Below are 54677 nucleotides of genomic sequence, written 5' to 3' on the forward strand. Positions count from 1 at the left end.
ACCGACCCCGCCGAGTTGATCACGAGAAACGTCGCCGAGGCCGTCACGAGTGAGGAGGTCGAGGCGCTCGCGGCCGACCCCGCGGGCAAGCGCGCCTACGTCGGCTACGAGCCCTCCGGCGTGCTCCACGTCGGCCACCTGCTGACCGCGAACAAGCTCATCGACCTCCAGCGGGCGGGAATGGAAGTCGTCGTCCTGCTCGCGGACGTCCACGCCTACCTCAACGGCAAGGGAAGCTTCGAGGAGATCCGCGAGACCGCAGAACGGATGAAAGCCCAGTTTCTGGCCTACGGCCTCGACGAGGAAAACACCGAGTTCGTCTACGGCTCGTCCTACCAACTCGAGGAGGACTACGGCCTCGACCTCCACGCCCTTGAGCTCGAGACCTCGCTGAATCGCGCCCAGCGCGCGATGGCCGAGCTCCAGGGCGGCGAAACCCCGAGAGTGAGCCACGTCGTCTACCCACTGATGCAAGCCCTGGACATCGAGTACCTCGACCTCGACCTCGCGGTCGGCGGCATCGACCAGCGCAAGGTTCACATGCTCGCCCGCGAGACGCTGCCCGAACTGGGCTACGAGGCCCGGCCCTGTCTGCACACCCCGATCGTCGCCGACCTCACCACGGGGGAGGGAAAGATGTCCTCGAGCGCGGGGGTGACGATCTCGATGGCGGACTCGACGGAGGAGTTAGAGGAGAAGGTCAACTCGGCCTTTTGCCCGCCGACGCGCGACCCGGAGGGCGACCTCGAGAACCCGGTCCTCGAACTGTTCGAGTACCACGTCTTCCCCCGGTTCTCGGAAGTCGTCGTGGAGCGCCCCGAGGAGTACGGCGGCGACCTCGAGTACGGGAGCTACGAGGACCTTGCGGCTGATCTGGAAAGCGGCGAACTCCATCCCGCCGACGCGAAGGGCGCGCTCGCGGCCTCCCTCGACGAACTGATCGAACCCGGCCGGGCGAAGCTCCGGGAGCTCGAGTAGATGGCGGCGACCGAAGGCCGGTTTCGCGTTCTCCCGGGCCGCGACGACGACGAATGGCTGCTCTTAGACGTCGAGTCGGCGGACCCGACGTACGTCCCCCGAGAGAGCGCGCCCGACCTCGCGTCGGGTAATCGGATCGAGGCGACGCTGGACTGGTCGGGCGACGAGCCTGCGATCGCCGACTGGACGGTCCTCACCGACACTCGGTTTCGCTTTCTCCGCACCCGCGAGCCGATCTTCGAGGCCGCCGAGACCTGCTTCGAGGCCGCGCGCTCGGCGGGCGACGCGATGAACGCCAGAGTGACCCAGGACACCGACGGTCGGGCCAACGGTGTCGTCTACACCTTCGCCGACCAGTCCGGCCAGCGCGATCTCTTTGCCGAGTTCCGCGACGGCGAGAAACCCATCGAGCCGCTCGTCGCGCGGGCAGCCGAGGACGAGGAGCCGCCGTTTTCGGTCTGGGTCATCGATCCCGAGGAGCCGTTCGTCGTCGTCTTCATCGTCCTCGACCCCGAGGGCCTCCTAGCGGAGACGATGGCGGAGACGTACCTCTGAAGTGGGTCCTCCTCGTTCCCCCGCCATGAACGACACGCGACGGGCGATCCTCGACGCGCTCGCTGCGGGACCGGTCTCGGGACCGGAACTCTCCGAGCGCCTGGCGGTCTCCCGGGCGGCGATCTGGAAGCACGTCGAGGCCCTCCGGGAGGCAGGGTTCGAGGTCGAGAGCGGGTCGGAGGGGTACGTCCTCGAGTCGGTCCCCGACTACAACGGACCGGCCCTCGAGTACGGCCTCGACGCCCCGTTCGCGGTGGAGTACCACGATTCGCTCCCGAGCACGAACGCCCGCGCCCGCGAGCTCGCGGCGGAAGGGGCGACCGACGCGGTCGTCGTCGCGGACGAACAGACCGGCGGCCGGGGGCGCCTCGACCGGGGGTGGTCCTCGCCGCCGGGCGGGATCTGGCTCTCCATGCTCTCGCGGCCCTCGATCGCACCCGCGCGGGCCCCCCTCTACACGCTCGCGGGCGCGGTCGCGACCGCACGAGCCGTCCGCTCTGCGGGCGTCGATGCCCGGATCAAGTGGCCCAACGACGTAGTCCTCACGGGAGACGAGTCGACCGACTACCGCAAGCTCGCGGGCGTACTCACGGAGATGGAAGGCGAGGCCGACCGGATCGGGTGGCTGATCGTCGGCGTCGGACTCAACGCGAACGTCGACTCCGGCGAACTGCCCGAGGGAGCGACGACGCTTCGGGAACTGGTCGGCGACGTCGATCGACGGGCCGTCGTCCACGAACTCCTCTCGGAGTTCGACGCGCTCCGGGGGGATCTCGAGGGCGTCGTCCCCGCGTGGCGCGAACTGACGGCGACGATCGGGAGGCGCGTCCGGGTCGACGCGCCGGGGGGCGCGGTCGTCGGCCGGGCGGTCGACGTCACCGACTCCGGAGGGTTGGTGATCGAGACGGGCGAACGGAGAGAGACGGTCGCGGCGGGCGACTGCGAGCACCTCCGGCCCGTCTGATCACTCGACGGCGGCCTCGACGCCCGCGGCGGCTTCCTCGTAGCTCTCGTCGCCGACGCGGACGGTGAGGACGGGCACGGGCGACGACCGCACCACGCGTTCGGCGACGCTGCCGAGCAGGAGCCGGTCGATTCCGCCCCGGCCGTGGGTTCCCATTACGACGAGATCGCAGCGATCGGGGGCCGCCTGCTCGACGATCACCCGACTCGGCGATCCCTCGACGACGCTGGTCTCGGCTTCGACCCCGCGCGCTTCGGCCATCTCCTCGACGCGATCGACCGCGGACTGGCCCTCCTCCCGGAGGGCGTCGCTGATCCCGTCCCAGGCGGTCTCCATCGGGAGCCCGCCGTAGCTCGCCGCGTTGACGACGTAGATCGCTTTGACCGTCGCTCCGTGGGTCGCGGCGAGCTCGAGGGCGTACTCGACGGCGCGCTCGCCCTCCCTCGAGCCGTCCGTTGGAACCAGGATCCGATCGTACATGCGCTATCGTGTGACATACGACCGGAACCGTAATAATTGTATCGTGTGTTCGCATGGTCCCACCGGCCACGCCCGCCGGTCACGCCGGGGGCGCGTGGACCGCCCGGACGTCGTCGACGCCCGCACGCCTGACGATCGCCCGGATCGGGTCTCGAGCGCCCGCGAGGTTGTCCGAGTCGCCGTCGATGACCATCACGGCGGCCCGTTCGCCCGCCTCGATCGGGCCGTAGTCGAGTCCGGCGATCTCGGCCCCGTTGACGGTCGCCATCCGGAGGATCTCGCGGGCGGGGAGTTCCGAACACTTCGCCGTGAACTCCATCTCCCGGAACATCGAGGGGGAGTTGAGCATCACGTTGTCGGTCCCGAGCGCGAGGGTCGTTCTGGAAGCGAGTTCCTCGAAGGGCGCGAGCCCGACGCCGGTGACGAGGTTCGAGCGCGGACAGCAGACGACCGGAACCGACTCGCGCTCGATCCGTTCGAGATGTTCGTGCTCGGGGTGGACGACGTGGACCAGATAGGCGGGATCGAGGTCGAGCGCGGGCGTCAGGTCGCTGGGATCGCCCTCGCCAGCGTGGATCGCAAACGGTTTGTCGGCCTCGCGGGCCGCGGCCCGCTCGCGGTCGAAGTCGGCGTCGTTGGCGCCGCTGGCGCCGAACCCGTCGCCTGCCTCCATCGCCTCGATCGACTCCCGGGCGTAGGCGATGGCCTCGATGTCGATCCCCTCGGCCGCCTCCCGGAGGACCGATACCCCTTCGACGCCGCCCTCCCGGAAATCCATGAACGCAGCCGTCCCGCCCTCGCGCATGAATCGCAGCGACCGGCGGATCGAGGCGACCAGTTCCTCGCGAGAGGCCGCCCGCAGAAGGCGGTGTTTGAGCCCGTCGGGCGGGGCGACGAGTTCTTCCAGGGTGAGGCCGCCGCCGGCTTCCTTCGCGATCGAGTCCCCGACGTGGGTGTGGGCGTTGACGAACGCGGGCGAGACGATGTCGGTCGATTCCACCGACTCCTCCTCGAGCTGCTCGATCCGGCCGTTTTCGATCACGAGCCGGCCCTCGATCGCCTCGAGGTCGCGGCCCCGGAGGATCGTTCCGGAGAGTTCCATGCCGGGCGTTTCACGTCCGCCCCCTTGACTGGCTCGCCTTCGGGTCCTACTCGGCGAACTGATCCAGGGTCGCGTACAGCCCGTCGCGGGTCTCGCTCACCAGTGGCCCGTCGATCTCCAAGCCCAGAGTCCGGACCGCGGCGTGGCCGACGCGCTCGCGGACCTCGGGGGGCGAGTAGACCCCGAGGCGCCACTGGGAGTACTGGGCCGCCCGGAGCGCGTCCACGAGGGCGGACTGGCGCCCGAGCCGGCGGATCTCGCCGTTGACCACGACGCGGGACGTCGATTCGGTCATCGAGGGCCGGTCGGGAACGTCGACGATCACCTCGTCGGGGGAGACGCCGGCCTCCCCGGCGATCTCTCCTTCGAACTCCCGGATCGAGTCGTGATCGGCCTCGATGATCCCGCCGGGAACGTCGTCGATCTCGGCCCAGACGGCCCGCTTGTAGAGCTCGCGGTGGTCGAGCCGGCGCGCGAACGTCTCGGTCTCGTCGGTGCGGCGAAGCGAGACGATCAGGTCGTGGTCGTCCATCCGGGCGACCCGCTCGGCCTCGACCGCCCCCGAGTCGATCAGCCCCTCGACCGCACACCTGAGCATGGCCTTCGCGATCCGGGCGGCGCTGTGGTTGTACACCGTCGGGTTCATCAGCGCGCGGGCGACCAGCAGGCTCTCGGCGGTCTGGACGTTGCCCTCGCCGAGGACGAGCTCGCCGTCGACGAAGGTCAGTTCGCGAACGAGCCGGCCGTGGTCGATCGTGCCGTAGGGGACGCCGGTGTGATGGGCGTCCCGGACGAGGTAGTCCATCCGATCCACGTCGAGCTCCCCCGAGACGAGCTGGCCGAACCGCCCCTTGCCGGCGACGAGGCCGGCGACTGCCGCGGGATCGAGGCCGTGGTCCTCCAGGATCGCCGCGACCTCCCCCGAGGCGAGCAGGTCGCCGACATCGTCGTGGTAGCGGCCGGTCTCGCGGTGGACGACCCCCTCGACGTTGTGGCTGAAGGGGCCGTGGCCGACGTCGTGGAGCAGGGCCGCGGCCTCGACGCGGGTCGCTTGCCGTCCGTCGATTCCGAGCTGCTCCAAGGCCTCGCAGGCGAGGTGGTAGACTCCCAGACTGTGCTCGAAGCGGGTGTGGTTCGCGGAGGGATAGACCAGCGACACCGTCCCCAACTGGGCGATCCCACGCAGGCGCTGGACCGTCGGGGTATCGAGCAGTTCGCGGGCGATCCCCTCGACGGCGATGTGGTCGTGGACGCTGTCCTTGATGACCTTCATTGCCGGGCGTTTGGGCCCGTTGCTACAAAAACCGTCGTCCGACTCGAGGGGGATCGACGACCGGCGCCGCGGCGGACGGCGACGTCGCGGGTGGCGAAAAGCGCAGTTCTCTTAAGAGTGGGCGGGCTGGTCGGGAGTAATGAAGGTTCCGTGGCGATCGGTCGGCTCCGAGGTGGCCGACCGTGGGGAGGGCGGTCGCGCCCGCCGTCGGCCACGCGGGATCGCCGCGAGAACGGGAGAGGAGACGTGGACGGAACCGAGTCGTCGCGCTCAACGCCGATGATCGAGACCGTCCTGATCGCGGTCCTCGGGGCCTCCTCGCTGCTGGCCGCCCACTCCTACGTCCTCTACCCGCTCGCTCTCTACGGATTCGTCGCCGCCGGCCGGGGATCGAACCCGGACCGAACCGGCGACCTCCCCACCGTTTCGCTCGTCGTCGCGGCCTACAACGAGGAGGAGGTGATCGCCGAGAAAATAGAGAACAGCCTGGAGCTCGACTACCCCGAGGACCGACTCGAGATCGTCGTCTTCTCGGACGCCTCGACCGACCGAACCGACGAGATCGTTCGCTCCTACGAGGACAGCGGGGTCTCCCTCCTGCGGATCGAGGGACGGGTCGGAAAAACCGAGTGCCAGAACCGCGCGGTCGCCGCGACCGACGGCGAGGTGATCGTCTTCTCGGACGCCAACAGCATGTACGAACCCGACGCGATCCGGCACCTCGTCGCCGGCTTCGGCGAGGGCGTCGGCTGTGTCGCCGGCGAACTCCAGTACCGGGACGAAAGCGAGGTCGAAGGGGAGTCGATGTACTGGCGCTACGAGTCGTGGATCAAGGGCCTGGAGTCGGCGTTTCATTCGACGGTGACGGGCAACGGCTCGATCTACGCCGTCCGCCGGTCGGCGTACGTCCCCCTCCCCGCCGAGGCGATCAGCGACTTCGCCGAACCCTTGGCGATCGTGGGCGAAGGCGGGCGGATCGCGTACGAACCCGACGCGGTCGCCTGGGAGGACACCGGAACCTCGGTCGGGGAGGAACTCGGCCGACGAAGCCGGATCGTCACCCGATCCTGGCACACCGTCGCGAGCTACGCCCACCTCCTGAACCCCCTCTCGTACCCGACGTTCGCGTTCCAGCTCTGGTCGCACAAGGTGCTGCGGTGGCTCACGCCGGTCTTTCTCGGAGCCATCCTCGTCTCGACGCTCGGGCTCGTCGCCGTCTCGCCGTCCCCGCTTTCCGTCGCCGTCCTCGGCGCCCAACTCGTCTGCTACGGGCTCGCGGCGGCCGGCGCCGCCCTCGACCGGGCGGGACGGGAGACCCCGACGGTCGTCCACGTCCCCTACTACTTCCTGGTCGCCAATTACGGGATGGCAAGGGGTCTCGCGAACTTCCTGCACGGGCGAAACATCGTGACCTGGGAGACGGTGAGCCGCGATGACTGAGATCGTCCACCTCACGTCGGTCCACCAGCCGTTCGATCCACGGATCTTCCACAAGCAACTCCGGAGCATCGCGGGAGCGGGCTACGAGGCGACGCTGATCGCCCACCACGAACGGTCGCTCGTCCGCGACGGGATCACCGTGCTCTCGGTCGGCGACCCCGACACCCGCGAGGAGCGCTGGCGGAACCTAGGCCGACTCTACCGGGCCGCCAGGGACCGCGAGGCCGCTCTCTATCACTGCCATGACCCCGAACTGCTCCCGATCGCCGTCGCCCTTTCGATGACGACGGACGCCGCGGTCGTCTACGACGTCCACGAGGACTACGCCGACGCGATCCGCGTCCGCGAGTGGATCCCACCATCCCTGAAGTCGCCCCTCGCCGAGACGTTCCCGGTGGTCCAGTCGCTGCTGACCGACCGCCTCGACCTCGTCGTCACCGCCGACGACGCCACCCGCGATCGGATCGCTGCCCGGAGCTCCTCGCCCGTGGTTTCGGTCAGGAACTTCCCGCGTGTCGGGGACAGCGAGATCGGCGCCCCGCCGGCCTCCAGGGAGGCCGAGTACGTCCTGACCTACGTCGGCGGTCTCGACCGCGAGCGTGGCCTGCTCGCGATGCTTCGAACCCTCGCGGACCTCCGGGAGCGGGGGATCGACGCCGAACTCTGGTTGCTCGGCCCGTTCCAGGACGACGCGATCGAGGCCCGTGCCCGAACGCTGATGGCCGACCGCGGGATCGAGAGCCACGTTCGGCTCTTCGGCTACGTCGATTACGACCGGATCTTCTCCTACCTCGCCGCAGCCGACGTCGGCCTCCTGCTGGCCGACGAGGACCGGTTCGCCCGGAACGTGCCGACGAAGTTCTTCGAGTACCTCTACTGTCGACTCCCGGTCGCTATGACTGACGTCCCCTCGCTCCGACCGTACCGGAGCGACGAGTACGCGACGGTTGTTCCCGAGGACGAAGAGCCGACCGACGCCATCGCCGACCTGCTGGCCGACCCCGACCGACGGGCGGAGATGGGCGAGTCCGGTCGCCGAAAGGTCATCGCGGAGTACAGCTGGGAAGCCGAAAAAGAACGGCTGCTCGCCGCCTACCGGCGGATCCTCCGGGACACCGATCGGTAGACGTCTCGCTCATCGAGGACCACGCCGAGTTACTCGCCGCTCACTCCTCGTCGTCCTCGTCGCCCCGAACGAACCCCGCCTCGGCCTCCCGGGCCTCGACGGTCGCGCGGGCGTCGGGACCCTCGATCAGCTCCTCGAAGTCCTCGACCTCGCCGTACTTCTCTCGGTAGACGAGGGCGGCTTTCCCCTTGTGGGTGATTTCGTACAGTCCCGAGCGTTCGGCCGGGCCGACCTTCGAGACCAGCCCGTAATCCTCGAGCACCGGCAACCGGGTGTTGATGTTCTTCCGGCTCTTTCCGGTGTGGGCCGCCAGGTTCGTTGCGACGTTCCGTCCCCGGGACTCGAGCGCCTCGAGGATGAGGAAGTCGGTGGGTTGTCGGAGTCTCACGCGCGTTCACACTCGCTATTCGGTTTACATTTCCGACGGGAACTAAGCCTTTCGGCCGCTCTATCTGGGGGCTATTTCTATCGGAAATTATAAGGCGGGCGGGCCCGTCCGTTCGGACGGGTGGACGCGAGCCCGTACGGAGACCGACCCGTGCAACCGATCCCCCACCACGTCGTTGCCACGACGGCATCTCACCGCTCCGTCCAACCCACACCCCCCACCGTTTCACCACGTCCGTTCACCGCACGGACGTCGGCTCGTCGAGGAGGCTGGTCCCCGTCCCCGCGAGCCACGCGAGCAGTTCGGTGACCGCCGCGGGCGACTCCACCCGACAGGAGGCCGCCGAGTCGCCGCTGCCGACGTAGACGCCGACGTCCTCGGGTTCTAGCTCCCGGAACGCCGACTCGTCGGTGACGTCGTCGCCGAGGTAGACGACGGCGGTTCCCTCCGGCGCCGACCGCTCTAAGAGCCGCACGGCCTCGCCTTTCCCCCAGGAGACCGACGGCGAGAACTCGACGATCCGCTTGCCCCGCGAGGTCTCGAGACGGCCGCCCGCGAGCCGGTCGACGACGTCCTCGACGGTCGCGTACACCCGTTCGCGGGCCGGCTCGGGGACCGAGCGAACGTGGACGGTGCCCGTCAGGCGTTTGTTCTCGATCCGGTAGTTCGGGATCGGCCCGAGAGCGGCCTCGAGGGTTTCCGACACCCGACCGACCAGCGACGCGCGCTTGCGGGCGATCGGGTGGACGGCGAGTTCGCCCTCGCGGTAGAGTTCCAGTCCGTGGTTGCCGGCGTAGGTGATCGGCAGCGAGAGGCGCTGTCGGATGTCGGTCAGTGCCCGGCCGGTGACGACCGCAGTCGTCACCGCGGGGTCGGCGGCGAGGGCCTCGACGGCCGCACGATTCCCGTCCGCCATCGCCGCGGCGCCGGGCTCCTCGACGATCGGTGCGAGGGTCCCGTCGAAATCCAGACAGACGAGGAGGTGGGAAGCGCCGCGGATACCCTCCCGGAGGCCGGCGATCGACTCCTCTACGCGTGCGGTCGGCTCCGGCGTCGCCATCACTCCGGGTCCGAGAGCGGGGAGTCGGAAAACGGTCCCGGTTCCGCCGCGGAGTCGGTTTCCGAGCCCGGTCCCGGGCGACCGCCGTCGCGGTCGGCACCGTCGTTCCGACAGCGGGCGATCTCGTCGAACTGGCGGTCCATCCACCACTCGAGATCGTGATCGAAGACGTGCTCGCGCAGCCGGTCCATCCGGGCGGTTCGCTCGGCCTCGGGCGCGCTCAGGGCCTCGTCGATCGTCGCCGCGAACGAGTCGGTGGCCGCCGGGTCAATCGTGTAGACGTCCTCGCCCAACACCTCGGTCGCGCCCGCGCGTTCGCTCAGGACGAGCGCGCCGCCGTCGACGCTCGCGGCGACGTACTCCTGGGAGACGAGGTTCATCCCGTCGAGGAGGGGGCTGACGATCATCGCGTCGGCGTACCGATAGAGCGCACAGAGTTCCTCCTGGGAGAAGAACTCCTCGGTGTAGACGATCGGGCGCCAGTCGTCGGTGCCAAAGCGGTCGTTGATCCGGGCGACCTCGCTCCGGACCCGTTCCCCGAGGTCGCGGTAGGCGGGGATGTCGGTCCGGCTCGGTGTCCCCTTCTGGACGAACGTGAACTCCCCGCGCCAGCGGGGGTACTCCGCGAGCAGTTCCTCGATGGCCGCTAGCCGTTCGGGGATCCCTTTCGTGTAGTCGAGGCGATCGACGCCGACGGCGACCGTCGCCTCCGTCGGGAGGTCGTAGCGTTCTTTCAGACGCTCCCACTGCGAGCGATCGACCGCCCGGGAGCGCTCGTCGTAGCTCTCGGCGTCGACGCCCATCGGAGTGGCGACGACGCGGGTCTCGCCGTCCCCGTGGCCGACGATGGCGGTCTCGCGGTCGACGCTCGCCCCGGGAACGAACTCCTCGACGCAGTCGAGGAACGTCGCGACGTAGGACTCGACGTGAAAGCCCAGCAGGTCGTTGCCCAGCAGTCCCTCCAGCAGTTCGCGACCGTCGGGCACCGCCCGGAAGGCGCCGGCTCGAGGCCAGGGGATGTGCCAGAACTGGGCGACGGTCGTCTCGGGGGGGACGGCCTCGCTCACCATCGCGGGCGCGAGCCCGAGGTGGTAGTCCTGGAGCCAGACGACGGACTCCTCGTCTGCGTGGTCTACGATCGCGTCGGCGAACTCCCGGTTGACGTGGCGATACCAGTCGCGGTCCTCGGGGCGGTGGTCGATCAGGTCGACGAACTCGTGACAGATCGGCCAGAGCACCCGGTTGCTGAAGCCGTAGTAGTAGCCCTCGACGGCCGCCTCGGGGAGCCAGACCCGCTGGAGGGTGTAGGACTCCTCGCCGGGCGGGACCGCGACCCGTCCCTCGTCGTCGGCGACCTCTCGGTCTGCCTCGCCGTCGCCCCACGCGATCCACGTCCCGCCCGAACTCGAGACGACGGGATCGAGCCCCGCGGTCAGTCCGCCGGTGGGGGCGTCGACCTCGATTCCACCGTCCTCGCCGTACTCGTGGCGATAGGGCTGGCGGTTCGACGCCACGACGAGCCGTCCGGGTGCTCGCGGGGTCTCGCCGTCCTCCCGATCCTCGCTTTCCGACCGGGCCGTCGCCTCGTCAGGAGCCATTCGATCCACCCAACAGGTCCCCGACGGGTGCGTTGTCCCCCTGCATCGTCATGGCTCTCATACCGGTCCCAGGCCATTGAATCTACCCCCTCCGACGACGCCGCGGCCGGGGGATTGACCTTCCACGCGCGCCAACGTGAAGCGCATGTCCGATCCGTTCGAGCGCCGCCTCGCCGCCTGCCGGGAGCGCCTCGCGGCCGACGCCCTCGTACTCTCGCCGGGACCGAACCTGACCTACCTCACGGGGTTCGCCGAATCGCCATCCGAACGCCACCTGTTCCTGATCGTCCCTCGCGAGGGAGAGCCCGCCTTCGTCGCCCCCCGGATGTACGCCGCTGAGCTCGCCGAGACTCCGGTCGCCGACCGACGGCTCTACGGCGACGGCGAGGAACCGACCGCGCTGGTCGAGAGCGTCCTCGCCGACAGCGGGCTCGCCGGGGGCCCCACTCGCCTGCTCGTGGAGGACCGGATGTGGGCGCGCTTTACGGAGGATCTCCGCTCGCTCCCGGGCATCCGAATCGACGGACTGGCGAGCGCGATCGTCGAACCGCTCCGGATCCGCAAGGACGAGGCCGAACTCGCGGCCCTGCGGCGGGCCGGGAGGGTCGCAGACCGGGTCGCCAGCGAGATCCGCGAGCGCGGGGAGGGCGTGGTGGGAACCACCGAACGCGACCTCGCTCGCGAGGTCGACCGCCTGCTCGTCGAGGAGGGCGGCCTCGAACCCGCCTTCGGGACGGTCGTCGCCGCCGGCGAGAACGGCGCCCGCCCTCACCACGGCCCCGGCGACCGCGAGATCCGGGCGGGCGAGCCCGTCGTCATGGACTTCGGCGCGTTCGTCGGCTGGGACGGTCCCAGCGGCCCCCAGTACCCGGGCGATCAGACCCGGACGGTCGCCTTCGGCGGGGAGCCGACTCCCGACTACCGGAATGTCCACGAGGTCGTCGCCCGAGCCCAGGAGGCCGCCGTCGAGCGCGTCGAGCCGGGCGTCGCCGCGAGCGACGTCGATCGCGCCGCCCGCGACGTGATCGAGGAGGCGGGCTACGGCGACGCCTTCGTCCACCGGACGGGCCACGGCGTCGGCCTCGAAGTTCACGAACCGCCCTACATCGCGGCGGGCAACGATCGCCGGCTCGAGGAGGGGATGGTTTTTTCGGTCGAGCCGGGGATCTACCTCGAGGGCGAGTTCGGCGTCCGGATCGAGGACCTCGTGGTCGTCACGGATGAGGGCTGTGAGCGGCTGAACGACTCGCCCCGGGGCTGGTAGGGGAGGTTCGTGCGGCCGACGATTCGTACACCCCGACGACTCAAGGATATTTTAGCGATCGTTGATCCCGTTCCGGCCGCTCCCTTCTCCCATGCGATCGGAACTCGAGGAGTTCGGTGGAATCGACGACGGAACGGAACCGACGGGAATCGAGACCGGGACCACCATCGTCGCCGTCGCCGGGAGCGAGGGAGCGGTGCTCGCGGCCGACCGGCGGGCGAGCCTCGGCGGTCGGCTCGTGACCAACCGGTCGGTCCGGAAGATCGAACCCGTCGCCGAGCGCGCGGCGCTCGCCTTCTCCGGCACCGTCGGTGGCGCCCAGGCCTTCCTTCGGGGCCTGCGGGCCCACCGCCGGCGCTACGAGCAGCGCCACGGCGAGGCGAGCGTGGAAACGATCGCGACGGTGGCCGGCCGGCTGATCGCCGAGGGGGGATTCGGCGTCGGGCTCCTGCTGGCGGGCGTCGATCGGGACGAAAGCGGCCCCACGCCGGCAGTCTACGAGATCGACCCCGCGGGCGGCGTCCTCGCCACGGAGTACGCCGCGAGCGGCAGCGGGACCCAACTCGCCTACGGCGCCCTCGAGGGAAGCGTCGATACCGGCGGGACGCCGGAAGCGATCGAGGAGACGGCCATCGGGGCGGTCCGGGCGGCGAGCGAGCGCGACGCCGTCAGCGGTGACGGGGTGACGGTCGCCCGGCTCTCCGGGGCGGGCGTCTCGATCGAGGAGGTGGCCTGAGATGGAGCCCGACCGGCAGGCCTACGACCGCGGCCAGACGATCTTCTCGCCGGACGGTCGGCTTTACCAGGTCGAGTACGCCCGGGAGGCCGTCTCGCGCGGGTCGCCGAGCGTCGGCGTCCGGACGGCCGAGGGACCCGTCCTGGCCGCCCGGCGGCCGCTCCGTTCGCCGCTGATCGAGCCCGAGTCGGTCGCAAAGATCCACGAGATCGACGACCACGCCGCCGTCGCGGCCGCGGGCCACGCCGCCGACGCTCGGCGGCTCGTGGAGGTCGGCCGCGAGGCGGCCACCGGCCACCGCATCCGGTACGACGAGCCGATCGGGACCGACGCGCTCGCGCGGGCGGTCGCCGACCACGTTCAGGAACACACACAAACCGGGGGCTCCCGTCCCTACGGTACTGCCCTGCTCGTCGCCGGCACCGACGGAGGACTGTTCGAGGTCGATCCCGGCGGGACGGTCGCGGGCTGGCGTGCCGGCGCGATCGGAGCCGACGCCAGGGAGGTCCGCTCTGTCCTCGCAGAGGGCCTCGAGGACGAACCCGGAACGCTCGACCGCGGGATCGAACTCGCGCTCGGGGCTCTCGCACGCGAGGACTCGCTCGAACCCGAGGAGGTGGCCGTCGCGACCCCCGACGCCGGGGAGCCCGCTACCTTCTCCCGGCTGTCGTCCGCGGAGATCGACCGGTTCACGCCGGCGAGCTAACTGCGGTCGGTCCGCTGGACCTCCCGGACAGCGAGGTCGCGGTCGACGTAGAGCGCGAGGCTGTCGCCGGCGAGATCGGCGACGACGCGGACACAGAGGGGTTCTTCGGAGAGTATCGATTCCGTCCACTCGCTCCCGACGTTCCAGATGGGACGATCCCCGACGTCGCGACCGTGATCGTGGTAGAAGGCGACGACGGCCGGGTGGTCCATGACGGCGAGCGTGACGGGTGCCCGGAGACCGTGGCCACACTGGTCACACGAGAACGCGGCCTGAACCCGGTCGGCGTCCGCGTGGTCCTCGACGCCCGCTCTCGCGGCCGATCCGTCCCGCACCTCGCCGGCGGGAACGACCTCGCGCTCGACGTGCCCGCCACACTCCGGACAGCGCCCGTCGGCGAAGGCGGCCAGGCGGTGACGGTGGTGGCGGTCGAACGCCTCGGGCACCTCCCCGCCGTCGGCCAGCCCGGCCGGCACCGCAAGCGAGAGGATCGGCTGGCTGCAGGCCTCACACCCGATCGCGAGGACGCCGTCGCTCGACTCTCCGGAGAGCCCCGCCTCGCCACAGCGGGGACAGGGCTCCCCGACCGGGACCGAGCGGTCGGATCGGGGGGCGTACGTCCCGGCCGCGAGCGCGCGGGCGACTTCCCGGCCCGCGTGGGTGAGTTCGTACCCCGCGCCGTGTCGGCCGTCCGCCGATTCGCCGGAGCCGTCCCCGGTCTCCACCTTTCGCAGGTAGAGTCCTACGAGGGCGTCGAGGTGATACGAAAAGCCCGCGGTCGTCTCCGCGTCGCTTTCGGCGAACAGCTCCGAGAACCGTGCCGGGGTCCGGTCCTCGGCCTCCCGCCGGCCCATCGCCTCAACGACCTCGATTCTGGCCTCGTTGGCGAGGGCGCCGAAGGCGTCGCTCGCCGGGAGGGAGTCGCCGGCCAACGCCTCGTTCGTCGACATCGCCGGCTCTTGGGCCCGAACGGCAAAGTAGATTGGTTCCCCGGCATCGTTTCCCGCCGCCCCCTGCAGAAGCGCTCGACGGCTCCCGTTATGACGAGCGTTCCCGATCGGGTGCCACCACGTCGGCCGCGTCGGTCGGTTCGTCCGCGGGACGCCGCCGCCGGTAGCTCCGGGCGAACGCATAGCAGAGTCCGAGTGCGGCGCCGACGGCGAGGACGCCCGGGCCGACGGCGAACGAGATCTCATCGGGCGTGGAGACGAACGAGAACAGGAACGTGACCGTCCCGTCGGTCCCGACCGCGAGCGACTCGACGCCCAGTGCCGACAGCACGAGGGGCCCGCCGACCGCGAGGACCGCCAGCAGCCCGATCACGGCGACGGCGGCTCCCGAGAGCGCGTCCCAGACCAGCGCCGTCACCGATAACTCCCGGGGACGGTCGCGCTCGTCGCCGAGGATCCTGACGCCGGTCTCGTGGTCCTCCAGGCGGACGGACGCGGGGTACGAGAGCAGCGTCATCGTCATCCAGAGGTCGGCGACGGCGCCGGCGGCGTTGGCCGCGAGCGGCACGATCAGCCAGTCCCACTCGAGGAGGAGCATGACCGGGACCCCCACGCCGGTCAACACCACGAGCGGCGTCAGGAGGACGACGACGAACTGGTCGCGGCTGAATTCGTGGTCGGTCGTCGCGTAGGCGTAGGGTAGGACGAAGTGGGCGACGCCGACGCCGTATCTCGCCCCGCCGCCGTAGTGGCGGATCGCCAGCCCGTGGAGCCACTCGTGGGGGACGACGAACGCGGTCCCCAGGACGGCGAGCACCAGCAGGTTCAGGGCGTCGGTCCACCAGTCGACGCCGGGCGCGAACCGAAACGTTGCGGCCTCGCCGGTGGCTCCCTGATAGAGAACGCTGAGGGCGGCGACCGCGACGAACAGCCCGAGCGTTCCCAGCGCGGCCATCTGGATGGCCAGCCCGCGGGTCAACTCGAGGTCCCCGATCACCGTCTCGGTGCGTTCCGTCCCGCCGTCGGTCGTCCCGTGGTCGCTCATGGGGATTCGAACTCGGTGACCTCCACGCCCCCGAACCCGTTGACGACGACGAACGCGACCGCGAGGACTGCGGCGACGGCGAGACACGACAGCGACAGCGTCCGCCGGTCGCCCGCCGAGAGGCCCAGGCGCCGGCCGGCCCAGGCGGTGTCGAACGCGCCCGAAAGCGCGAGCGCGAGTCCGATCGCGGCGATCCATCCTCCGCCGAGTACCGACACGCTGGTCACGAGCAGTCCGTAGCCGAAAACGGCCGCCCCGAGGAGAACCGCTGCGACGGAGACGTATCCGAACGATCGGTCGGTTCGTACTGTCGAATTCATGGTACCGATAACGTGAAGCGGATTGATAACTCTGGCGTGGCTACTGATAGACCGTTTCCCGGCGTGACTCCCGTAGGCCGTGTCAGTAGTAGTAGACCTCGAGTTCGCGCTCGCAGTTCCGACAGCTCGTCTCGGTTCCCCTGAGTCGGGGGCGGTCGCTCCCGGGCGGGGCGTTCGACCGCGGTCCGGGAATCGGGGCGACGACGGTCGTCTCGCAGTCGGGGCAGGCGACGCGGGCCCGTGGCTGGTTCGATCGCGACATGCCCCCGTCGTAGGGAGGGAGCCGGATTAGTTATCGAGCCCCTATCGGTGCCGGCGCGCTCCGACCCGACCGCCAGCCCGTCCTTACTCGCCGACGGTCACGGTAACGTCCTCGAACTCGAAGAACGCGGTCTCGTAGCCGTCGTGTCTGGCGACCTGCGGGATGGCCTCGACGGCGACCGTGATCTCCGTCCCCGCCTCGAGGGCGTCCGTCTCGACCCCGTGGTGGGGGCCCAGTTCGGGCGCGAGGGTCTCGGTCAGCGCTGCCTCCTCGCCGCCGATCCGTGCCGACAGCGACATGAACGGGAGCACCACGTCGTTGTGGGGGGTCCGGGCGAACACGGCAAGGTAGGACTCCGCGTCGTAAACGGGATCGGTCTTGACGACCGAGAGCTCGGCGTCGCCGGTCCGTGCGCTCCCGAGGATGGTTCCCGGGAGCTCCTCGATCGGAACTCCCCGGGAGGTCGGCGGATGGCCGGGGTCGTCGCTCGTGCCGCCATCGCTGGCGGCGTGACTCCCGTTCTCGCCGTCATGATCGCCGTTCCCGCCCTCGCCGTCCATCCCCGAGTAATCCATCAGCTCCAGGGCGCCGCGCTCGCCCCGCCGGTCCTCGGGCACCTCCTCGAACTCGACCTCGTGGATCTGGGAGCGTTCGTACTCGAAGCCGAGCTCGAACGTCTCCTGTCGCTCGAACCGACCCTCGAACTCGCCGACCGGGCGAGCCGTGGTCGGGCCGACCGAGAGCTCGAGCGTGTAGGCTCCCTCATCGGGGAGGGCGACGTTGTCGCCGTAGTGAAAACCCATCCGTTGAGAGAGCATCGGCCAGGGGGAAAACGACCGGACGGACTCGCCGTCCCGGCGGAGGTCGCCGCCGACCTCGACGGGGAGGACGTGGTCGGTGCCGGGTGCCCAGACGGTACACATGAGGTGGATCGTGTCGTCGGTTCCGACGGTGACGCGGCTGGTTTCGCGGCCGGCGACGGTCCAGAACCGGTGGGGGACGGTGTACGACAGCGAAACGGCGTACTCCTCGCCGACGGCGCGCCCGTAGGTTCCCATCGTCTCCGTCGAGGCGGGGACGTAGACCGCGTCCGGCCGGTCCGAGACCAGCGGCGGGTCCCGCCAGGCCGACTCCTCCTCGAAGCCCAGCCCCTCGAGACAGCCCGCGAGAGCCAGTCCGCCGGCGGTCCCGACACGCCGGAGGACGGCTCGTCGGTTCATCGTCGACGGTTGGGCGAGCGCGGAAAAACGCCTTCCGGTTCCCCCGTGAACCAACGCCCCTTTCTCCTCTCGGTCCCTGGCCCCGACCATGGAACGACGTGCGTATCTCCGTTCGCTCGGGGTCGCCGGAAGCGTCGGTGCCGTCGGCGCTGCGGGCTGTCTCGGGACGATTCGGGGCTCGGACGGGGGAGGACGGACCGTCCTCGATCCGCCCTCCGAGAGCCGCGGGGACCCTTCTCACCCGACCCACGGCGACGACTTCCCCGCCTTTTCGGTTCCCGATCCGCTCACCGGGGAGACGGTGACTGCCGAGGAGTTCGAGGGCGAGCGTTCGATCCTGATGACTTTCTTCTTTACCACCTGTCCGGACGGGGTCTGCCCGGCGCTGGTACAGCGGCTCCTCCAGGCCCAGATCGACGCCGCCGACAACGGATACGGCGACGAGATCGCCTTCCTCGCGTTGACCTTCGACCCCGACGTCGACACCGCCGACCGCCTCGAGAGCTACGCCGAGGACTTCGGCATCGATCTCGACGCGGGCAACTGGCACTTCCTCCGGCCGGAGGACAACGAGACGGCAATGGAACTCGTCGACGAGGAGTTCGGGATGCCGATCGAGCGGGTCCCGGTCGAGGAGGCCGAGGGGAACCACTCGGGCCACGACGGTCACGAGTACACGTTCACCCACTTCGCCCTGATCCTGCTCGGAAACGAGGACGGCGTCGTCGAACGCGCCTATCCGAGGGCGACCCAGGTCGGGACCGAGACGATCCTCGAGGACGTCGAGACGGTCGTCTCGGGGTGACTCGGATGCGCCGACGGGACCTCCTCGCCGGAATCGCGAGCGCGGGCGTGGTCGCCGGCGGCGCCGGTCTCGCCGTCTTCGGTCGTCCCTCTCTCGGCGACGACACCGAACCCGAGGAGCCGGTCGAACTCGAGACCGTCGAGGCCGCGGGCAGCACCGACGGTACGGTGATGATCCCAAACCTCGACGCCGACCGGGTGCGCTTTCTGGACTTCTTTGCGACATGGTGTGCGCCCTGCAAGGAACAGATGCCGGCGATCGCCGAGGCGAGGGACCGAACGGAGGCCGACTTCGTCTCGGTGACCAACGAGCCGATCGGCCGGACGGTAAGCGAGGGCGAACTCCGGGAGTGGTGGGCCGACCACGACGGCGGGTGGACGGTCGCGCTCGACCCCACGGGCGAGTTGAGCGAACGCTACGAGGTCAGCGGCTACCCGACCGCGGTCGTCCTCGATAGGGAGGGCGTCGTCGACTGGTCTCACAGCGGGATCCTCTCGGCCGACGGGATCGTCAACCGGATCGAGGCGGCGGAGTAGCCGATGTCCGTCCTCGATCCGGGGCTCGCGACGACGCTCGCCTTCGCGTTTACCGCGGGGATCGCGACCTTCTTCTCGCCGTGTGCGTACCCGCTCCTGCCGGGGTACGTCGGCTTCTACGCCAGCCAGACGGGGGAGGAGGCGACCGTCGGGGGCGCCGTCGGGCGCGGGCTGATCGCGGGCGCGGGCGTCCTCGCGACGCTGGTCGTGCTGATCGGGGTCGCGTTCGCCGTCGGCAACGAGGCGTTCTCCCGGGTCACCCTCTTCGAGCCGGTCGTCGGCGGGCTGCTGGTCGTCCTCGGCGCGCTTGTCGTCGCGGGCCGGGCGCCGTCGCTCTCGCTTTCGCTCCCGAAACGGCGCTCGAGCGTCGTCGGATTCGGGATCTTCGGCGTCGGCTACGCGCTCGCGGCCGTCGGCTGTGTCGCGCCGGTGTTCTTGATGGTGGTCGCGCGGGCGCTTTCGTTGCCGACCGCCTCCGCCGCGCTCGTTTTCGGGACCTACATCGCCGGAATCGTCCTCCTGATGGTCGCGGTGACGGTGGCGACCGGAACCGGGCTGATGGCGGGGGCCGGCCGGCTCGCCCGCCACGGGCGGACGTTGGAGCGCCTGGCGGGCGGGCTGATGATCGTCGCCGGGGCCGGTCAGCTCTACCTCTCGATCGTCGTCCTCGACGCGGTGTAGAAACGATTGGATCGAATTATGAAACGTTTATCGGCCGGTTCGCCGCCGTACGATCCCGCTTCTCTCCCCGTCCCCGAACCGGATGGCGATCGGTAACTGGCGCGATCACCCCTAACTAAACCGATCGTCCGTACTCCCATATCGGGTATAGGATCCGATAATTGGACGATCTACAACGACCCGAGTACGCGCGTCCGGGCCGCGAGCCCCCCGTTTCGACGCCGACCGGTTCCCGTTCCGTATCGAACTCCTAACCGTCGCGTTAGCCCGTCTATAGTAATGGGGTGAAGGTAGCAACTCCGGGGTACGTTCGTGTCGCCTCAGTTCGCCCCCGTCGAGGGGATCGGCGACCGGCAACGGACACCACGGCTCCCCAGATCATGTGTGGAATCATCGGCCGCATCGGCAGCGGGAACGCGCTCGACCACCTGCTCACCGGACTCGAGAACCTGGAGTATCGCGGCTACGACTCCGCCGGCGTCGCCGTCCAGAACGGCGCCGGCATCGAGGTACGGAAACGCTCCGGGCGCGTCTCGGAGTTAGAGGAGACCATCGACGCCCCCGAGGGACGCGTCGGCATCGGCCACACCCGGTGGTCGACCCACGGGCCGCCGACCGACGAGAACGCCCACCCCCACACCGACGCGACCGAGGACGTCGCCGTCGTCCACAACGGGATCGTCGAGAACCACGCCGACCTCCGGAACCGGCTGGCCGACCGGGGCCACGACTTCACGAGCGACACCGACACCGAGGTGATCCCCCACCTCGTCCAGGCGAACCTCGACGCGGGCTTCGACAACGAGGGGGCGTTCCGCCGGGCGGTCGAAGAGCTCGAGGGTAGCTACGCCGTCGCCGTGATGATCGCTGGCGACCACACGATCTACGCCGCCAGAAGCGGCTCACCGTTGGTCGTCGGCGTCGACGACGACGCGGGCGAGTACTACCTCGCCAGTGACGTCCCCGCCTTCCTCGAGTACACCGACCGGGTCGTCTATCTGGAGGACGGCGACGTCGCGATCATCGGTCCCGACGGCGCCGACTTCACCGACCTCGCGGGCGAGCCGGTCCCCCGGACGCCCGAGACCATCGATTGGGACCCCGAACAGGCCGGCAAGGGCGAGTACGACCACTTCATGCTGAAGGAGATCTACGAACAGCCGACCTCGCTGGCCCAGGCCGTTGAGGGCCGGATCGACGACGGGATCGACCTGGAGGAGTTTCCCCCGGGAGCGTTCGAGGGGATCGATCGGGTCCAGTTCGTCGCCTGTGGCACCTCCTACCACGCAGCGATGTACGGCGCCCTCTCGCTGACCCAGGCGGGCGTCGACGCCCGCGCGCTGCTCGCCAACGAGTACGGCGCGAGTTCGCCGCCGGTCGACGACCGGACGCTCGTCGTCGCGGTCACCCAGAGCGGCGAGACCGCAGACACCCTGAGCGCGCTGCGGCGGGCCGTCCGCAAGGGCGCCCGAACGGTGACGGTCACCAACGTCGTCGGCTCGACGGCCGCCCGCGAGGCCGACGACTCGCTGCTGATCCGCGCAGGACCCGAAATCGGCGTCGCTGCCACCAAGACGTTCTCCTCGCAGGCGGTCGCTCTCACCCTGCTCGCGGGTCGAATCGTCGAGGACGCCCTCGCGGGCGACGGGCTCTCCGATCTCGACTCCCTGCTCGCCGCCGCCGACCGCCTTCCGGGGGACATCGAGCGGGTCCTCACCGAAAGCGACGCCGCCGAGATCGCCCGCCGGTATCGCGACAGCCGGTCGTACTTCTTTTTGGGGCGTGGACAGGGTTATCCGGTCGCGCTCGAGGGCGCCCTGAAGTTCAAGGAGATAACCTACGAGCACGCCGAGGGCTTCGCCTCCGGGGAGCTCAAACACGGCCCGCTCGCGCTCGTCACCGAGGAGACGCCGGTCTTTACGGTGTTCACGGGAATCGAGGATGACCGGACGCTCGCGAACGCCGAGGAGGCCGCCACCCGCGGCGCGCCCGTGATCGCGATATGTCCGGCCGACCACCCGGCGGCCGACGTCGCGGACGCCCACCTCGAGATCCCCGAAACCGACCCCCGGCTCGCGGGCCTGCTCGCGAACGTCCAACTCCAGCTCCTCTCCTATCACGCCGCCGAACTGCTCGACCGGCCGATCGACAAGCCACGGAACCTGGCGAAAAGCGTCACCGTCGAGTAGCGGCTCCGAAGAAGTCGTTTCGGGCGAGTGCCCGTCCTTATCGGTCGCGGTCGACCGTCTCGCCCGGCCGCGTCGTCGCACCAGCGTTCAGCCGGAGCCCGGGCGAGAGACTCGAGTTGATCCCGGTCTTGACGCCGTCACCGGCGACGACGCCGAACTTCCGGCGTTCCGTCGAGGTTCGCTCGCCCTTGACGGTGAACTTCACGTCGTCGTCGTCGTGGCGGAGGTTCGCGACTTTCGTGCCGGCGCCGAAGTTGACGTCCCGGCCGAGGACGCTGTCGCCGACGTAGGAGAGGTGGCCGATGGTCGCCCCCGGCGAGAGGACGCTGTTTTTGACCTCGACGGCGTGGCCGACCTTCGCGCCCTCGTCTACCAGCGTCGCGCCCCGAACGTAGGCGTTCGGCCCGACGGTCGCGCCCTCGCGGATCAGTGCGGGCCCCTCGATTACGACCCCCGACCGGACGGTCGCGCCCTCTTCGACGACGACCCGTCCCTCGAGTTCGGCATCCGCGTGGACCTCGCCCTCGATCCGCCCGTCGAGTTCGGCGAGTTTCCACTCGTTTGCCTCGAGCAGCTCCCAGGGCCGGCCGACGCCGAGCCAGCGCTCGACGTTCACCGCACGGACGTCGCGCTCGGCGACGAGTCGTTCGACGACGTCGGTGATCTCGTACTCGCCGCGCTCGCTCATCTCGACGTCGTCGAACCACGCCGTGGCTTCGGCGGGGAAGTGGTAGGCGCCGACGTTGACCCGGTCGCTGGGCGGGTCGTCGGGCTTCTCGACGACGTCCGTCACGCGGTCGCCGTCGAGAGAGAAGACGCCGTACGGCCGGGGGTCGGAGACGGTGTAGGCACCGAGCGAGGGCGTGTGAGAGAACAGCGAGTCGACGGCGGCCGTATCGTAGAGGTCGTCGCCGTTGAGGACCACGAAGTCGCCCTCGACGTACTCGAGGGCCTGCTCGACGGCGTGGGCGGTTCCGAGCTGCTCTTCTTGAACGGCGTACTCGACGGGCACCCCGCGATAGCTGTCGCCGAAGTACTCCCTGACGGTGTCGGCCTCGTAGCCGATCACGAAGACGAGTTCGTCGGCGCCGGCCTCGACGGCCGCGCTCGCGGTGTGGGCGACCAGCGGCCGGTCGGACACGGGCAGCATCGGTTTGGGGAGCGAGCCCGAAAGCGGGCGCATTCGGGTGCCTTCGCCTGCGGCGAGGATGACGGCGTGCATCGGTACTCCCGTTTGTCGGATGGGCCGTATAATTGTGCGGGATCGCCCGTCGAGGACCGCCGTTTTCCCGTTGAACTCGGGACGATTCGGGCGAAGGGTCGGGTAAACACGGTGTTTCCGACCCGTCAATTCAGTATTTCCGAGGGAAGTGGCGGTGAGGGCGGGGATTTCCGGCGGGCGTCTCCTCGGCCGGCAGTGGAGCCGGTCGGCCGTGAACGAAATCGCCGATTTCGGGGTCGATCGGTTATGCGACCGATAGTAAATAGCCGAACGCCGGTACACGATAGTGATGTCGTCGGATTCATCAGACGAGAAGTGGACGCCGATGGCCGCCACTGGGGAGACGGCGGCGCCCCGATGTATCAGTTGTGGAACCCAGGTCACTCCCCAGTTCGCCCGCGTCTTCGGCGACAACCGCGACGTGGTCCACGCCTGTCCCGACTGTTCGACGTACCGCGAGATGAAGACGGCCGACTTCATCCCCGAAGACCAGCGCTAATGCCGGTCTACGAGCCGGGTCCCGTCTCGGCGTCCCGGACGATCCCGCTTGCCTCGGACGCGAGTTCGTCGGCCCGCGTCTCGTCTCTCGCCTCGGCAGTCACCCGGATCAGCGACTCGGTGCCGCTGGCCCGCAACAGGAACCAGCCGTCGTCGGTCTCGACGCGGACGCCGTCCAGGGTCTCGGCGTCGGGATACTCCGAGAGCACCCGCTGTTCGATCCGCTCGACCACTGCAGCCTTCTCCTCGACCCGGATCGAGTCACGCCGGATCGGGTAGGTGTCGATCCCCGCGACCAGTTCCGAGAGCGGCCCCCGGTCGGCGACCAGTTCCGCGAGCCGACAGGCCGCCAGCGGGCCGTCGGGACACAGCGTCTGGTCGGGCCAGATCCAGGCGCCGCTGGGCTCGCCCCCGAAGACGACGCCGGGCTCGGTCGCCCGGTCGGCGACGTAGACGTCGCCCACCCTCGTCCGGATCAGCGAGGCGCCGACCGCCGCGACGGCGTCCTCGACCGCGAGGCTCGTATCGACGGGAACGGCGATCCGGTCACCCTCGCCGGCGGCCTCGCGGGCGAACAGCGCGAGCAGGACGTCCTTGGGGACGAACGCGCCGGTTTCGTCGACGGCCATCATCCGATCCGCGTCTCCGTCGTGGGCGATTCCGAGGTCGGCGTCGGTCCTCTCGACCAGCGCCATGAGCGCGCCCAGCGTCTCGCGGTTCGGCTCGCTGGGACGGCCCGGAAAGCGGCCGTCGGGCTGGGCGTTCAGGGTTCGTACTCCGCAGCCCAGATCGTAGAGCACGTCCGCGGTCACCCCGCCGGCGCCGTTGCCGAGGTCGACGACGACGTCGGGCTCGGAGCCGTCGGGGAGCGAGACCGCCGCCCGGAGGTCGGCGGCGTGGGCCTCGGTGGCGTCGCCCCGTTCGGAAAGCGTCCCGACCTCGTTCCAGGGAGCGAGGTCGTACTCCCCGCTCTCGACGCGCTCTTCGATCGCCTCCTGGTCGGCGGGCCCGAAGGCCTTCCCCGAGGGGAGCCAGAGCTTGATTCCATTGTCGGTCTGTGGGTTGTGCGAGGCCGTGATCACGACCCCCGCGTCGGCCTCGAGGCGGGCCACGCTCCGGGCGACGGTCGGCGTGGCCGCCATCCCGACGGCTACGACGTCGCTCCCACACTCCCGGAGGCCGGCGGTCAGCGCGTCTCCCAGGAAGCGCCCGCTCTCGCGGGCGTCCCGGCCGACGACGACGCGGTCGTACCCCTCGGTGGCGAGCGCCCGTCCGATCGAGAGCGCGAGCGTCGCCGTGACCTCCTCGCCGACGGTGCCGCGAACGCCGCTGGTTCCGAACATGGGTGGCGGTTCGACGGGACGGCCCTTTACACCTCCCGTTTCCTGGAAGTTATTACCAAAAGAAATAACTGTTGCAGTCGTTTATCGGGTGCCTATGTTTCCGAACGATACCGTTCGTATTTATATCTAACCTTCCTACGGAGCGACGATGACCGTTCACGACCTGACCGGGTTCCAGCGGGACCTGCTGTTCGTCATCGCTGGACTCGACGAGCCGAACGGCCAGGAGATCGGCGCCGAACTCGAGGGCTCCCAGGATCGGGAGGTGCTCCACGGGCGTCTCTACGGCAACCTCGACGCGCTGGTCGAGGAGGGACTGATCAGGAAGGGCGAACGCGACGGACGGACGAACCGCTACACGACGACGGAGGCGGGCGAGGCCGCGATCGCCGAACGCTACGAGTGGCAGGCCGAGTACGTCCGTCCCGCCTTGCTCGCCCGGTCGTAAGCTACGAAACCGTCCGATAGCCGTCCACGAGACGGTCGATACCGAAGGTACCGGCCGTGACCTCGTAGGTGGTCTCGAGGCGTGGGTTGAACTTCGCCTTGTAGCGGTTGATGCTGGGGACGCCGGCGCCGACGAGGTCGTAGCGGTCGATCCCCGCCTCGAGCCCGTCGCGCATGACCTGCCAGTCGAGCAGGTCGTTGATCGGGAGATCGACGTCCGTATCGGGTTTGACGCCGCCCTGCCACCGGTAGCGGGTGTCCGCCGACTCGATCACCAAGATGCCGCCCGCGAACTCGCCGTCAATCCGGCAGACGTACGGCCGGAGTTCGCCGGCCGGGAGCGCGTCGTACAGCGAGCGCGCGAACTCGGTCGTGAGGTGGAACGGCCGGTCCTGGCCCCGGTAGCGTGCCCGGACCTGCTCGACGATCCGGCCGACGTCCTCGCGGTCGCCCTCCTCGATCCCGTACTCGCCGTCGGCGTTCCGGATGTTGTTCCGGGCGTCGCTGCTGAACCGGTCGAGTAACTCCTCGGGGCTGCCCTCGAGGTCGACGACATAGGTGTGTCGGGGCCGGACGTCGAACCCGTTCCAGACGAACGGCCGGACGTCGGGGTACTCCGCCGCGGTGAACTTGCTGTAGACCGGCGAGATCTCCCCGTCGATCCAGTCGAGACAGCCCTCGAGAAAGCGCCGGTTACGCCGGTCCGCGGTCCGGCGTTTCAGCCCGCCGGTGTTCGCGAGCGCAGGGCCGAGATAGCAGGTCCAGGAGAACGGCGCCGGCGAGAACGCCGCCGCGAGCGGCCCCTTCCGGTACTCGAAAACCGGGAAGAGTCCGACGAGTTCCTGGCCCTTGAACCCCGCGAGGGCGTGGATGGCGGTTCCGGTTTCCTCAGCCTGGAGCCGGAGGGCTTCGCCGCGGTAGAAGGGGTTTGTCCCCTCCGCCCGGTCGACGTGGCGGTCCCAGGTCTCCGGATCGGCCGCTATGTCGAGGACCTCGATCTCGATGCCCATCAGAGGTAACCCAGTTCCGAGAGGCGTTCCTCGACGGTCGCGTCCGCGACCCGGACCGCCGGCGCCGGCTCGTAGTCGGGATACTGCCGATCGCCGACTCCAGCGGCGATCGGCAGCCGCCGTCCGTCCATCGCCCTGTCGATCGGAACGTCGAACAGCGCACAGATCGTCGGCGCGACGTCGAGGATCGTCGCCCCCGCCAGGTCCCCGTCCCCGTCGATGCCGGGCCCGGTCGCGGCGATCACCCCCGTTCGCTTGTGGTTCCAGGGCTCAACCGGCTCGGCGAACACCTCCCCGGAGAGGCCGGCGACCAGGGCGTTGTCGAACCCGCGGGGAACGGTCACGATGTCCGGTCCCCGGTCGATCTCGCTTCCCTCGAAGTACGCCTCGCGAGGGGCGACGTCCGAAAAGACCGGTTTCCCGTCGGGCCCGGAGAGCGCCGAGAGCGCCTCGACGAGATCCGCCCGGACCCGTTCGTACTCCTCGGGCGGAACGGTCCCGTCGGGCTCGCGGCCCGCGAGGTTGATCCGGACACCGAGTTCGCTCTTCGAGCGGACGTAGGCCCGCGAGGCCGGAAAGTCGACCTGTTCGCTCCCCGCCCGGACGGCGTCGTTCGGGATCCGGCGGCCGACGGCCTCCTTCAGCCCGACGCGATCGAGGGCCCCGGCGACCCGCTGGGTGGTGATCCCGACCGTTGCCGCGAGCGCGACCACCCGTTCGAAGGTACTCGGCTCGTGGTCGCCGGCGTCGGCGCCCGAGAGGAGGTCGTTTCGCCAGGCCCGCGACCAGGTGGGCATCCCCTCGCCGCCGCTCTCGGCGTCGACGTACCCCTCCCGGCGGAGGAACTCGTTGGCCCGGAACTCCGTTCCCCCGACGCGACCGATCCCGTGGTCGCTGACGACGAGGACGTTCGCGGGTTCGATCGCCTCGAGGGTCGCCTCGATCTCGCGGTCGACCGCCCGATAGACCGCCTCGACCGTCCGGCGGTCGGGTCGTTCGTGGAACACCGAGTCGGTCTGCTGGAACTGGAGGAAGCCGAAGTCGGGCGAAAAGCGGTCGGCGAGATATCGGAACGCCTCGCCACGACACTCGATGATTTCCTCGTAGCCCGCGATCGAGCCCGTCGGCTCCCCAGTGGCCTGCGGGTAGACGTGATACTCCCCGCAGGCGGCCTCGACGTCCGCTAAGATCCCCTCCGGGTGACACGCCGGGTTCTCGGGCGCGGTCATCCCCGGGATCAGGGCGCCGTCGAACGGCCGCGCGGGGTGGGTGACGGGGGCGTTGACGACGACGCTCCGGTGGCCGTGCTCAGAGAGCAGCTCCCAGATCGCCCGCTCGCGGACGTCGCCCGCGTTCACCACGTCCCAGTCGTATCCATCGAACGTCAGAAAGTCGAAGACGCCGTGTTTGCCGGGGTTCTTCCCCGTGTAGAGGGTGGGCCAGGCGCTCGCGGTCCAGGGCGGGATCTGGGACTCGAGGGGACCACGGACGGCCCCCTCGAACAGCGCCTTGAGCGTGGGCGTCACCCCGCGGTCGAACAGCGGCTTCAGTACCGGAAGACAGGCCGCGTCGAGGCCAACGACGAGGAGGAGCGGATCATCGGCGTGTTCCATACGCGCAGGTGGACGGTTTCGGGCTTTGTTATGCGATGGCTGTTTCCCCGAATCGACGTCCTCCATCCGCCCGAAGGCAGGCGGGTCTCCGCCACGAGAACCCGACCTGCGGGCGAGGCGGGTTCCGGCTCCGTAAGCGCCGCCTGCGAGGACCTCGGGCGCCCGGGGACGGACCGTCGTCGATGGACTCCCGTTCTGTCGCGTCGGGAAAAACTCCGGTGTCGGACGTCGATTCGCCGGCCTCAGAGGACGTAGTCGTCGGCGATCTCCCGGGGCGTGATGAGTTCGAGGTCGCCCGCCGAGACGAGCTCTGCGAGGTGTGCGGCGGTCTCCTCGAGGGCGGCCGCGTCGCCTTCGTCCATCTCGTAGAAGACGATCGTCGTGAGCCCGCCGTGGTCGGCCGCCCAGTCGAGTGCCCCGATCATCTCCTCGGCGTCGAGGTTTCGCTGGCCCTCGTGGCCGGAGATGCGTGTGAGATTATAGGGGTTGGTCGCCATCCCCTGGCATCTGTGGCGCCCTCCCCAGGCGATGTCGTAGTTCTCCGCGACGAGGTCGTACATCTCTTCCGTGTACCACCCGCCGGGGAATCCGAAGTACCGCGCGTCGTCGTACCCGTGTTCGTCGAACCACTCGAGGGGCTCGAGGACGTGTGATTCGAACTCGTCTCCCTCGACCCGGTTCAGGTGGCGACCTCGCGTGCCGACGGTGCCGAGCGACCAGCCGGCGTCGACGAGTTCGGACAGCTGATCCTCGGTCATCCGACTGCCGGTCGCCGCCTGACTCGCGCGGATCCTGGCGGTCGCGACGAACGTCGTTGCCGTCAGGCCGTGGTCTTCCATGATCGGGAACGCGTGCGTGTAATCGGACTCGTACCCGCCCTGGAACTGGATCATCACTCGCCCGTCCTCGATCCGGCCGGTGAAGTGGAGGTCGTCAACCCAGATCTCCCCCGCGTAGCCCTCGCCCGTCCAGTAGCCGATCTGGATCTCCGTGATCGCGCTCAGATCCGGCTCGCCGGAGATCTGGGTGTGTCCGAAGTCGTGTCTGATGAACGGCCGCCCCTCGTGGATGTACTGCTGGAACTGGAGGTAGTTCCCGTCCTCGTCGTACAGTTGGATGATCGGGCTCGCCGAACTGCTGGTCGAAAGCGCCAGCCCGGGAACGAGCTCCTCGACGTTGATCGGGTCGGACAGCTCCCGTCTGATCCTGACTCGATCCTCGGATTCGGACGCCGTCAGGCGGGCCGACTGGGAACCCGTAGATGCGCGGTCCGCGTCCGCCTCGAGCGTGCCGGCAACCACCTCCCAGGCGTCGAGATCCTCGAAGTCGTCGAAGGTGGCCCCCCTCTCCGGTTGTCCGGGTGCGGTCGTTTCTTCGGTTTCGTTGGTCTCGTTGCCGTCCTCTTCGGTTTGGTTGGTGTCGTTGGCTTCTTCGGCTTCCTCGGTCTCGTTTGCTTCCGCGGTCTCGTTCGTTTCTTCTTCCTCTGTTTCCTCGTCGAAGTCATCGGAGTCGTTCGTTTCGGTCTCTGCTTCGGTTTCGTTGTCACCGCCATCGGTGTCGTTCGCTTCGCCTGCAGAATCGCCCGTGTCGTCGCCGTCGGCGTCCCCGTCCTCGGTCTCCTCGTCGAGGTCGGTTTCGCCGTCGATGGGAATACTGTCGCCCGTGCAGCCGGCGATCCCGATCGTGGCGGTCACTGTCGCGGTCGTGAGATACGTACGTCGTTTCATGGGTGCTGTACCGCCCCCGAATCCGGCGCTACACATTGTTATAGAGGGCTAACTTGGGGCCCAAGCGACCGCGTGCGGAGAGTCACGCGCCTCCGTGACACGGACTGCTGAACACCGGACCCGACGGACCCGTGATCCGTCCCGGGTTTCGCCGGACGCGGAGACGGCGACCGTCTCCGCCGCTCGTTTCGGATTTAAAGGCGAGACAGCCAGCGCTGGCGGTCGTCGAACGATGGGGCTCGAGCCGGACGGACCCGGCAGAGCGGACGGCCCACGCACGGTACGGCCGGAAGGTAGGGGACGATTTCACCGGCGAAGGCATCGGATACGTCCGGTGTGGTCGGCCAGCGACCGTCTCCAACGCGACTGGCGCGGTGACCGGCTTTCACGCCCGTCCGTCGGTTCTCGATCACGCTCACGTTCTCCCCGTTCACTCGGTCTCGACCGGCTCCGAGAGGCCCGCGAGTACGTCGTCGGCGACGTCGTACGTTCCCTCGCCGACCCGTTCGACCAGCCCCGCCGAGCGAAGCTCCGAGAGCAACCCCTGGACCGCGACCGTCGAGCGACCGACCCGGCCCGCGACCGCGTCCGTCTCGAGGGGCCCGTCCCGGATCAGGGCCGCAAGCGCCGTCCGTCCGGCTGGCTCCCCACACCGCGAGTTCGAATACGCCTGCTCCAGTCCCCCGGCGACGGCCGGCAGCGAGAGCAGTTCCTCTAACTCGTCGGCCTCGTTTGCGACGACGAACTCGCTCCCGTCGCCCTCGATGGGCTCGGACCGCCTGACACCCGCGGCGCCCTCGTCCCCCTTCGCGTGATTCGGGGTGTACCCGAACTCGACGTCGTTGCCATCCCCCTCGATGATCGACATGCCGCCGGCGGACTCGCGACCGGACTCCTCTCTCCCCGAGGACTCGCTCGCGGGCTCCCCGCGTTCGCCCTCGAGTTCCTCGACCCGGCGACGGAGGCGGTCGGTTTCGGCCTCAAGCTCGCCGATGCGCTCGTCTCGCTCCGCCAGGTCCTCGGCGAGGTCGTCGCGTTCGCGTTCGAGTTCGACGAGTTCCTCGTGGAGTTGGCGTAGCTCCTCGCCGCCGGTCGGGAGTTCGGCCTGGATCGTGTCCGGTCGTCCGAGGGCGTCGGCCATCCGCCGGGCCGCGTCGCCCACGTCCTTTGCGTCCTCGAGCTTTCCCTTCAGGCTCTCGATGCGTTGCTCGCGTTCGGAGAGTTCGGCTTCCAGCTCGGCGACCCGGTTTCTCTCGCGTTCCTTGCGCTCGGAGATCCGTTCCAAGTCGCCGACGAGGTTCTCCGAGACCGATTTGAGATCGGGGCGCTCGAAGTCCTCGAGCCCGGGGGTCGCGCCCGCGTCGAACGTCCGCTTGCGGCGAAACTGGATCCGGCGGACGTTCTCGTCGGTCCAGTCGGTCTGGACGAACGCCTGGCCGTCGCCGAGATCCGAGACGCGGTCGGCGTACTCGCTATCCATGATCCGGCCGACGACCTTGGTGTCGTTCTCCCAGGTCAGCCGGTGCCAGACGAGCCAGTTTGCCTGCGTGATGAAGTCCTTCTTGACGTCGGCGGGCCGCTGGCTGATCCCCATGATTCCCAGCCCGTGTTTTCGACCCCGCTTTCCGATCTTGATCAGCATCTTTCCCGTCTCACCGACGCCTCCACCTTCGGGGATGTACTCGTGGACCTCCTCGACCACCAGCAGGAAGGGTTTTTTGAGCTTCTTCTCCTTGACGAACAGCTGTCGGGCGGTCTCGCGCAGGAGGTCGTTTGCGACCTCCTCGTCGAGATAGCCCGAGACGTCTAAGATGACCGGAACGTTCTCCTCTAAGGCGAGTTCGGCCATCTGCTCTGCGTGTTCGGGCCCGATCTGGATGTCACACTCCTCGTCGGCGCCCGCGTGGAGCATCTCGTACTCCTCTTTCAATCCATAATACTCCCCGTCGGTATCGACGATCAGCAGGGGAAAGCCCGACTCGAGCAGTTCCTCGGCGATCACCGACGCGGTGTTTGACTTCCCCGATCCCGACTTCCCGGTGACGAACCCCCGCCCAGTGAGCAACTGGACGACGGGGAGGGCGACGTCCGTACCGGAGGTGGTCTCGCCGACGACGATCTCGCGGTCGCTCACGCCGCTACCTCCCCGGGGCTCTGTCGGACGGTCATGTATCGTACGGACCGGGCGCGCGAACTTGAAGATTGGCCTACGCCTCGATGCGCTCCCGGCGCCTCGCTACCCGCCGCTCGTAGCGCTCGCGGTCGTCCGCGGGGAGGGCCTCCCAGCGGTCGGTGAGCCGCTGGGCCTCGGGGATCGGCTGCCAGGCGTCGGCCGCGAACGGCTCCCCGAGGGCGACTGCCAGGTCAGCGGGGGTCTCGCGTGCGAGACACGCCGCGAGCGCGACGGGTTCGTTGATCGACTCCGCCCCGCCTCCCTCGCCGTGGCGCTCCCGGAGCCGGTTTCGGAGCCAGAGCTCCCGGCCGGTGAGCGGGACCCGCTCGACGGCGACCCGGGGGTCGCCCGCCCACTGGGGGAACTGCTGGGCGTCGCGGGCGGCGCCCCCGAAGCTGTCGATCCGTCCCGGCTCCTCGACCGAGCAGAGCCCGTAGCAGGGTTCACAGAGGGGAACGAGGTTCTCGAGGGCCCACCGCTGTCGCTGGCCGCCGTCGGCCGTCATCGATGCCGGCATCTCTCCTGGCGTCGGAAGCGGGTGGACGTACGCGAGGTCGTCCTCCTCGGTGTGGGTCGTCCCGATCCCGGCCAGACACCGGCCGCACCGACCGCCGTAGAAGGCGAGGAGCGCCTCCTGCCGGGCGGCGAAGTCCGCCGGCGCGTCCTCGAGACGGTCGCCCTCGCGGTCGATCCCGAACTCGCCGTAGAGCTGAGAGCGGTCGTCGCGGAGGTAGGCGGTGTTGTACGGCGCGGTCGTGTGGCCTGCATGGGATGCGTACATTGGCTCTAGGTGCGGAGTCGGTTTCCGTCCGTCCGCGACGGACGTCGGTTGCGCACGCTACGGGTCGTCGTGGTCCGGCCGAACGCGTCCGCCGTCGCGGGAGCGGAGCGTTCGTTCGGATCGGGGCCTATCTTCCACCCACACATCCATATTTATGGCCTATTGTATTAAATATTCTGGTTATATGGCCGTTTAATTCAATAACTCCGGTTCACGTCCCGAGACGTGGACGATCTCACACTCGAGTGGCATGGTATGACTCACCTAAGAAACGATTATGTTAATCCCCCCGGATGTTCCCGCCAGGGCCACACAGTGGCCGTTCCACCGATGACCTCGCTTCCGACCCACCTCGCGTTCGCGGCGCCACGGAGCGCCGCGAGGGCGAATCCGACCCCGATGCCGGCTCCCTCCGGTATCGGGATCGGGTATGGCTCGGGCGGGGCCGTCGGCTTCGACTCCGTCCGCGCCGCGTAGGCCCGTTCTCCTGGCCGGACGGAGGTCCGTTTCACATCCCGTTGTCCCCCCGACGGCCAGTCCGGAGCCTGCGCGTATCCCTGCAGTGACTGGACTGGCGGGCACCGTGCCCGACCCGAGTTCGATCCTCGGCGGGGACCTCGATGAACCACCTACTGACGGCAACGCTCGCAGTGCGCGTCCCGGTCAACGCGACCGGCGACTTAGCGGAGGGTGCCGCGACGGTCCTCGCCCGCCTAGACGCGGTCGAGCGGGTCGAAGAGACGGATGTACGGGGTCTTCAGCCCGGCCTGAACGACACCGTCGTCGACCTCGAGGTCCGACTGGCGGTCGCCGACGACGTGGCGGCCGCGAGGCGGGAGATAGAGAGCGGCGTCGGCGTCGTCGGCGTCGAAACCGTAGTGTGCGAGGAGGAGCCGACCGAGGCCGAACCCCCGGCCCAACCGCCTCCGGGTGTCGGCTAATCGCGATCGATCGTCCGCTCGGTGACCGAGATCCCTTTCCGACCGAGATGCTGGAGCTGACGCCGCGCGAACTCCTCCTCGCGGGTGCCCCGGGTCGCGAGCACGTACACCGTCGCCCCGCCCGCGGGCCGCATCGTCCGGCCGGCGCGCTGGGTGCCCTGCCGGCGTGATCCCCCGAGACCGGAGGCGACGACCACGACGTCGGCGGTCGGCAGGTCGATCCCCTCGTCGGCGATCCGGGAGACGACCAGCCGGTCGCGTTCCCCCCGGCGGAAGGCATCGAACAGCCGCCGGCGCTCGGCGTGGGGCGTCTCCCCGCTGACGAAGGGGACGTCGAGCGCCGCCGAGATCGCCTCGCCCTGGTCGAGGTAGTCGACGAAGACGAGCGCCTTCGCCCCGGGATGGGAAGCCAGCAGGTACCGGATCTCGTCGATCTTCCCCGGGTTTTCGCCCGCCAGTCGGTAGCGCTCGCGGCCCTCGGCGGCGGCGTAGGCGTTTTCGGCCTCCTCCTCCCAGGGGACGTACCGGATCTCGAGTTCCGGCTCGGCGACGAACCCGGCCGAAAAGAGCGCCTCCCAGTCGGTGCCGATCGGCGGCCCGACGAGGGTGAAGATCTCCGACCCTCGGTCGTCCTCGCGGATCGCGCTCGCCGTCAGTCCCAGCCGGTGGCGCGACTGGAGGCGCGCGCTCCGGCGATAGACGTCGCTCGGGACGTGGTGGACCTCGTCGAAGACGACGAGTCCCCACTCGCGGTCGTCGAACAGCGACCGGTCGCGGTCCATCCCCGCGATCTGGTAGGTCGCGATCGTCACCGGCCGAACCTCCTTTCGCCCGCCGTGGTACTGGCCGATCTGGTCGGGTTCCAGACTCGTCAATTCGACCAGGGAATCGGCCCACTGGCGGACCAGCTCCCGACTCGGGACCAGGATCAGGGTCTCGCCGCCGACGTGGGCCATCGCGCCCATCGCGGCGACGGTCTTCCCGCTTCCCGGCGGACCGACGAGGACGCCCTCGCCGGCCTCGGCGAACCGATCGACCCAGTCGCGCTGGTAGTCGCGCAAGGAGACCGAAAGCTCGATCTCCAGGGGATCGCCGCCCGCCAGATCGCGCTCGTCACGGACGGGATACCCCGCCTCGTAGAGGAGCCGCTTGATCGCCGCCTCCTCGCCCTCCCGGACCCAGTCTTCGGTCTCGGAGATCGGGGCGTGGATCTGCTCTTCGTCGAGTTTCTGGCGGGCGACGTTGCCCATGATCTCGGGGCTGGCGGCCTCGAGAACCGTATAGCCTTCCGGATGGCTCCGGAGGGTGAACTGCCTGGCGCGGTCCCACTGGCTCTCGACGAACGCCTCGAGCTCCGCCGATCGTTGCCCGAGTGCCTGGCGCATCGTCCGTCGGAGGGCCTCGATCTCCTCGTGGGGCGCCCGCCAGACGTCCTCGGCCCGGACGACGTACCGGTACCCCCGCTCGCCGTTGGTGTCCGCGAGATGGGCGAACGACGAGAGCTGTGCTCGGGTGAACTGGTCGGGGCGGTCTACGACGATCTCGCGGCGTTTGGGGAAGACGACGACCCGTTCGCGCGCCGTGAGGTCCTCGAGTTCGCTCGGATACCAGACCACCGGATCGGTCGACACCGACAGGCGTTCGAGTTCGCCCCGCTCGGCGAGGGAAGCGAGGCGGTCGCTGGCCTCGCTCTGGTCGATCCCGAGGGCGTTGGCGACCGCGGAGGCGGTGAGCACCGGCCGGCCCTCCCGGCCGGAGACCTCGTGGAACGTCGAGAGCGTGAACTCCCCGACGTCGCTCTCCCCTCGCTCCTCTCCGTCGTGGCGTTCGTCCGGCCGGCCGCCCCCCGATCCCCCGCCGGCCGCCGGCTCGTCGTCGGTCACGGAGGAGGTATCGGCGTCGCGGGTAAACCGGTTTCGTTCGGCGGGACGTCAGGAATCCACGGAACGATCGACGAGAAGGGAGGGGGAGCGAACCGCAAGAGCCCGTGTTTGCTCGAGCCCGGGCGCGTCGACCGTGACGCCGACGTCGGTCTGGGCGGGAACGGTAATGCGCTCGGTCGTATCACCGACGACGACCTCGACGGGGCCGTGGTCGGCAGGTATGGAAACGACGCCGTCGCTGTCGGTGACTGCCTCGCCGACGGTCTCGCCGGTCCGCGGGTCGACGAGCGTGACGTCCTCACCTTCGACGGGTTCGCCCTCGTCGTCGGTTACGGTGACGTCGACCGGGCTTTTCGAGACACAGGCTCCCGCGATCCCCAGACTGAGAAGCAGTAGGCACACGAGCACCGCGATCAACACCACCCGTGCTCGCCGCCGCCGGGGCCGGACGAGCCGGGCGCGGACGACGACGCGGCGTAGTACCCCGTGCACTACTGTCTCTCATCGCTCCCCATACATATCGCGTATATTGAAAGTACGGGTAGTGGAAAAACGGCTCGGGGTCCGTCATCGATGAGGGCCTGCCATCGGGAGAGGCCACCCCCGTTTACGGCGTCATCACGACCTTGATGCAGTCGTCTTCCTTGTCGTTGAAGGTGTCGTAGAGGTCGGGACCGTCCGCCAGATCGGCCTCGTGGGTGATGATCGCGGAGGGGTCGATCTCGCCGCCCTCGATCCGCTTGAGGAGGGGGTCGAGATAGGCCTGGACGTGGGTTTGGCCGGTGTTCACGGTCAGGGCCTTGTTCATCAGCGGCCCCATGGGTGCGCCGTCCATCTCGTCGATGTAGACGCCGGGAATCGAGAGGGTGCCCCCCTTCCGACAGGATTTGACGGCCTCCTGGAGGACGTACGGGCGGTCGGGCTCGTCGTGGCTGCCGGCGCAGGTGTGGTGGGCCTCCGAGCCGACGGCGTCGATACAGCCGTCGGGCCCGCGGTCGTCAGTCGCGTCCATCAGCCGGTCGTAGACGTCCTCCTTCTCGTAGTCGATGACCTCCGTGTCGGCGTGGCCCTCGGCCATCTCGAGGCGCTCGTCGATCCGATCGACGGCGATCACGCGCTCGGCGCCGAGCATCCAGGCGCTCCGGATCGCGAACTGGCCCACGGGGCCACAGCCCCAGACCGCGACCGTGTCGCCGTCGTCGATCTCGGCGTTCTCGGCGGCCATGTACCCCGTCGGGAAGATGTCCGAGAGGAAGAGCACCTCCTGGTCCGAAAGCGAGTCGTTCTCGACTTTGATCGGGCCGACGTCGGCGTGGGGTACCCGGAGGTACTCGGCCTGTCCGCCGTCGTAGCCGCCCAGGGTGTGCGAGAAGCCGAAGAGGCCGGCGGGGGAGTGGCCCATCGCCTCCTTTGCCATCTCGGCGTTGGGGTTGGTCTCGTCGCACAGCGAGTAGAGGTCGTTCTCACAGAACCAGCAGTCGCCACAGCTGATCGTGAAGGGAACCACCACGCGGTCGCCTTCCCGGAGTTCGTCGACGTCGTCGCCCACTTCGACGACTTCGCCCATCGGCTCGTGGCCTAGGACGTCGCCTTCCTGCATGCCGGGCATGAAGTCGTTGTAGAGATGGAGGTCGGAGCCACAGATCGCCGTCGCCGTCACCTCGATGATCGCGTCGGTCGGTTCCTCGATCTCGGGTTTCGGGACGTCCTCGAGCCGGACGTCGCCCTCGCCGTGCCAGGTGAGTGCGTCCATTGGTTACGAATTCGCGTCCGCGGGTCGGTCGTCGGCGCTGTTCGGGACCGGGTGCGCTCGTCTCGGGGACCGGATCATCGTCTCACTGTCGGCCGTAGGGCGACCCGTCCGGTAAAGGCAGAGCCTGTGTGCGCACCCTGGCTTTCCGTCCCCGATCGAAACACTGAGCCGATCGCTCTCCGGGCCCGGGCGAACGGTCTCGCGTCCGATCGCCGGCCCCGTCGATCCCGATACCGGATGGGTTTTTGAGACGTCGGTGCGTACCCACGACCATGCTCAGCGGGGTACTGTCGCGGCTCCGCGCATGGCTTGCGGTCGAGGACCCCGAGGACCGAATCGAGGGTACCGGCGAGACGATCGCCTCGCCCCAGCACCGCCGGAACCGGGAGGCGAGGCGCGAACTCGAGAGCGGTGACCGCTACCCCGACCACGACCGGGAGTGAGCGGGGCACGCGGGTTTTTTGTCGCGGGGGCGAGTCGCCGTCGGTATGGACCGTGACGAACTCGCCCCCGCGATCGACCACACCGTCCTCGGGCCGGAGACGACGCCCGCCGACGTCGAGCGCGTCCTCGATGAAGCCGACGAGTACGGGATGAACGCCTGCATCCCGCCGTGTTACGTCGCCAGTGCGGCCGACTCGCACCCGGAGGTGACCGTCGCGACGGTCGTCGGCTTCCCCCACGGCAACAACGCCGCGGAGATCAAGCGCCGCGAGGGCGTCGTCGCCTGGAAATCGGGCGCCGACGAACTCGACGTCGTGGCGAACGTCGGCCGGCTGAAAGCCGGCGAGGACGACGCCGTCTCCGAGGAGATCGCGGAACTCGTTGCCGCCGTCCCGGTGCCGGTGAAGGTGATCTGTGAGGCGCCCCTCCTCACAGAGGGAGAACTCCGGCGGGCTTGCGAGGCCGCCCGCGAGGCCGACGCCGCGATGGTCAAGACCGCGACGGGCTTCGCGGACGGGGGCGCGACCCTCGACGACGTCGAACTGATGAGCGAGTACCTCCCCGTCAAAGCCAGCGGCGGGATCGGCAGCTACGAGGAGGCGGTCGCGATGATCGAGGCCGGCGCCGAGCGGATCGGCGCCTCGAGCGGGGTCGAGATCGTCGAAGGCGCACCCGAGTAGCCGGCTACTCGCCGGCGAGGATCCGATCGAGGAGGTTCGAACTCCCCCCGTTCATCGCTGACCGGACGAGCAGGTGCCCGCCCAGCACGGCGGGGCTGATCACGGCGTCGGCGCCTGCGCGCTCGAGTTTCCCGGTGTTTTCGCGGTCGGTCGCGGCGGCGACGATCCGGATCTCGGGGGCGAGTTCGCGGGCCGTCAGTATCGCAAGGGCGTCCTCGGCGTCGTGGTTGGTCGCGACCAGCGCCGCGCGGGCGCGGTCGATTCCCGCCCGCTGGAGGGGCGCCTCGTCACTGGGATTTCCCCTGACGACGGGGACGTCGCGTTCGCCCAGTTCGTCGGCGGTCTCCCCGTCCCGGACGACGACGGCGAAGGGGGTCTCCGCCCCCAGTTCGTCGATGATCGGTTCGGTCAGTTCCCCGTAGCCGAGCACGAGGACGTGGTCGTCGAGTTCCGCGAGCTCCGATTCTGTCATTTTTCCGAGTGTCTTGGTGAGTCTGGCCTGGATGGCGGGGCCGACCAACGCCCCGACGGCGATGCCGAAGCTGGCGACCCCGAGGACGACAACGGACATCGTAAACAGCATCGCCTCCTCGGTCTCGGGACCGATGTCGCCGTAGCCGACGGTGCTCGAGGTGATCAGCGTGAAGTAGAAGGCGTCGAGCAGCGTCGAGAGCCCGTCGAACTCCTCGCGGAGCGTGTAGGCGCCGACGGTGCCGTAGAGTTGGACGCCCGCGAGGGCGCCGCCGGCGGCAATCTGGGTCGTCGAGAGCGACAGCTGGCGGTCGAACCGCCGGCGGGTCAGAAGCAGCGTCGGAATCGAGAGCACCGAGAGCGCGATCAGCGGGACGGAGTAGGGACTGCCCTGGAGCAGTCCCTGGATCGCCGTCACCGGCAGGAGCACGAGCGTCGCCCACCAGCCCGCCCGGAGCCCCCGCCGGAGCGCCAGTGCGCTCGCGACCATCAGGAAGCCGGTCAGCGCGCCAGTGAAGCCGACCGCGGCCTGGACCGCCTCGGGAACGTGGGGCGCGATCGGGCCGAAGTCGGCGCCGGACTGCTCGATGTTGATGATCCCCGTCACGACCGAGAGGAGGGCGACGACCAGGGCGAGCCAGACGGCTACCCGGGTGGTGACGACCCACCGCCAGTTGTCGGGTATCCGCGCCGTCGCCCGCTCGCCGACCATACTCTCCGCTTGCGGTCGGGAGAGTTAACGCCGTTGGCTTTCGCCCACACCCCATTGCGCGGAGCGGTAGCTACTTGCCGCCCGCGGCGATACCGCCACCCATGCACGTCGAGTGGAAGCTGTTCGCCGATCTCGCCGAACACGCCGACGACCGTACGGTCGCCGTCGAGGTCGCTTCCGGGGGCACGGTCGGGGAGGCCTTAGAGGAACTGCTCTCCGATCGCCCCGCGCTGGCCGACCGCGTGCGCACGGACGGCGGACTCGCCGGCGACGTCTCCGTGCTCAAAAACGGGGCCGATCTGGGCGACGACCTCGACGACGAACTCGAATCGGGGGACGAACTCGCCTTGCTCCCCCCGGTCAGCGGCGGCTGACGACAAAATTAACTCGATTACGACTCCCAGTGTATTTATCCCCCTCGGGCTGGTTACCTGAGTTATGTCCGCCATCGAGGTCTCCGACTCCGCGGAACGCAAGCTCAACGAACTCGCGGCCGACACCGAAGTCGAGGACGTGCTCTGGAAGGCGCTGTACCTCTACGAGCGCAGCGCGGATCCCTCGGAGTAGCCCACCAGTTTTCGCGGACGACATATACCTCCGGTAGCTACGCCTCGGTATGCAGGTCGCACTCCTGACCGTCGGCGACGAGTTGCTCGCCGGGGACATCGCCGACACCAACGCCGCCTGGCTCGCTGCTCGACTCGCCGAACGCGGCGTCTCCGTTCGGGAGATCCTCACCCTCCCCGACACCGTCGAGGTCATCGCTTCCCGACTCGGCGATCTCGCCGAGCGTTCCGACGCGGTGATCGTCACCGGCGGCGTCGGCGGAACGCCCGACGACGTCACGATGGACGCGATCGCGGCGGCGTTCGACGCCCCGCTGACGACCCATCCGGAGGCCCGCGCGGGGGTCGAGCGCACGCTCTCGAAGTACGATGGCGACGTCGAGGTCGACATCGACGCCTGGTCGGCCCTCCCCGAGGGGAGCCAGGCGATCCCCAACGAGGCGGGGCTCTCGCCGGGCTGTCGGATCGAAAGCGTCTACGTCCTCCCGGGGATCCCCGAGGAGATGAAGGCCATGTTCGGCGAGATCGCCGACGCCTTCGACGGCGACCGGGTCGTCCGGACGATCCGCAGCGCCGAACCCGAGAGCGCGCTCGTCGCCGACCTCGACCGGGCGATCGAGCGCTTCGACGTCAGCGTCGGGAGCTATCCCGAGGGCGACGGCGAGGAGAAACGGATCACGGTCCGGGGCGACTCCGTGGAAGCCGTCGAGGCGGCGATCGCCTGGCTCGACGAGCGGGTCTGAGCCCTACCGGGTCCGTTCCATCAGCCCGCGCATGTAGCCGACGGCGTAGAGACGGCCCATGTCGGTGTAGCCGGCCATCGCCTCCGCGCGGTCCTCCTCGCCGGCCATCTTCGCGACGTGGTCGGGCCGGATCGGTCCCGAAAACCCCGCGTCGCGGTAGGCGTCGATCGTCGCCCGCATGTCCGTCGGCCCGTCGTCGTGCCAGGTCTCGACGAATTCGGAGGGCTCGCCCTCGACGTCCCGGAAGTGAACGAAGTGGATCCGCTCCCCGAGACGGTCGATCGCCTCGGGAACGTCCTCGCCCATCGCCGAGAAGTTGCCCTGACAGAACGTGACGCCGTGGTTCGGGCTGTCCGATAGATCGAGGATTCGCTCGTAGCTCTCCAGGGAGGTCACGAGCCGGGGGACCCCACGCACGGGCGAGATCGGCGGGTCGTCGGGGTGGAGCGCGAGCTTTACCCCTGCCTCTTCGGCGACCGGGACCACCCGATCGAGGAAGTACTCGAGGTTCTCCCAGAGTTCCTCCTCGGTGACTCCCGCGGCAGGGTGGTCAGCCCCTCGCTGGTAGAGTTCGTGATCGTAGCCCGTCTGGAGCGAGCCGCCCCGGTCGGGAACCGAGTCGGAGGTCCGGACGACGCCGACGGGGTTTTCGGTCCAGACCCAGCTGTAGACGTCGATGCCGAGTCTGCCCATGTTCCGGATCAGTTCCTGGACGACCTCGATCTCGGCGTCACGTCCCTCGCGTCCGAGGACGGTGTTCGTCATCGGCGGGCGGTCCTCGACCACGTCGAGGGAGAGTCCATGGTCGGAAAAGCGGGTCTTCGTCCGGAGCAGGTGGTCGTACTCCCACCAGGGCTCGTCACGCTCCCCCCAGAAGCGGACGACGGCGGTCTCGACGCCGAGCTGTTTCGCGATCGTCCATCGCCGTCCTGGATGGGGAGGGAGCATCAACGACAGGTCCATGATCGGGGGTTCTCGCCCGCCCATTTATACTCCCGGATCCCGCTTCCTGAGGGCGATCGCGGCCAGACAGACCACCGACAGGAACGCGATGGTACCGACGCCCGCGAGGAGCGCCAGCGACGGCTCGTCGCCTCCCGTCTCACCAGTGGCGCCCGCCGCGTCGTTCTCGCCGTCGGCCTCCTCCTCGGCGCCGGCGTCCCCGTCGGCGAGGGTGACGCCCTCTGGATCGGGGTCCTCGCCGTCCCCGCCGTCGGTCGCGTCACCCGCGCCGTCGGTCGGTTCCCCGCCGTCGACGACCACCACCGCGTCCCGAACCATCGTCGACTGGGGATTGCCGTCGACGAGTTCGACGCTGCTCCCGGTGACGGTGAGCGTCGCGTTCGTCGCCTCGGCGTTCTCGCGCACCTCGAGGGTCGCCGTCGCGATCGGCGCGGTCCCGGTTACCCCTTCGCCCGCGGGCTCGCGGCTCTGGTTCAGCCTGACCTCGCCTCGCTTCTCGTCCACCTCTCGATCGACGGCGACCTCTGCCCCGTCGCCCTCGAGCCACGGGCCCGCCTCGAGATCCGTCACGGAGAGCACGTCGGGGTCGTAGTCGAGGGCGAAGGCGACGGTCCCGACCCCCTCGCCGCCGTAGCCGCCGTGGCTCGTCATGACGATCTCGACGGTCACCTCCTCGCCGGGATCGGCCTCGATCTCGGTCGGCTCGAACGCGAAGAGCGCGACGTTGTCGCCCGCGAGCGCACCCCCGCTGGCGAGGACGAGCGCCGCGGCGGCGGCGACCGCCAGGACGGCGCCGGCCGTGGCGGCGTGTCTCGCTCTCATCAGGCTCCCCCCACGGTCAGCTCGATCGGCTCCATCTCGAGGAAGGCCGTCTCGTACCCCTGGTGGCGGGCCACCTGGGGGACGCCCTCGATGGCGACCGTGAGGGCGTCGCCCTCGGCGAGTTCCGCCACCCCGGCGCCGTAGTGATGGCCGTACTCGCCGTCGATCGTCTGGACGAGATCCGCCTCTTCCACGGCCTCGTCCCCGCGCGCGACGGTCGCGGTCATGGCCATGTCGGCGAGGGGGACCCGGTTGTACGGCGTCCGCGGCGAGACCAGCAGGTACCGCTCCTCGTCGTCGACGAACCGGGATCCGGGCTCGAGCATGGCGGTCACGAGGACGGCATCGTCGCGTTCCGGCGCCCCGAGGAGTCCGGGGTACTCCTCGGCGGGCGCCAGTGCGGAAACGGACTGGGCCATGCCGCGCTCGTCGCCCTCGTGGCCGGAACGGTCGTCGTCCGCGTTCGAATCGTTCCCGGCGTCTCCGTCCCCGCGGCCGTGGCCCGTCGGCTCGAGGGCACCCCGCCGGCCCCACAGCTCCTCGTCCAGATACTCGACGTCGGCGACCGCCTCGCGGAACGCCTCGTCGTACGTGAACTCGAAGGTCGCCGTCTCGAAGGTCTCGAACCGGCCCGCCAGGGTGCCGGTCGTCCGGACGCCGAGGGGTGGGAGTTCGACCTCGACGGCGTAGGTTCCGTCGCCCTCCAGGGTGAGGTTGTCACCGAAGTGGGCGCCCATCCCCTGGGAGATCATCGGCCAGGGCGAGACCGAACCGACCGACTCGCCGTCGTGCTCGAGCCGGAGCCGGGCGCCCGACGCCACGGGGAGGGCGGCCCCCGTCTCGGGCTCCCGGAGAGCGATCATCAGGTGGACCTCCGGGCCGCCCTGGGGCTCGACGAGAGTCGTCTCGCTCCCGTCGACGAGCCAGAACGGGTGGGCGTACGTCACCATCGGCGCGACGGCGTAGTCGCCGGCGCGGGCCGGCTCGAGGCGCTCCATCGTCTCGCGGTGGCTCGGGACGTAGACGGCGTCGGGCGGGTCCTCGACGCGTGCGATCCTCGACGTCTCACCGTCGGCGTCGTCGACCCCCGCCTCCTCTCTGAGCCGGGAGAGACAGCCCCCGCTCGCGCCGACGCCCACCGCGACCCCGACCCGGAGGGCCGTCCGTCGATCCATTCGTCTCGAGTTCGGGTCCCGATCCTCGTAGGGGTTTCGGGCCTCCGACCGGGTGTACCGTCGCCGTCGGCGGCGGGTGGGCTCGGGTGGTCTCAGACGACGCCCCGGACCAGCGCCCCCCATCCCGGCCCGAGCAGGCCGGCGGCGACGGCGACGTACGCCGGCGGCGACAGCGCGAGGAACTCGCCGGTGCCCATCGACGGGCTCGCGAGGACGGTGAGAGCGAGGGCGACGGTGCCGGTACAGATCCCGGCGGCGACCGCCCGGGGGAGCGTCCGGCTGACGAGGCCGACCGCCGCGCCGGCGGCGAACAGCCCGAGCCAGTGGACCCACGCCAGCCCGAGGCCGACGGCCGCGGCGGCGACGACCGCGACCGCCCGCCGCCTCGAGTCCCGTCGGATCGCGAGCAGGGGGGCGGGCGTCCACGGGAAGCCGGCGCCGTCCGTCCTCTCGGGGCTGTCGCGGTCCGTCCCCGAGGGAGTGTCCTCGACGCTCATTCCTCCCGCCCCCGGAACTCGAGGACTCGTCCGTCGTCGGGCGCCTCGAAGGTCATCGGTTTGTGCTCGCCGTCGGCCCACAGCCGGAGCTGATCCGCGTAGTGATCCGAGCCATAGACCCCGCTCTGGCCGCCGGGGACGACCGACAGCGACTCCCCGCCGATCGACGACACCTGGCGCCAACTGCTGCCCGCGCCGGCGCCGTCGTGGACGTTGAAGACGGTCGCGTCCGTGCCGTCGGTCGGATACCGGGGATAGTTCAGCGCCGGCACCTGCCCGCCGAACGGGTGGTCGATCGTCGTCCGGTTGTAGTCGCCGTAGCTCTCCCAGCCCTCGGCCTCAATCTCGTCTACGGCCTCGGCCATCGCCTCGGCGACGACGGCCGCGCGGTCGCCGTCGAAGAACGGGTCGTCGGCGGGCAGGGTCACCAGCGGCCACTCCTGGGGCCACCACCCCTCGTCGAGACCCAGTCGCTCGAAGTCGTCGCTCCAGGTCGCCGCCCGGAACGCCTCGTAGAAGCGAGCGAAGACGAGCGCGGCCGTCGACTCCCGGTCCATCCGGTACTCCCAGTCGGACAGCTCCTCGAGGTAGGGATCGAGGGAGCGGTCCATCCGGTCTCTGGCGTCGAGGATCGCGGGCACGAGGGCCCGTGCCCGGAGGTCTACGGTGTCGTTCTGGAGAGCGACCATGAACTCGCGATCGACGGCGCCGCCGCCCGCGATCCGTTCGTCGAGTCGCTCATAGATGCGGGCCCCGCGAAAGCCCGAGGCGTAGCCCTGGCCGACGGGGAACGCCGGGTCGTCGACCGGCCGCTGGTTGGCCGTAGCGACGTAGTCGGCGTCGCTGACGCCCGGCGTCTCCTCGACGGGGATGAAGCCGCCGGCCGACCAGTCGCTCTGTCCGAACGGCTCGAACCCGGCCCACTCGGCCTCGGCGGCCGAGCCGTCGAAGACGCGGTCGCCGCGAACGACCTCGCCGTCGATCCGACGGATCGGGATCCGGCCGGCCACCTGGTAGTGAACCTCCTCGTCGTCGACGTACAGCGCGTTCTGCGTCGGGACGTCCATCTTCCGGAGCGCCCCGAGGTAGTCGTCGGCCCCCCGCGTCCGGGAGAACTCGTAGATGGCCGCGGACTCCCGGGTGCCGGACATCCCGGTCCAGGCGACCCCGATCCGTCGGCTCTCGCCGTCTACCTCCCGGTCGACGAGGGCGCCGTGGACAGTCTTTCTGACCTCCACCTCGCGGTCCTCGCCGTCGGCGACGCCGATCGTCCGGGTTTCGGTCTCGAACTCGAGCCAGTCGTCCCCGTAGCGGTACTCCTCGCCGTCGGTCTCGTAGGTGTAGTGGTCGACGACGTCGGCGCCGGTGTTGGTAAACCCCCACGCGCCGTGGCGGTTCTCCCCGACGACGACGAAGGGAATGCCCGGGAGCGTGGCGCCGCGGACGTCGACGTCGGCGTTTGCGACCGTGATCCGCTGTTCGTACCACACCGGCGGCGCCATGAGCGTCAGGTGGGGGTCGTAGGCGAGCATCGGCGATCCCGAACGGGTGTGCTCGCCGGCGACGGCCCAGTGGTTCGATCCCCACGCCGGTGGCGGTTCGTGCTCGGCCAGCGCGTCGACGAACGCGGGATCGACGCCGCGCAGCCGCCCCCTCGATTCCGCCTCCCGCCTCCCGTCGCCGGTCGCCTCCCGGACGATCGGCGCGCCGTGGTCGAAGGGCTCCCCGTAGAGCCGGCGGTAGTCGGCGGAGTCGAGACGCTCCCGGAGGACGTCCCGGCGGAGCGCCTCGAAACTCCCCGTCAGCCCCCAGGCGATCTGGGTCCCGACGAGCAGGGTATCGATCGGCGTCCACTCGCCGGCCCCGTATCCGGCGAGTGCGAACTCAAGCGGGTCGGGACCGGCCTCGCGGGCGGCGTTGACGCCGTCTGTGTAGGCCTCGATGAGCGTCTCGGTCCGGCTCCCCGCGAGCGCCGTCTCGGAGGCCGCTGCTGCCCCACGGAAGTCCATCTGTGCGTGAAAGCGATCGGTGTCGACGGCCCGTTCGCCGACGGCGGCCGCCAGCCGACCGTCCATCCGGCGCCTGACGAGGTCCATCTCGAAGAACCGGTCCGCCGCCTGGACGTAGCCGACCGCGAAGTACGCCGCCGGTTCGGTGTCGGCGGCGACGTGGGGGACGCCCCACTCGTCGTAGGTCACGGTCGCCTCGCCGTGGGGGCTGGCGACCGTCTCCGGCGTCTCGCCGCGGGTGCTCCGCCAGGCGCGGCCTGCGGGCGGGGCGAACGACGACAGCAGGTCGGCTGCGGGCGACAGCGCCGTGGCGCCGACGCCGCCGGCAACGAGGGCCCCGAGCAGCGCGCGACGGGTGGAGTTCGCTCGCATCGTTCGCCGATCGGAGCCGGGACGGAAATAACACCACGCCGCTCGCGACGCCGGCTCCTCCCCTCGCCCCCGCGACGAGCCAGGTACTTCCGCCGGGGCTCGGTCGTCGTGACACCGGTCTTACCTATCGAAACACGGCCCGAGGCGCGCTATTCGTCACATATTAATCGATCGGGTCGAGAGGGGGTGGCATGTGGGAACGGGTGACTCGACGGATGCTCCTGGCCGGCGGGGTGGCGGCCGGTGGTCTCGGGATCGCGGGCTGTCTCGGGGAGGGCAGCGACGGGGGGGCTACCGCCGGTGCCGGCGGGTCCGACGGGGGCGGCGAGGACGACGCTACCTACGAGATCTGGGCGCTCGATCGAGGGACCGATACGGGCTACGTCTACGAGCCCGGCGGGGAGGAGGGAACCTTCGAGGAGGTCGAGTCCATCGACTTCGCCGCCGACGACGGCGGGGGGCCCCACACGATCGCGTTCACTGCCGACTACGAGTACGCCGCCGTCGCCTGTACGGCCGGCGCCCGCACGCTCTTCGTCCGGACGGAAGACCGCCGGGTCGTCGGCAGCGTCGAGACCGGTCCGGGATCGCGGTTCGCCGCCTTTACCCCCGACGAGGAGTACGTCGTCGTCGACGTCGCCGGCGCGGGCGCGATCAAGCGGATCGCGGCCGACCTCGAGGCCGAGGAGTTCGGGATCGACGGCGAGATCGTGCTCACCGACAGCGAGACGATCCGGGAGCACGCCGGCGACTTCTCGGACTCGAGCCCGGTCTGTCACCAGCACACCGGGGCAGGCCACTCCTATCACGCCCTGGGTCCGGACTACCGCGACGGCGGCCTCGTCGTCGTCGACCACGCTGACTTCTCGGTCACCGAGGTCTTTCACGGCGAGGTCGATGGCGTCCCGACCAACTCCGGGACGATGCCCCACTACGAGGAGTCGAAGTTCTACCTCACGGCCGGCCGGCCGTCCGACTCCGAGGGGAGCGAGGAGGGTGTCGGCGACTACTACGTTTTCGATACGGAGGGCCACGAGCCGATCGAGAGCGGGTTCACGGAGGGGATCGACGCACACGACCTCCGGTTTACCCCCGACGGCGAGGAGCTCTGGGTGCTCAACCGCGAGACCGGCGACGGGATCGTCCTCGATCCCGGGACCGATGAGGCGATCGCGGAGGTAGCGGACTACGGTCCCGCGCCGGACGTCATGTGGTCCTCGCCCGACGGGGAGTACGTGTTCGTCTCGCTGCGGGGCCCCGAGCAGGCGCCGGGAGACTCCCATCCCGCGACCGGCGAAACACCCGGGTTCAACGCCATCGACGCCGAGAGCCGCGAGATCGTCGCGACCGTCGAACCCGACCCGATCGCGGACTACGGCGCGGACGAGATCGAAAACGAGGACGTCGCCACCCCCGACTTCCACGGCATCGGCGTCCGCCCGATCGGAGAGTTCGACACCGAAATCCCGAACTCGCCGCCGTTCTGAGTCGGGGTTCGTTCGACCTGCTGTGTCGTTTGACTTCGCTCCCGGTGGCCGACATCCGTGTTACGTACAGTATTAGAGCAGACCACCGCTTTAGGAAGACTGTAAGTATCCGTCAGAAAACATCAATACTGCAAGGACGGCTATGGCGATTAATAGCATCAGGCCACTACCGTAATCCGTTCCGACAGCAGCATAGGTGATCAAACCAATACTGGCCGAAATCAGGCACATCGCAAATAGACGTTTATCAGTGGGGGTGTTCATGTGGAAATGTTATCAAGTACAAGTATAAGTTTTCCTCTGTTTGTCACGTTCGCACGCGGATGTGGCGCCGGATTCGGACAAAAGCGCTCAGAAAAAAGACTTCGACGGAGCCGGTGGTTTCGTTCACCGCAAACCGGCGCTCGCTTCGGTCGCGTTACAGCTCCGTGCTCACGTAGGGGCCGTCTTGGCTGTACCCGAGTTTCTCGCGGTAGTACTCCCGGGCGCCGATGCCCGAGATCACGGCGAGTTTCCCGTAGCCCGCATCGCGGGCGAGTTCCTCGGCGCGTTCCATCAGCCGGCGGCCGTACCCTCGGTGCTGGTGCTGGCCGTCCTCGCCAGCCCCGCCGACTGCGACCTCCGATCCGTAGACGTGGAGCTCCCGTACGAGCGCGGCGCCTTCCAGTTCCTCGCGAACCGGGTCTCCGGGAAACCGAAGCCGACAGAACCCGACCAGCACGTCACGGTCGAAGTCTTCGAAGGAAATGAAGTGTTCCGTGCCGCCACAGGCCTCGTAGCTCATCACGTCGAGTTCGATCTCGGCGGCCTCCCGCTCGGACATCCCGGCTTCCCGACACCGGATGCAGTCGCAGGTCCAGCCGTGCTCTTCGAGGCGCTTTCGGGCGAGCTGTCTCAGGTTCGACTTCCAGACGCCGGCCTCGATGTGGTCTGCCGGAATGTCGCGCTGGACGCGCTGGAGGCGCGTGTAGCGCGGGATCATCGACTTGATCTCGGCGACGAGTTCGGCGGCCTCCTCGTTGCCCAGGGGATCGAACTCCCCTTCGTGCCACCAGTCGTAGGTCGCGGTGCCCTCGACGATCAGCGTCGGATAGATCTTGAGGTAGTCGGGGCGCCACTGCTCGTTGTCGAACAGTTCCCGGAAGTCCTCGAGGCACATCTCCTTTGACATCCCGGGCTGGCCGGGCATCATGTGGAAGCCGACCTTGAACGCCGCGTCGCGCAGCCGGCGGTTGGCGTCGATCGACGCCTGCACGCCGTGGCCGCGGTGCATTTCTCGATTTATACGCTCGTAGGTCGTCTGGACGCCGACCTCGACTTTCGTCCCGCCGAGGTCGAGCATCCGGTCGATCTGTTCGGGGTCACACCAGTCGGGTTTGGTCTCGAAGGTCGTCCCGATGTTCCGAACGTCGTTCGTCTCGTTTTCGGCGATCACGTCCTCGAGATACCGCCACTCGTACTCCTCGGGATCCTCCGCGAAGCTGACGCCCTCGGCGGGTTCGGGCTCCGCTCCGGGGTCGAAGTCGTTCATCGCCTCCAGGGCGCGCTTGACGAAGTGTTCCTGGTAGTCGTGGCTCCGGGCGGTCATCGTCCCGCCCATCAGGATCAGCTCTACCTTGTCGACGGGATGGCCGATCTGGCGCAACTGGTTCAGCCGGAGCGTGACCTGCCCGTAGGGGTCGTAGTCGTTCTGGACCCCGCGGGCGGCGGCAGGTTCGTCGCCGGTGTAGCTCTGCGCCGAAGAGAACTCGGAGTCCGGCCCGCCGGGACAGTAGAGACACTTGCCGTGGGGACACCGCTCGGGCGAGGTCATGATCGCGACAGGCGACACCCCCGAGGCGGTCCGGACGGGCTTTCGCCGGAGCACCTCCTCTAGGTCCTCGCGGTGTTCCCGGGGTGCGTAGTCGAGCAACTCGGAGTTCTTCGGCACCTTCGGCGCCGAGTGCTCCGAGCAGGCTTCGAGCTTCGCCTTCTCGACCTCCTCGCGTTCGACCTCGCCGGCCAAGATACGACCGACGAGGGTCTCACAGACCCGCTCGAACGCCTCGGTCTCGGTCGGCGGGATCTCGGTACTCATTCGGTCATCTCCTACTGGCGGCGTCCGGCGAATAAGGGTGTCGCTACCCGGGTCATCGCTCGCGCTCGAGGTGGCGGTCGGTGTCTCCGTGCGGGTTCTCTCGATCCCCGCTCCGGGCGCGCGCCCACTCGGAGGCGTCCTCTACGGTCTCGACCTCGAGCAGCCGTTCGAGTTTGTGCTCGAACTGCTCGTCGGTGAGCTCGCCGGCGGCGTACCGTTCCCGCAGGGTCTCGAGGGCGTCCCGGCGTCCGGGTTCGAGTTCGCGTTCTGCGGGTCGATCCTCGCGTTCGTTCTCGCCCCACCACTCCCCCCAGTCGTCCCAGTCGGTGTCTCCCCACATGCCGTCCCACCACTCGGCCCTGTCTTCCTCGTCGCCGTACAGCAAGGCGACGAGGGGGACGACGACCATGTACCCGATCAGCATGACGGCGAGCCACAGCGAGCCGCCAAAGCCGGAGATCAGGAGCGCGAGCCAGAGTCCGGTGACGATCGTCAAGGCGATCGCCGTCGCGTTCTCCCGGGCGCGGGTCGCGGGATCGCCGCTCATAGCCCCTCGTGTGCGCGAAGAAACGAAAGGCGTTTCGACCGGCGGCCGGTCCGACGGACCGACCGCTCGTCGCCCCCGTTCGGGCCGCGGGCCCGGGTTCGTCCTTCCTGCCGAAGGGTTAAGGCGCGACCGTGGGTAGATCCACCGAACCGAATGTCCCCGGAGCCGGTCGTCGTGTTCGCAGCCGTGTCGCTGCCGTTCGTCGCCGCCCTCCTGATGCCGCTTGCGTTCCGGTTGCTGGGCGAGCGGACGGGCTACCTCGCCGCGGGAGTCTCGCTTCTCTGTTTCGCACTGCTCGCGACCCAACACGGCGCCGAGGGCGTCGTCTCGCTCGCGTGGATCCCCTCCCTGGGAATCTCGCTTCGCTTCGCCGTCGATGGCTGGGCCGTGCTGTTCGCGCTGGTTGCAAGCGGGATGGGCGTCCTCGTCTCGATCTACTCGCCGGCGTACCTCCACGGCGAGTCCGGCCTCGCGAGGTACTACGCCGCCCTGGTGGCCTTCCTCGGGTCGATCCTCGGGGTCGCCCTCGCGGCGGACCTGATCGCACTGTTCGTCTTCTGGGAGCTGACGAGCCTCTGTTCGTTCGTGCTGATCGGTTTTCACACCGAGGACGACTCCTCGAGGTACGCCGCGCGGATGTCGATGCTCGTCACCGTCGGCGGCGGGCTGTTCATGCTCGCCGGCTTCCTGTTGCTGGCCCAGGCCGCCGGCGACCCCGCCTCCTTCGACCTCGCGGCGATGCTCGCCGAGCCCGGGCCCGTCCGCGACTCGCTACGGGAGGCCGGCCTCTTCGTCCCCGCGCTCGCGCTGATCGCCGTCGGCGCGGCGACCAAGTCCGCCCAGGTCCCCGTCCACTTCTGGCTCCCCAGTGCGATGGCCGCGCCGACGCCCGTCTCCGCCTTTCTCCACTCCGCGACGATGGTCAAGGTCGGCGTCTACCTCCTCGGACGGCTCCGCCCCCTCCTCGAGAGCCCCGAGTGGTCGCTGTTGTTCTCGGCGCTCGGGCTCGCGACGATGCTCGTCTGTGCGATGCTGGCCGTGGCCTCGACCGACGTCAAGGAACTGCTGGCGTACTCGACGGCGAGCCACCTCGGACTGATGGTCGCGGGCTTCGGCTTCGCCTCGGGGTACGGCGCCGAGGCCGGGGTCTTTCACCTGCTCAACCACGCACTGTTCAAGGCCGCCCTGTTCTTGATCGCCGGCATCGTCGCCCACGAGGCAGGTACCCGCGAACTCGCGGAGCTCGGGGGACTCCGCCACGAGCTGCCGTTTACGGCCGTCATCACGGCGGTCGTCGCCTTGAGCATGGCCGGCATCCCGCCGTTTAGCGGCTTTTATTCGAAGGAGTTGCTGTTCAACGCGACCGTCGAGGCCGCCGGCCAGATCCCCGGCGCGATCGGCTGGCTCTACCCCGCCGTCGCCGTTCTCGCGAGCGTCTTTACCGTCCTCTACTCGGTTCGCTTTCTCGCGCTCTTTTTCGGCTCGCGGCCCGATGGACTCGGCCACGTCACCCGGCCGGCGCCGATCCTGCTCGTTTCGCCGGCGATCCTCGGCGCCCTCACTGCCGTCATCAGCATCTCGCCCGGGCTCGCAATCGAGACCGTCGTCCAACCGGCCGTCGACGCGACGGTCACGGAGCCCCGCGAGATGCCCCACGTGATCCCCACGTCGTACTCGCCCGCGGTCGGGATGAGCGCGCTCGCGATCGGACTCGGACTGGCCGCCTACCCGTTCTACGGCCCCCTCCACCGGGGTATCGGCGGGCTGTCGGCGGCGATCCCCCCGGTCGCCGCGACCTGGTGGTACGACGCCGCTATCGACGGCCTCGAGCGCGCCGGACGAGGGCTCGCCGCCCGCGTCCAGAACGGGTTGCTCCGGACGTACGCGACCTGGACGCTCGGGGCCACCTGTGCGATCGCGCTCGCGGGCTTCGCCGCGGCCGGGGCACTCTCGGGAACGATGGTCGAGCTCGAGGCGTCGATCCCGATCGCGCTCGTCGCCGCCGTCGCGGTGGTCGCGGCGGTCGCCGTCGTCCGCTCGCCGTCCCACGTCGTCGGCGTCCTCACGCTCTCGATCGTGGGGTTCATGCTCGCGATCGTCTACATCCTCGCGAGCGCGCCCGATCTCGCGCTGACCCAGCTCGTCGTCGAGACGCTCGTCCTCCTGGTCTTCCTGCTCGTCATCGAGGAGATTCCCGAGTCGGCGGAGCTTCCCGTCCCCGAGTTCTCGGAGATGGCCCTCGGGCGGGTCGGCCGGGACGCGGTCCTCTCGCTCGCCGTCGGCGCGACCGCCTTCGTCACCGTCCTCGTCACGACCGACGCCCGCCCCGAGGGGGCCTCCGAGATCGCCCGCTACTACGCCGAGCAGGCCGTCCCCGAGGGTGGGGGGACCAACATCGTCAACGTCGTCCTCGTCGACTTCCGGGCGTTCGACACGATGGGCGAGCTCGTCGTCGTCGCCGTCGCGGCGATCTCGGTGCTGACGCTGCTCGTCATGCGCGGACGGGGTGAGGACGCGTGACGACGGTCGTGATGCGGACGACCGCCCGGGTCGTCGTCCCGATCGTGCTCGTCGTCGCCCTCTCCTTGCTCCTCGAGGGCCACAACCTCCCCGGCGGGGGGTTCATTGCGGGCGTGCTCACGACGACCGCCTTCGCCTTGCTCTATCTCGCCTTCGGCCTCGACTTCCTCGAACGGGGCGTCCTCGGCCGCGAGGTCGAGTCCGGAAAGGCACCCTCGCGGGACCGGGTCGTCGTCGCCTACCGCCGACTGTTCGCCGCCGGGCTCGCGATCGCCGTCGGGAGCGCGCTGGTGCCCCTGTTCTTCGGGGTTCCGTTCCTGAGCCAGACGTACGTCGTGCTCGAGGGCGTCCCGATCTACGGCCACGTCGAGCTCGCGAGCGCGGTCGTCTTCGATCTCGGGGTCTACTGCGTCGTCGTCGGCGGCCTGCTCACGATCCTCTCGGCGGTGGGAGCCGAATGACCGCGATCGTCCTCGCGGCGACCGTCGGCGCCCTCTTCGCCCTCGGCACCTTCCTCATGCTCCGGCGGGACCTGGTCCGGGTCGTCTGGGGGCTCGCGCTCGTCGGCCAGGCCGCGAACCTCTACTTGCTGACCGCGGGCGAGATCGCACCCGCGACCCACGACGCGGTCCCGGTGCTCGCGGGCCACGGCGAGGTCCCCGAGACCGCCGACCCGCTGGTCCAGGCGCTGGTGCTGACGGCGATCGTCATCGGCTTCGGGATGACCGCCTTCGCGCTGGTGCTCTCCTACCGGGTCTACGAGGAACACGGCACCCTGGACCTCGCCGAGATCGGGGGCCGAGAGGTCTCCGAGGGGAGAGAGCGGACCCGGAGCGACGGGGGTGACCGGCGATGACGACGGTCGTCATCGCACCGATGCTCGTCGTCCTCGCCACGGCCGTCCTCACGCTCCTGTTCGGGAGTTACCCCCGCCTCCGGACGGGCCTGGCCCTCGCGGGGACCGCGGGCTACGCGCTCGCGGTCGCCCTGCTGGCCTGGACGGTCGTCCTCGCGCCCGGCGCCCCGGGGATCGCGACCTACCAGGTCGGCGGTCACCCCGCGCCCTTCGGCATCACGCTGGTCGCCGACGGGCTCTCGGCGTTCATGCTCGCGATGGTCGCGACCGTCGGGCTCGCCTCGGCGATCTTCTCGACGCGGTACGTCCACAACATCGGCTACGACCGCCGGACGTTCTACAACCCGCTCTTTCACGTCCTCCTGCTCGGGGTCACCGGCGCCTTCCTCACGGGCGACCTCTTCAACCTCTTCGTCTGGTTCGAGGTCATGCTGATGGCGAGTTACGTCTTCGTCGCCTACTACGGCGGCCCCCAGCACACCCGCGCTGCCTTCCGGTACGTCGCCTTGAACCTCGTCGCCAGCGCCGTCTTCCTGCTCGCGGTCGGCGGGCTCTACGCGACCACCGGTACCCTCAACATGGCCGATCTGGCCCAGCGCCTCGCCGACCCCGCGGCCTACGGGATCGATCCGGTCCCCGTCGTCGGCCTCTTCGGACTCCTACTCTC

56 protein-coding genes (2 of these 56 running past the window's edge) are annotated in these 54677 nt (G+C 69.3%); 26 read left to right on the forward strand and 30 right to left on the reverse strand.

Features of this window, described 5'->3' with window-relative positions; translation table 11 throughout:
• The 3 genes in view from DVH23_RS11315 to DVH23_RS11325 are tightly spaced (at most 25 nt apart) and all read left to right on the forward strand, a layout consistent with a single transcriptional unit that may run on beyond the window.
• A protein-coding gene (locus tag DVH23_RS11315; RefSeq protein WP_114577544.1) for a tyrosine--tRNA ligase crosses the window boundary here: on the forward strand, window positions 1-978 show its 3' portion. 39 nt of this gene lie to the left of the window's left edge; the window shows 978 of its 1017 coding nt (coding positions 40-1017); its start codon lies off the left edge, out of view; it ends in the stop codon at window positions 976-978.
• On the forward strand, window positions 979-1533 hold the full coding sequence (locus tag DVH23_RS11320) for a DUF6663 family protein (protein ID WP_114577545.1): 555 nt from the start codon (window positions 979-981) through the stop codon (window positions 1531-1533).
• 25 nt (window positions 1534-1558) lie between these two features.
• Window positions 1559-2497: a biotin--[acetyl-CoA-carboxylase] ligase gene (locus DVH23_RS11325; RefSeq protein ID WP_114577546.1), complete on the forward strand. Its 939-nt coding sequence runs from the start codon at window positions 1559-1561 to the stop codon at window positions 2495-2497.
• Here the strand turns inward: DVH23_RS11325 and DVH23_RS11330 are convergent, their stop codons facing one another.
• The 3 genes from DVH23_RS11330 to DVH23_RS11340 form a co-directional block, all read right to left on the reverse strand.
• On the reverse strand, window positions 2498-2977 hold the full coding sequence (locus tag DVH23_RS11330; protein ID WP_114577547.1) for a universal stress protein: 480 nt from the start codon (window positions 2975-2977) through the stop codon (window positions 2498-2500).
• Between the two features lie 79 nt (window positions 2978-3056).
• Window positions 3057-4079 carry an amidohydrolase family protein gene (locus DVH23_RS11335; RefSeq protein WP_114577548.1) on the reverse strand — a complete coding sequence of 341 codons (1023 nt, stop codon included), beginning with the start codon at window positions 4077-4079 and terminating at the stop codon, window positions 3057-3059.
• Between the two features lie 46 nt (window positions 4080-4125).
• Complete coding sequence (locus DVH23_RS11340; protein ID WP_114577549.1) at window positions 4126-5352, reverse strand: HD domain-containing protein; 1227 nt, start codon at window positions 5350-5352, stop codon at window positions 4126-4128.
• A gap of 279 nt (window positions 5353-5631) precedes the next feature.
• On the opposite strand from DVH23_RS11340, the gene DVH23_RS11345 reads away from it, so the two are divergent.
• Window positions 5632-6792, forward strand: coding sequence for a glycosyltransferase family 2 protein (locus DVH23_RS11345; RefSeq protein ID WP_114577695.1), 1161 nt, complete (start codon window positions 5632-5634; stop codon window positions 6790-6792).
• Window positions 6785-7918 carry a glycosyltransferase family 4 protein gene (locus DVH23_RS11350; RefSeq protein WP_114577550.1) on the forward strand — a complete coding sequence of 378 codons (1134 nt, stop codon included), beginning with the start codon at window positions 6785-6787 and terminating at the stop codon, window positions 7916-7918. The genes DVH23_RS11345 and DVH23_RS11350 overlap by 8 nt, the downstream gene beginning before the upstream one ends.
• 40 nt (window positions 7919-7958) lie before the next feature.
• On the opposite strand, the gene DVH23_RS11355 is transcribed toward DVH23_RS11350, so the two are convergent.
• From DVH23_RS11355 to DVH23_RS11365, 3 genes are all read right to left on the reverse strand, one after another.
• Window positions 7959-8306 (reverse strand): winged helix-turn-helix domain-containing protein, encoded by a 348-nt coding sequence (locus tag DVH23_RS11355; protein WP_114577551.1) that lies wholly within the window; start codon window positions 8304-8306, stop codon window positions 7959-7961.
• A 238-nt stretch (window positions 8307-8544) separates the two neighbouring features.
• Complete coding sequence (gene otsB, locus DVH23_RS11360) at window positions 8545-9366, reverse strand: trehalose-phosphatase (RefSeq protein ID WP_114577552.1); 822 nt, start codon at window positions 9364-9366, stop codon at window positions 8545-8547.
• Window positions 9366-10964, reverse strand: a complete 1599-nt coding sequence (locus tag DVH23_RS11365; protein ID WP_114577553.1) for a trehalose-6-phosphate synthase — start codon at window positions 10962-10964, stop codon at window positions 9366-9368. Before DVH23_RS11365 ends, otsB begins: the two co-directional genes overlap by 1 nt.
• A gap of 145 nt (window positions 10965-11109) precedes the next feature.
• Between DVH23_RS11365 and DVH23_RS11370 the strand changes: the two genes are divergently transcribed.
• The 3 genes from DVH23_RS11370 to DVH23_RS11380 all read left to right on the forward strand — a co-directional run bounded on the left by DVH23_RS11370 (window position 11110) and on the right by DVH23_RS11380 (window position 13670).
• Window positions 11110-12228 (forward strand): Xaa-Pro peptidase family protein, encoded by a 1119-nt coding sequence (locus tag DVH23_RS11370; protein ID WP_114577554.1) that lies wholly within the window; start codon window positions 11110-11112, stop codon window positions 12226-12228.
• A 91-nt stretch (window positions 12229-12319) separates the two neighbouring features.
• A complete protein-coding gene (locus DVH23_RS11375) occupies window positions 12320-12964 on the forward strand; it encodes a proteasome subunit alpha (RefSeq protein WP_114577555.1) in 645 nt (214 codons plus the stop codon).
• Between the two features lies 1 nt (window position 12965).
• Window positions 12966-13670: an archaeal proteasome endopeptidase complex subunit alpha gene (locus tag DVH23_RS11380; protein WP_114577556.1), complete on the forward strand. Its 705-nt coding sequence runs from the start codon at window positions 12966-12968 to the stop codon at window positions 13668-13670.
• Here DVH23_RS11380 and DVH23_RS11385 read toward each other — a convergent pair.
• The 5 genes from DVH23_RS11385 to DVH23_RS11405 all read right to left on the reverse strand — a co-directional run bounded on the left by DVH23_RS11385 (window position 13667) and on the right by DVH23_RS11405 (window position 17467).
• Window positions 13667-14620, reverse strand: a complete 954-nt coding sequence (locus tag DVH23_RS11385; protein ID WP_114577557.1) for an ArsR family transcriptional regulator — start codon at window positions 14618-14620, stop codon at window positions 13667-13669. The genes DVH23_RS11380 and DVH23_RS11385 overlap by 4 nt on opposite strands.
• An 88-nt stretch (window positions 14621-14708) precedes the next feature.
• The gene (locus DVH23_RS11390; RefSeq protein WP_114577558.1) at window positions 14709-15665 is read right to left on the reverse strand and encodes a DUF3267 domain-containing protein; all 957 of its coding nucleotides are present in this window, start codon (window positions 15663-15665) and stop codon (window positions 14709-14711) included.
• The gene (locus DVH23_RS11395) at window positions 15662-15985 is read right to left on the reverse strand and encodes a hypothetical protein (protein ID WP_114577559.1); all 324 of its coding nucleotides are present in this window, start codon (window positions 15983-15985) and stop codon (window positions 15662-15664) included. Before DVH23_RS11395 ends, DVH23_RS11390 begins: the two co-directional genes overlap by 4 nt.
• A gap of 82 nt (window positions 15986-16067) precedes the next feature.
• Complete coding sequence (locus DVH23_RS11400; RefSeq protein ID WP_114577560.1) at window positions 16068-16247, reverse strand: hypothetical protein; 180 nt, start codon at window positions 16245-16247, stop codon at window positions 16068-16070.
• Between the two features lie 83 nt (window positions 16248-16330).
• Window positions 16331-17467, reverse strand: a complete 1137-nt coding sequence (locus DVH23_RS11405) for an iron transporter (RefSeq protein WP_114577561.1) — start codon at window positions 17465-17467, stop codon at window positions 16331-16333.
• 88 nt (window positions 17468-17555) lie between these two features.
• Between DVH23_RS11405 and DVH23_RS11410 the strand changes: the two genes are divergently transcribed.
• The 4 genes from DVH23_RS11410 to glmS all read left to right on the forward strand — a co-directional run bounded on the left by DVH23_RS11410 (window position 17556) and on the right by glmS (window position 21678).
• Complete coding sequence (locus tag DVH23_RS11410; protein WP_114577562.1) at window positions 17556-18272, forward strand: SCO family protein; 717 nt, start codon at window positions 17556-17558, stop codon at window positions 18270-18272.
• A 5-nt stretch (window positions 18273-18277) separates the two neighbouring features.
• A complete protein-coding gene (locus DVH23_RS11415) occupies window positions 18278-18808 on the forward strand; it encodes a TlpA disulfide reductase family protein (protein ID WP_114577696.1) in 531 nt (176 codons plus the stop codon).
• Window positions 18809-18811: 3 nt separating this feature from the next.
• On the forward strand, window positions 18812-19489 hold the full coding sequence (locus DVH23_RS11420) for a cytochrome c biogenesis CcdA family protein (protein ID WP_114577563.1): 678 nt from the start codon (window positions 18812-18814) through the stop codon (window positions 19487-19489).
• Between the two features lie 380 nt (window positions 19490-19869).
• Entirely contained in the window at window positions 19870-21678 is a 1809-nt protein-coding gene (gene glmS, locus DVH23_RS11425) for a glutamine--fructose-6-phosphate transaminase (isomerizing) (protein WP_114577564.1), read from the forward strand.
• A gap of 37 nt (window positions 21679-21715) precedes the next feature.
• On the opposite strand, the gene glmU is transcribed toward glmS, so the two are convergent.
• The gene (gene glmU / locus DVH23_RS11430; protein WP_114577565.1) at window positions 21716-22900 is read right to left on the reverse strand and encodes a bifunctional sugar-1-phosphate nucleotidylyltransferase/acetyltransferase; all 1185 of its coding nucleotides are present in this window, start codon (window positions 22898-22900) and stop codon (window positions 21716-21718) included.
• Between the two features lie 289 nt (window positions 22901-23189).
• Here glmU and DVH23_RS11435 point away from each other — a divergent pair, with 289 nt between their 5' ends.
• Window positions 23190-23399: a hypothetical protein gene (locus DVH23_RS11435; protein ID WP_114577566.1), complete on the forward strand. Its 210-nt coding sequence runs from the start codon at window positions 23190-23192 to the stop codon at window positions 23397-23399.
• Window positions 23400-23406: 7 nt separating this feature from the next.
• Here the strand turns inward: DVH23_RS11435 and glmM are convergent, their stop codons facing one another.
• Complete coding sequence (gene glmM / locus DVH23_RS11440; RefSeq protein ID WP_114577567.1) at window positions 23407-24741, reverse strand: phosphoglucosamine mutase; 1335 nt, start codon at window positions 24739-24741, stop codon at window positions 23407-23409.
• Between the two features lie 148 nt (window positions 24742-24889).
• Here glmM and DVH23_RS11445 point away from each other — a divergent pair, with 148 nt between their 5' ends.
• Entirely contained in the window at window positions 24890-25189 is a 300-nt protein-coding gene (locus tag DVH23_RS11445) for a PadR family transcriptional regulator (protein WP_114577568.1), read from the forward strand.
• A 1-nt stretch (window position 25190) separates the two neighbouring features.
• Here DVH23_RS11445 and DVH23_RS11450 read toward each other — a convergent pair whose 3' ends face one another.
• The 5 genes from DVH23_RS11450 to DVH23_RS11470 all read right to left on the reverse strand — a co-directional run bounded on the left by DVH23_RS11450 (window position 25191) and on the right by DVH23_RS11470 (window position 32492).
• Window positions 25191-26198 (reverse strand): GNAT family N-acetyltransferase, encoded by a 1008-nt coding sequence (locus DVH23_RS11450; RefSeq protein WP_114577569.1) that lies wholly within the window; start codon window positions 26196-26198, stop codon window positions 25191-25193.
• The gene (locus DVH23_RS11455) at window positions 26198-27811 is read right to left on the reverse strand and encodes an alkaline phosphatase family protein (RefSeq protein ID WP_114577570.1); all 1614 of its coding nucleotides are present in this window, start codon (window positions 27809-27811) and stop codon (window positions 26198-26200) included. Before DVH23_RS11455 ends, DVH23_RS11450 begins: the two co-directional genes overlap by 1 nt.
• Window positions 27812-28053: 242 nt before the next feature.
• On the reverse strand, window positions 28054-29538 hold the full coding sequence (locus DVH23_RS11460) for a polysaccharide deacetylase family protein (protein ID WP_114577571.1): 1485 nt from the start codon (window positions 29536-29538) through the stop codon (window positions 28054-28056).
• A gap of 430 nt (window positions 29539-29968) precedes the next feature.
• A complete protein-coding gene (locus DVH23_RS11465; protein WP_114577572.1) occupies window positions 29969-31672 on the reverse strand; it encodes a helicase HerA domain-containing protein in 1704 nt (567 codons plus the stop codon).
• Between the two features lie 73 nt (window positions 31673-31745).
• Window positions 31746-32492, reverse strand: coding sequence for a hypothetical protein (locus DVH23_RS11470; RefSeq protein ID WP_114577573.1), 747 nt, complete (start codon window positions 32490-32492; stop codon window positions 31746-31748).
• A 315-nt stretch (window positions 32493-32807) separates the two neighbouring features.
• Here DVH23_RS11470 and DVH23_RS23560 point away from each other — a divergent pair, with 315 nt between their 5' ends.
• Both DVH23_RS23560 and DVH23_RS11475 read left to right on the forward strand, forming a co-directional pair.
• A complete protein-coding gene (locus tag DVH23_RS23560; protein ID WP_157972394.1) occupies window positions 32808-32969 on the forward strand; it encodes a hypothetical protein in 162 nt (53 codons plus the stop codon).
• 143 nt (window positions 32970-33112) lie between these two features.
• Complete coding sequence (locus tag DVH23_RS11475; RefSeq protein WP_114577574.1) at window positions 33113-33433, forward strand: hypothetical protein; 321 nt, start codon at window positions 33113-33115, stop codon at window positions 33431-33433.
• On the opposite strand, the gene DVH23_RS11480 is transcribed toward DVH23_RS11475, so the two are convergent.
• From DVH23_RS11480 to DVH23_RS11490, 3 genes are all read right to left on the reverse strand, one after another.
• The gene (locus DVH23_RS11480; protein ID WP_114577575.1) at window positions 33430-35316 is read right to left on the reverse strand and encodes a DEAD/DEAH box helicase; all 1887 of its coding nucleotides are present in this window, start codon (window positions 35314-35316) and stop codon (window positions 33430-33432) included. The two genes, DVH23_RS11475 and DVH23_RS11480, sit on opposite strands and share 4 nt — an antisense overlap.
• Before the next feature lie 48 nt (window positions 35317-35364).
• Window positions 35365-35808 carry a hypothetical protein gene (locus DVH23_RS11485; protein WP_114577576.1) on the reverse strand — a complete coding sequence of 148 codons (444 nt, stop codon included), beginning with the start codon at window positions 35806-35808 and terminating at the stop codon, window positions 35365-35367.
• A 115-nt stretch (window positions 35809-35923) separates the two neighbouring features.
• A complete protein-coding gene (locus tag DVH23_RS11490) occupies window positions 35924-37069 on the reverse strand; it encodes a zinc-dependent alcohol dehydrogenase (protein ID WP_114577577.1) in 1146 nt (381 codons plus the stop codon).
• Between the two features lie 272 nt (window positions 37070-37341).
• Between DVH23_RS11490 and DVH23_RS24240 the strand changes: the two genes are divergently transcribed.
• Both DVH23_RS24240 and deoC read left to right on the forward strand, forming a co-directional pair.
• Window positions 37342-37512 carry a hypothetical protein gene (locus tag DVH23_RS24240; protein WP_198667913.1) on the forward strand — a complete coding sequence of 57 codons (171 nt, stop codon included), beginning with the start codon at window positions 37342-37344 and terminating at the stop codon, window positions 37510-37512.
• Window positions 37513-37557: 45 nt separating this feature from the next.
• Window positions 37558-38193 (forward strand): deoxyribose-phosphate aldolase, encoded by a 636-nt coding sequence (deoC, locus tag DVH23_RS11495; RefSeq protein WP_114577578.1) that lies wholly within the window; start codon window positions 37558-37560, stop codon window positions 38191-38193.
• 4 nt (window positions 38194-38197) lie between these two features.
• Here deoC and DVH23_RS11500 read toward each other — a convergent pair whose 3' ends face one another.
• A complete protein-coding gene (locus DVH23_RS11500) occupies window positions 38198-39376 on the reverse strand; it encodes an NAD-binding protein (RefSeq protein ID WP_114577579.1) in 1179 nt (392 codons plus the stop codon).
• A 101-nt stretch (window positions 39377-39477) separates the two neighbouring features.
• On the opposite strand from DVH23_RS11500, the gene DVH23_RS11505 reads away from it, so the two are divergent.
• The 3 genes from DVH23_RS11505 (at window position 39478) to DVH23_RS11510 (ending at window position 40685) form a co-directional block, all read left to right on the forward strand.
• A complete protein-coding gene (locus DVH23_RS11505; RefSeq protein ID WP_114577580.1) occupies window positions 39478-39750 on the forward strand; it encodes a ubiquitin-like small modifier protein 1 in 273 nt (90 codons plus the stop codon).
• Between the two features lie 64 nt (window positions 39751-39814).
• On the forward strand, window positions 39815-39943 hold the full coding sequence (locus tag DVH23_RS25020; RefSeq protein ID WP_255565241.1) for a hypothetical protein: 129 nt from the start codon (window positions 39815-39817) through the stop codon (window positions 39941-39943).
• A gap of 49 nt (window positions 39944-39992) precedes the next feature.
• Complete coding sequence (locus tag DVH23_RS11510) at window positions 39993-40685, forward strand: molybdopterin-binding protein (RefSeq protein WP_114577581.1); 693 nt, start codon at window positions 39993-39995, stop codon at window positions 40683-40685.
• 3 nt (window positions 40686-40688) lie between these two features.
• Here DVH23_RS11510 and DVH23_RS11515 read toward each other — a convergent pair whose 3' ends face one another.
• From DVH23_RS11515 to DVH23_RS11535, 5 genes are all read right to left on the reverse strand, one after another.
• Window positions 40689-41648, reverse strand: coding sequence for a mannonate dehydratase (locus DVH23_RS11515; protein ID WP_198667919.1), 960 nt, complete (start codon window positions 41646-41648; stop codon window positions 40689-40691).
• Between the two features lie 24 nt (window positions 41649-41672).
• Entirely contained in the window at window positions 41673-42470 is a 798-nt protein-coding gene (locus DVH23_RS11520; protein WP_114577582.1) for a cohesin domain-containing protein, read from the reverse strand.
• Window positions 42470-43645 carry a hypothetical protein gene (locus DVH23_RS11525; RefSeq protein ID WP_114577583.1) on the reverse strand — a complete coding sequence of 392 codons (1176 nt, stop codon included), beginning with the start codon at window positions 43643-43645 and terminating at the stop codon, window positions 42470-42472. The genes DVH23_RS11520 and DVH23_RS11525 overlap by 1 nt, the downstream gene beginning before the upstream one ends.
• A gap of 92 nt (window positions 43646-43737) precedes the next feature.
• Entirely contained in the window at window positions 43738-44142 is a 405-nt protein-coding gene (locus tag DVH23_RS11530) for a hypothetical protein (protein ID WP_114577584.1), read from the reverse strand.
• Window positions 44139-46523, reverse strand: coding sequence for a penicillin acylase family protein (locus DVH23_RS11535; RefSeq protein WP_114577585.1), 2385 nt, complete (start codon window positions 46521-46523; stop codon window positions 44139-44141). The genes DVH23_RS11530 and DVH23_RS11535 overlap by 4 nt, the downstream gene beginning before the upstream one ends.
• Window positions 46524-46714: 191 nt before the next feature.
• Between DVH23_RS11535 and DVH23_RS11540 the strand changes: the two genes are divergently transcribed.
• Window positions 46715-48010 (forward strand): YncE family protein, encoded by a 1296-nt coding sequence (locus DVH23_RS11540; protein WP_114577586.1) that lies wholly within the window; start codon window positions 46715-46717, stop codon window positions 48008-48010.
• Between the two features lie 90 nt (window positions 48011-48100).
• Here DVH23_RS11540 and DVH23_RS23565 read toward each other — a convergent pair whose 3' ends face one another.
• The 3 genes from DVH23_RS23565 to DVH23_RS11550 form a co-directional block, all read right to left on the reverse strand.
• Window positions 48101-48274, reverse strand: a complete 174-nt coding sequence (locus DVH23_RS23565; RefSeq protein ID WP_157972395.1) for a hypothetical protein — start codon at window positions 48272-48274, stop codon at window positions 48101-48103.
• Between the two features lie 154 nt (window positions 48275-48428).
• Entirely contained in the window at window positions 48429-50087 is a 1659-nt protein-coding gene (locus DVH23_RS11545; protein WP_114577587.1) for a tRNA uridine(34) 5-carboxymethylaminomethyl modification radical SAM/GNAT enzyme Elp3, read from the reverse strand.
• Between the two features lie 52 nt (window positions 50088-50139).
• Entirely contained in the window at window positions 50140-50634 is a 495-nt protein-coding gene (locus tag DVH23_RS11550) for an SHOCT domain-containing protein (RefSeq protein ID WP_114577588.1), read from the reverse strand.
• Between the two features lie 153 nt (window positions 50635-50787).
• On the opposite strand from DVH23_RS11550, the gene mbhE reads away from it, so the two are divergent.
• The 4 genes in view from mbhE to DVH23_RS11570 are tightly spaced (each overlapping or abutting the next) and all read left to right on the forward strand, a layout consistent with a single transcriptional unit that may run on beyond the window.
• Window positions 50788-53154: a hydrogen gas-evolving membrane-bound hydrogenase subunit E gene (gene mbhE, locus DVH23_RS11555; protein WP_114577589.1), complete on the forward strand. Its 2367-nt coding sequence runs from the start codon at window positions 50788-50790 to the stop codon at window positions 53152-53154.
• Window positions 53151-53615: an MnhB domain-containing protein gene (locus DVH23_RS11560; RefSeq protein WP_114577590.1), complete on the forward strand. Its 465-nt coding sequence runs from the start codon at window positions 53151-53153 to the stop codon at window positions 53613-53615. The genes mbhE and DVH23_RS11560 overlap by 4 nt, the downstream gene beginning before the upstream one ends.
• Entirely contained in the window at window positions 53612-54010 is a 399-nt protein-coding gene (locus DVH23_RS11565; RefSeq protein ID WP_114577591.1) for a sodium:proton antiporter, read from the forward strand. Before DVH23_RS11560 ends, DVH23_RS11565 begins: the two co-directional genes overlap by 4 nt.
• Window positions 54007-54677, forward strand: partial view of a complex I subunit 5 family protein gene (locus DVH23_RS11570; protein WP_114577592.1) — the 5' portion only. It continues 934 nt past the right edge of the window; 671 of the gene's 1605 nt are visible here — the first part of the coding sequence; its start codon is at window positions 54007-54009; its stop codon lies beyond the right edge, outside the window. Before DVH23_RS11565 ends, DVH23_RS11570 begins: the two co-directional genes overlap by 4 nt.

Source organism: Saliphagus sp. LR7 (assembly GCF_003344565.1).
Classification (GTDB): domain Archaea; phylum Halobacteriota; class Halobacteria; order Halobacteriales; family Natrialbaceae; genus Saliphagus; species Saliphagus infecundisoli.

What these genes read in the sequence shown, in the direction of transcription:
- DVH23_RS11320 (WP_114577545.1), top strand. Translation starts at nt 979, where the DNA reads ATGGCGGCGACCGAAGGCCGGTTTCGCGTTCTCCCGGGCCGCGACGAC.
- DVH23_RS11325 (WP_114577546.1), top strand. Translation starts at nt 1,559, where the DNA reads ATGAACGACACGCGACGGGCGATCCTCGACGCGCTCGCTGCGGGACCG.
- DVH23_RS11330 (WP_114577547.1), bottom strand. Translation starts at nt 2,977, where the DNA reads ATGTACGATCGGATCCTGGTTCCAACGGACGGCTCGAGGGAGGGCGAG.
- DVH23_RS11335 (WP_114577548.1), bottom strand. Translation starts at nt 4,079, where the DNA reads ATGGAACTCTCCGGAACGATCCTCCGGGGCCGCGACCTCGAGGCGATC.
- DVH23_RS11340 (WP_114577549.1), bottom strand. Translation starts at nt 5,352, where the DNA reads ATGAAGGTCATCAAGGACAGCGTCCACGACCACATCGCCGTCGAGGGG.
- DVH23_RS11345 (WP_114577695.1), top strand. Translation starts at nt 5,632, where the DNA reads ATGATCGAGACCGTCCTGATCGCGGTCCTCGGGGCCTCCTCGCTGCTG.
- DVH23_RS11350 (WP_114577550.1), top strand. Translation starts at nt 6,785, where the DNA reads ATGACTGAGATCGTCCACCTCACGTCGGTCCACCAGCCGTTCGATCCA.
- otsB (WP_114577552.1), bottom strand. Translation starts at nt 9,366, where the DNA reads ATGGCGACGCCGGAGCCGACCGCACGCGTAGAGGAGTCGATCGCCGGC.
- DVH23_RS11365 (WP_114577553.1), bottom strand. Translation starts at nt 10,964, where the DNA reads ATGGCTCCTGACGAGGCGACGGCCCGGTCGGAAAGCGAGGATCGGGAG.
- DVH23_RS11370 (WP_114577554.1), top strand. Translation starts at nt 11,110, where the DNA reads ATGTCCGATCCGTTCGAGCGCCGCCTCGCCGCCTGCCGGGAGCGCCTC.
- DVH23_RS11375 (WP_114577555.1), top strand. Translation starts at nt 12,320, where the DNA reads ATGCGATCGGAACTCGAGGAGTTCGGTGGAATCGACGACGGAACGGAA.
- DVH23_RS11380 (WP_114577556.1), top strand. Translation starts at nt 12,966, where the DNA reads ATGGAGCCCGACCGGCAGGCCTACGACCGCGGCCAGACGATCTTCTCG.
- DVH23_RS11385 (WP_114577557.1), bottom strand. Translation starts at nt 14,620, where the DNA reads ATGTCGACGAACGAGGCGTTGGCCGGCGACTCCCTCCCGGCGAGCGAC.
- DVH23_RS11390 (WP_114577558.1), bottom strand. Translation starts at nt 15,665, where the DNA reads ATGAGCGACCACGGGACGACCGACGGCGGGACGGAACGCACCGAGACG.
- DVH23_RS11395 (WP_114577559.1), bottom strand. Translation starts at nt 15,985, where the DNA reads ATGAATTCGACAGTACGAACCGACCGATCGTTCGGATACGTCTCCGTC.
- DVH23_RS11400 (WP_114577560.1), bottom strand. Translation starts at nt 16,247, where the DNA reads ATGTCGCGATCGAACCAGCCACGGGCCCGCGTCGCCTGCCCCGACTGC.
- DVH23_RS11405 (WP_114577561.1), bottom strand. Translation starts at nt 17,467, where the DNA reads ATGAACCGACGAGCCGTCCTCCGGCGTGTCGGGACCGCCGGCGGACTG.
- DVH23_RS11410 (WP_114577562.1), top strand. Translation starts at nt 17,556, where the DNA reads ATGGAACGACGTGCGTATCTCCGTTCGCTCGGGGTCGCCGGAAGCGTC.
- DVH23_RS11415 (WP_114577696.1), top strand. Translation starts at nt 18,278, where the DNA reads ATGCGCCGACGGGACCTCCTCGCCGGAATCGCGAGCGCGGGCGTGGTC.
- DVH23_RS11420 (WP_114577563.1), top strand. Translation starts at nt 18,812, where the DNA reads ATGTCCGTCCTCGATCCGGGGCTCGCGACGACGCTCGCCTTCGCGTTT.
- glmS (WP_114577564.1), top strand. Translation starts at nt 19,870, where the DNA reads ATGTGTGGAATCATCGGCCGCATCGGCAGCGGGAACGCGCTCGACCAC.
- glmU (WP_114577565.1), bottom strand. Translation starts at nt 22,900, where the DNA reads ATGCACGCCGTCATCCTCGCCGCAGGCGAAGGCACCCGAATGCGCCCG.
- DVH23_RS11435 (WP_114577566.1), top strand. Translation starts at nt 23,190, where the DNA reads ATGTCGTCGGATTCATCAGACGAGAAGTGGACGCCGATGGCCGCCACT.
- glmM (WP_114577567.1), bottom strand. Translation starts at nt 24,741, where the DNA reads ATGTTCGGAACCAGCGGCGTTCGCGGCACCGTCGGCGAGGAGGTCACG.
- DVH23_RS11445 (WP_114577568.1), top strand. Translation starts at nt 24,890, where the DNA reads ATGACCGTTCACGACCTGACCGGGTTCCAGCGGGACCTGCTGTTCGTC.
- DVH23_RS11450 (WP_114577569.1), bottom strand. Translation starts at nt 26,198, where the DNA reads ATGGGCATCGAGATCGAGGTCCTCGACATAGCGGCCGATCCGGAGACC.
- DVH23_RS11455 (WP_114577570.1), bottom strand. Translation starts at nt 27,811, where the DNA reads ATGGAACACGCCGATGATCCGCTCCTCCTCGTCGTTGGCCTCGACGCG.
- DVH23_RS11460 (WP_114577571.1), bottom strand. Translation starts at nt 29,538, where the DNA reads ATGAAACGACGTACGTATCTCACGACCGCGACAGTGACCGCCACGATC.
- DVH23_RS11470 (WP_114577573.1), bottom strand. Translation starts at nt 32,492, where the DNA reads ATGTACGCATCCCATGCAGGCCACACGACCGCGCCGTACAACACCGCC.
- DVH23_RS11475 (WP_114577574.1), top strand. Translation starts at nt 33,113, where the DNA reads ATGAACCACCTACTGACGGCAACGCTCGCAGTGCGCGTCCCGGTCAAC.
- DVH23_RS11490 (WP_114577577.1), bottom strand. Translation starts at nt 37,069, where the DNA reads ATGGACGCACTCACCTGGCACGGCGAGGGCGACGTCCGGCTCGAGGAC.
- DVH23_RS24240 (WP_198667913.1), top strand. Translation starts at nt 37,342, where the DNA reads ATGCTCAGCGGGGTACTGTCGCGGCTCCGCGCATGGCTTGCGGTCGAG.
- deoC (WP_114577578.1), top strand. Translation starts at nt 37,558, where the DNA reads ATGGACCGTGACGAACTCGCCCCCGCGATCGACCACACCGTCCTCGGG.
- DVH23_RS11500 (WP_114577579.1), bottom strand. Translation starts at nt 39,376, where the DNA reads ATGGTCGGCGAGCGGGCGACGGCGCGGATACCCGACAACTGGCGGTGG.
- DVH23_RS11505 (WP_114577580.1), top strand. Translation starts at nt 39,478, where the DNA reads ATGCACGTCGAGTGGAAGCTGTTCGCCGATCTCGCCGAACACGCCGAC.
- DVH23_RS25020 (WP_255565241.1), top strand. Translation starts at nt 39,815, where the DNA reads ATGTCCGCCATCGAGGTCTCCGACTCCGCGGAACGCAAGCTCAACGAA.
- DVH23_RS11510 (WP_114577581.1), top strand. Translation starts at nt 39,993, where the DNA reads ATGCAGGTCGCACTCCTGACCGTCGGCGACGAGTTGCTCGCCGGGGAC.
- DVH23_RS11515 (WP_198667919.1), bottom strand. Translation starts at nt 41,648, where the DNA reads ATGGACCTGTCGTTGATGCTCCCTCCCCATCCAGGACGGCGATGGACG.
- DVH23_RS11520 (WP_114577582.1), bottom strand. Translation starts at nt 42,470, where the DNA reads ATGAGAGCGAGACACGCCGCCACGGCCGGCGCCGTCCTGGCGGTCGCC.
- DVH23_RS11525 (WP_114577583.1), bottom strand. Translation starts at nt 43,645, where the DNA reads ATGGATCGACGGACGGCCCTCCGGGTCGGGGTCGCGGTGGGCGTCGGC.
- DVH23_RS11530 (WP_114577584.1), bottom strand. Translation starts at nt 44,142, where the DNA reads ATGAGCGTCGAGGACACTCCCTCGGGGACGGACCGCGACAGCCCCGAG.
- DVH23_RS11535 (WP_114577585.1), bottom strand. Translation starts at nt 46,523, where the DNA reads ATGCGAGCGAACTCCACCCGTCGCGCGCTGCTCGGGGCCCTCGTTGCC.
- DVH23_RS11540 (WP_114577586.1), top strand. Translation starts at nt 46,715, where the DNA reads ATGTGGGAACGGGTGACTCGACGGATGCTCCTGGCCGGCGGGGTGGCG.
- DVH23_RS23565 (WP_157972395.1), bottom strand. Translation starts at nt 48,274, where the DNA reads ATGAACACCCCCACTGATAAACGTCTATTTGCGATGTGCCTGATTTCG.
- DVH23_RS11545 (WP_114577587.1), bottom strand. Translation starts at nt 50,087, where the DNA reads ATGAGTACCGAGATCCCGCCGACCGAGACCGAGGCGTTCGAGCGGGTC.
- DVH23_RS11550 (WP_114577588.1), bottom strand. Translation starts at nt 50,634, where the DNA reads ATGAGCGGCGATCCCGCGACCCGCGCCCGGGAGAACGCGACGGCGATC.
- mbhE (WP_114577589.1), top strand. Translation starts at nt 50,788, where the DNA reads ATGTCCCCGGAGCCGGTCGTCGTGTTCGCAGCCGTGTCGCTGCCGTTC.
- DVH23_RS11565 (WP_114577591.1), top strand. Translation starts at nt 53,612, where the DNA reads ATGACCGCGATCGTCCTCGCGGCGACCGTCGGCGCCCTCTTCGCCCTC.